The sequence below is a fragment of the Sphingomonas sp. SFZ2018-12 genome (genome assembly GCF_022496715.1).
In the GTDB taxonomy this organism is placed as follows: Bacteria; Pseudomonadota; Alphaproteobacteria; order Sphingomonadales; family Sphingomonadaceae; genus Sphingomonas.
The window spans coordinates 110989-158547 of record NZ_WTFM01000004.1 but is presented as its reverse complement, the minus strand read 5'-3'; the positions used below and the strand labels follow the sequence as shown (position 1 = coordinate 158547).

The window sequence follows — 47559 nt, the reverse complement described above, 5'->3', positions numbered from 1 at the left end:
ACGGCCGCGATGGCGCCCAAGGGCGGCGACGACGGCCTGCCGCCGTTCCCGGGCACCGAGGACGGTGCGGGCACGGGCGAGCCCGCCGGTGCCGCCAGCGACGGCCTCGGCGAATCCACCGCCGGCGACGCCTTCGGCGCCGCGCCGGAGACGCCCGCCAAGGGCGGTCGCCGCCGCGCCGCGCAGCCGGCCGAGCCCGAGACGGTCTGACGGACCGGCCGGGGTGCCTCCCACCCCGGCTTTCTCCTCCCCACCGCGCGTCCAAGCCCCCGCGCGCGGACCTGCAGGGCTCGCTTCGCTCCCCCCGGCGAGGCGGGCCCTGTCTTTGTTCGCCCTCACGGGCTCACCGACAGGAGCCGCCGCCGTGCCGATCTCCCTCGAACACCACCTCGCCATCGCCGAACGCGACTATGCCGCGCTCTCCCGCTTCGCGGTTCGACGCGAGCGGTTCCTCGACGCGCTCGACTGGACCGCCCTCGAGGAGCAGTTCGCGCGCGAAGCGTCGATGACGGACGACCTCATCAACGACGACCTGGCGAGCCTCTGGCTCTACATGGACCATCTCGGCCGTTGGTCCGCCGACGCCGGTCCAGACGCGCCCGGCCCGGACTCGATCCTCCGCATCGCGCGCGAGCCGCGGGACTACACGCCGCATTGATCGGCGCATCCCGCCCGATCCTTCGCCTCGCTCAGGCCGGGCGGGACCGGGGCTCGGCCATGCCGACCGGAACCCCGCCAGCGGGTTTCCGCCCATACGGGTGACGATCCCCTTGCGGTATTGACGCTCGCGTGTCGATCGGGACGGCAGATGCCGCCCCTCGCGGGTCAGTAACGACCCGAAGGCGCTCTCGCAGGGCGATCGGCGCCGACGTCGCCACCTCGCGCGCGCCACCCTCGACGCCAGCGCCCCGCTTGCGATTGCCGGCATTCGCCGGCGGGCCGTGCCGCGACCGGAGTGGCCCACGACCTCGATCGCGGCCGATCGCGGCTCGCTGTAGGGCTTGCCCCCTCTCGCTGGGTCCGGCGCGCAGATGGCAATGCCGGTGCGGCCCGCGGTGCGCTGATCGCCCGGGGACCTTGGCGACAGGACCGCCCTGGTCGGTCCACATTGCCCATTCCAGCCTCTTTTGAGGCGCCGGCGAAGCCGCCCCGCCTCGCAGTGCCACCTGCGGCGACCGCGACCGCGTCGCAACCTCCTCCACGAGCCCGTGTTGTCGCGCCTTCGGCGCGCCTGCCCGCGCCAGCTCGCTCCGGAGGTTCCCCGCGCGGGCTGCGCCCGCGCGGTGCGACGCGATCCCGGCCGCCGCCCACCAGTGGCACCGGCGGGGAGGCCGCCGGCACAAGGAGGCTTACATGAACAACGTGAACCTGGTCGGCCGGATCGCCAAGGACCCCGAGCTGCGCACCGCCGGCCGCACCGACATCACCACCATCATCGTCGCTACGGACCGCCCCAAGCTCGACAAGGAGGGCAAGACCTACAAGGATCCGCAGACCGGCTTCACCGCGAAGGAGGTCGAGTTCCACAAGGTCACGACCTTCAATGGCCTCGCCAAGGCGATCGCCAACAACCGCAAGAAGGGCGACCTGGTCGCCGTCGAGGGCCGGCTCCACTACACGAAGTGGCAGGACAACGGCGTCGACCGCTACGGCTGCGAGATCATCGCCGACCGGGTCGAGTTCTACTGACCCGCGGGGGGCGGCGAAAGCCGCCCCTTTCCGCTTGCTCGCGCCCTGGAAAGACAGAAGCTAGCTGCTCTTCCGCGCCGGTGCTACCACCCGATCGATCCCCGCGAGGAGCTCGCCATGCGACGCACGTTGGAGGCTGTCGCCACCACCCTGTTCCAGCGAGATACCAGCTCGGGCCGCTTGCTGTTCATCGGGTGCCTCGCCGTCATCGCGATCACGCATATCGACCCGGAGAGCGCCGCTCGGCCGCCGGCTGTTGTCGCCTTCTTCGGCTGGATGGGTGTCCACCTCCTGCTCCGCTACCTCCGCGTGCGGGCCTTCCTCCGTCGACGCCAGTACGACCCGCCACGAACGGTTTGACCTCTCCGGACAGGGTCCGCCCCGGGGTTGGGAGGGGAGGAGGACCGGGGCCTTTCGAGGCTGCCAGGTCGAGGAGAGAGTGGAGGAAAGAGGAGTGGTGCGACGCATCCCGGCCTTGCCGGGACCGGGGCTCTAGTCGGCTGCGCCGACCGGAACCCCGCAGGCGGGTTTCCGCCCATTCGGGTAACGATCCCCTTGCGGGGCGATAGCAACTGACACCCCGCTCGCCGTCAGGCGGCGATCGGTCAGCACTTCAACTGCCAACCGCATCCGACGACGCCATCGTGGCACCGGCCGCTGGGGCGGCCGGGTCCCCTGGGCAGTCGTCGTATCTCACCTCAAACCAATAACTCTCTCTCTGACCTCCTAGTTTGGCATCCGGGGATTCAGGCCGGTCAAGGATGCGCGGTTCCCCCAATTTTCACGCGGCCGACCCTGCGGGCCGACCACGAGAAAATCGGCTCCCCCACGCCCCGCTTCGCGGCGTTAACCGGGGTCCGGCGAGCACGAGGCTCGCCGGCTTCCCGGTTAACGTCCCTGACCGACCTGACCACCGAATGCCGGGGGAGGAGCCTCATCAAGAAGATGAGAACATCACACCTTGGAGGCTCAAATGACCACTTTCACGAACTTCGCCGATCTCGCCAGCTTCGTTGCCGACGAGCGCCGCAACGACACCCTGACGCAGACCTACGAGGGCGCGTTCATCGAGCACAGCGAGATGGCCAAGCTCAGCGTCGTCGACGCGCCGGAGCAGCTGGACATGCCCGATCCGGAGCAGGTGCGGGCCGCCGTCGAGATGATGATGGCGACGATGTTCGACGTGCTGCGCGACACTCGGATGGAGCCCTTCGCGGCAGACCTCGCGTGGGGCTTCGCCAACAGCTTCCACGTCGTTGCGAAGCGCATCGAGGGACGCGAGGACGACGCGGCGAACAAGCTGCGGGATCTCGCACGCGCCTTCGACCCCAGCGAGATCTACGCGACCGAGCTGGAGGAGACGCAGACGCTCTGCCAGACGCTGCAGGGTTGCCGCGAGGCGATGGAGTGCATGCGCGACCACGCCGCCGAGGTGTACCGCGTCGAAACCGGCAAGCCCTTCTCGCCGGTCCGTGGGAGCCGGGTCTCGAGCGGCCTGACCGCCTCGATGATCGACGCGCGGGACTATCTCGCCGCACGCAGCCGCGAACGCCGGGAGCAGTTCGCACCCGAGGGTCCGGTGGTTGCCTTCTCCGGCGGTCAGAAGGACTGGAACGACGCGGACCTGCTCTTCCGCGGCCTCGACAAGATCAAGGCGCGCATCCCCGAAATGATCCTCGCGACCACCGCGCAGTCCAAGGGTGCCGACGCCATCGCGCACGCCTGGGCCGCATCCCGCGGAGTGAAGGTCATCAAGTTCATGCTGGACCGCAGCGCGGGCAACCGGGCAGCGTTCATCCGCAACGAACGCATCCTCGGGCTGAAGCCGGTGGAAGCCGTCGTCTGCGAGGGCACGGGCATCCAGGCCAATCTCGCGCAGAAGCTGCGGCAGGCGAACGTGCCGCTCCACATCGTGAAGCTCGCGCACCAGGCCTCTGCGAAGCAGGCCTGAGCGCAACCCGGGAGGGACGTCGGCTTCGGCCGGCGTTCCTCCCATCCTTTTACGTCATGCCGGTGCGGCGCTCCGGGGCATCGAGCCCCATCGCGCCGCCTGAGACTGCGCTTCCGCTTCACCCACAATGGCACGGCTCGCTCGCGTCGCGGCAGGCCGGCGCCTGCCACTCGCTACGCCTCGCCGGCGATCCCTTCCGCGCCTCAAATCGGAGCCTGTCATGCCGATCCGAACCGTCCACCAGTCGCTCTCCTTCGACACCATCATCATCGATCACCCGCACCGGCTCGCCGCAGAAGCGCACATGACCAAGGTGCTGCGCGACTATGGCGACTGGCCACAGGACGCCGCCGTCGACGCAGCTCGTTCGGGCAAGCCCGCCCTCGTGCGCGACGACGGCGATAGCGAGACCATCGAGATCCGCGACGAGAGCCCGGCGACGACCGAACACCAGCGACGATGACCCGCCGACGGGCGGGCTCGCTCGCATCGCGGCAACCCCCTTCGGGTTGCCCGCTTGCTACGCCTCGCCCGCCCGTCGGCACCCCCGCAGCGCGACGGCCCCGGGGAAGCAAAGGGGAGGGGGAACGAGGGATGTGATCGAACCAAGGGAGGTCGAGATGTCCATCGTATTTCGCATTGCCACTGCTGCCGATGATCGCGACGGTCCGATCGCCACGATCAATGCCCGCCAGCTCGCCGCCTTCCGCTCCTTGCTTCGCGCGGAGGGAAGCCGTCTCGGGCTGGCGCTGATCGACCCCGACGACGACGAGGAGACCCCTCTCGCCTACAGCTTCGAGGCTCGCGTCTGCCCGCTGGCTCTCGCCAGCATGGCACGCGTGTTCGACTTCGCCGCCGACGTGATCGCGGTCCTGGACGAGGCGCAGTTCCGCAGCCGGCGCGTCTCCTTCTACCGCAGCCGGCCGGATGGTCCGGTCGCGATGCGACCGTCCATCACGTCCGATCTCGGCGTCGAAATGGACCTCGCCAGCGGCAATGCCTATGCGCTGCTGGAGAGCCTCGGACTGCGCCCCGACAGCGTCGGTGAACTGCCCGTCGCGGAGGTCCGCAAACGCCTCGACAACCCCGCCGTTCGACGCCGGATGCGGGAACAGAACATCGACCATTATGCCGACCGCCTGGAGCGACTGATCGCGACGGCGGAGACGGACGACAGCTCGCGGTTCGAGTGGGCCTGAGCCTCCCTCACTCGACACCGCGGAGGGGCGCTGCGCATCGGCGTGGCGCCCCTTTTTCATGCCAGCTGCGCTTGAGCTCCGGGGTCCGGCGTCCGCCCCGGCTCGCTCGCTTCCGCACGGCCCCGCCGGGCCGCACGTCGCTACGCATCGGCCGGGCCGGAGAATGAATATCTCTCACTGACGTCCAATTCTGTCAGGCGTCCGGGACCGCCTCAAGGATCGACGGTCCCCCCAATTTTGCCGCGGCCGCCGCTCCGCTGCGCTCCACGGCAACCGCGACAAAATCGGCACCCCCGTCGCCCGCTACGCGGCCGCCGGCGGTGCCGGCGGTCCTTGACCCGATCCCGGACGCCCGACGCCCGCTCCGCTGTCACTCAAGACAGCAGGAGGCTCCCATGCAGATCATCTCGACGTCCATCGCCAACGAGCACGCCGCCTATCTCGCCGCGGTGGCCTGCGCGGAGCGCCGCGCCCTCCACAGCTTCTTCGACCAGCATGTCATCGAGGACGAAAATGACGGGTTCATCGCCATCGACGAGGGAGACTACGACGCCCTGCCGATGAGGGTCATCGACCGCGTGGTTCACACGGTCCCGGGCGGCATGTCCGACGAGTTCTAAGCGATCGGGAGGGGCGGCAACGCCTCTCCCCTTTTTTGCTGTCAGGGCACACGGGCATGAGGGGCATCGAGCCCCCCATGCCCGTGCCGCGACTGACGTCGCGGCAGACCGGCCTCACGCCGCCAGCCGCTTCTCGACTTCCTCGATTCCGAGCGTCTTGATCCGCCCGGTGAGAGCCTCGAGCCGCTTGCCGTCGAGCTTCAGCAACCCCGTCTTCTCGACCGACTTGATCGCCTCGTCCCGTGCCCTTTTGGCGAGCTGCTCCCGCTTCTCCGCGAGCCGCCGCTCCTCCTCTTCGAGCGCCTGCATTTCCTGTTCGATTGTACGCGCCATGATGGCCTCGCTGTTCATAGCTGATCGGGCTGCGAACGGGGGTGTTGTAGCGGCTGGGAAGCCGGTTCGGAAGAAGAAGGTTGTGGGCGGCTCGGCGGTCCCTCCGGGTCCGCCGCACGGGCTCTATTCGCGGGCCTTCGGCCCGCTCACGAAGCCGCCGCCTTGCGCCGTCTTCGCCCTTCGGGTGACGATCCCTGCCGAGCCGATCCCGTCGCTTTGCTCCGGGCTCGATGAGCGCGCTTGGTCTGGCGACCAGGCGCGCCGGACGGGATCGCTCCACGCCTGTTTATGCGCCCGGAATCGCGGTCCGAACCCCTCCGCCCACAGGGCGGACGATGCCAAGCCGGACCCCGGAACGATCCCCATGAATGGACGACCAACACGACCCAGGACCAACGGATCAGTCCTAGTAGATATGCACACCGAACGCACCTGAAGGTGCTGGTTTTACCTGCGTTTACAGAGTCTTAGCGGTCGCGGGACGTGTGGGACAATGTGGGACGGCCCTAGCCGGACCCGATTGTCGTGGGATTACAGCCGCTTAGGCGTCCCACGACGTAACACACGGTCTGGCCTATACTGATTTTCTTTGCCGCCGTCCACGCGATCGCGTATAGGTGGCATCGCTTTCTTCGATCCCCACCAGCCTCCCTGCTAGGAGGTTGGCTTGTCCTCAACGACACGGCACTGCACCGTTCGCTTTGAACGCGAGCAGTATGAGCGCATCCTCGCGCTCGCGGCGAACCAGAACTGCAAGCCCTCCGAGGTGATCCGGACGGCCGTCGCGGCATATCTCGGCACCGCCGCCGTCGTCACCAACAGCAACCGCCGGATGGCGCGCATCAGCGAGTTCATGCAGCTCGCTCTCGACGTCATCATCAGCGAGCAGTATCCCGAGTTCCGCGAACGGATCATCGCCAACACGGACAAGCGCCTGGAGCAGTACCATGGCGCGTAGCGACATCCGCACCGACGGCCGGGCGATCCCGCTCCACCACCACTCCGCGCGCGGCAAGGTCCAGCGCAACTCGGGCAATTTCACCCGAGGGAGTCAGCTCCTCACCCACGAGCTCCTGATGTGGTTCTCGGGCGCGAAAATGCCCGTCGTCTTGTGGTTCTTCGCCTTCGCCGCAGCATGGTTCGTCATCATGGGGCTGAAGCTCGACGAGCACGGCTTCCAGCTCATCTGCATGAAGCTCTACGCGATGCTCTGGGACTGGATCGGCTTCGACCCGACCAAGAAGGTCAACGTGACGCTCCCGAGCGGTGAAGTCCGGCACACGATCATGGCCGTCGTGCAGGAGATTCCCGACGTCCAAAGGGCGTGGAGCGTCGCCATGCGCGGGCTGCTCGGCGCGTTCCTGGTCAGCATCTTCCTGACCATCCCGCTGACGATCTGGTTCGTCGATATTTCACGCCGCCGAGGCAAGTCGATCCTGCAGGAGCGGCACGAGCGCGGAGCCATGCTGGTGGAGCGCGACGTGCTGCTCGCCGAGGTCTCCCAGCACAATTACGCGGCCTTTGAAAAGGAGGTCCGCGAGTGCTTCCCGGGCGTGCCGCCGAAGCGGGTCCTGCAGCTGCCGTTCGTGGAACGGAAAGCGGGCGGACTCCACCATCCCTACACGCTCGCCGGCGTCCCGTTCCCGCACCGGATGGAGCAGTCGCACACGATGCTGATCGGCACGACCGGCTCGGGTAAGACCACCGAGCTGCGCAGCCTCGTCAAGCAGATGCGCGACCGCCAGGACAGCGCCGTCATCTTCGACCTGACCGGCGCCTATGTGGAGGCCTTCTACGACCCCGATCGGGACACGATCCTGAACCCCATGGACCGGCGCTGTCCCGCCTGGTCCATCTTCAACGACTGCCAGACCCATAGCGAGTTCACCGCCGCCGCAGCGGCGCTGATCCCGTCCGATGGCGGCTCGTCGGAACCCTTCTGGGCGCTCGCCGCCCGCACCCTCTTCATCGAGATGTGCGTCAAGCTGATCGAGAAGGGCGAGACCACCAATCTGGCGCTCTCCGAGCACCTGATGACGGCCGACCTGAAGCGGGTCCACCGCTACCTCCAGAACACGATCGCGGATCCGCTGACCGCTCCGGAAGCGGCCCGCATGGCGGAGTCGATCCGCGCCGTCTTCAACACCAACGCGCAGGTCCTCCGCTTCCTCCCCGACGAGGGTCCGCGCTTCTCGATCCGGGAGTGGATCACCGGCGAGAAGAAGCCCGGCTCAATCCTGTTCATCACGTCCAACTATGTCGACCTGCCGATGAATCGGGCGCTGCTGACGCTCTGGATGGACCTCGCCATCAATCGCCTGATGACCATGCCCCGGACCCGCCTTTTGCGGACTTGGTTCATGTTCGACGAGCTCGGCGCGCTCCACCGCCTGCCCGCGATCGAGAACGGCCTCCAGACTGCCCGCGCCTTCGGCGGAGCCATGATCCTCGGCATTCACAGCTTCGAGAAACTGATCGAGGTTTACGGCGAGCAGGGCGCTCGGAACCTCGCCTCGCTCGCCCGCTCCAAGCTCATCCTCGCGACCGCCGATCTCGACACGGCAGAGCAGTGCGCCCGCTACATCGGCAACCGCGAGGTCCGCCAGATGGATGAGGCCTACAGCTACGGCTACAACAACACCCGCGACGCCTCGACCTTGACCCCGAGGAAACAGGTCGAGCCGCTCGTCATCGCCGACGACATCACGAACCTGCCGTCGATGAACGGGTTCGTGAAGTTCCCCGACGGCTTCCCCGCCGCCCGCATCAAGCTCGTCTGGAAGGACTATCCGCAGGTCGCCGACGGCTTCCTGCCGCGCCCCGACATGAAGCCTGTGCGGTCCAAGCGCGGAGATGCGGTGTTCGATGGGGAGGATGGGGAAGAAGCCGGCGGGCGTGATGGCTCGCTGCAGGTGATCGAGGAGGCTTCCGACCCCGTCAATGTGGCGAAGGACATGGCCGCCCGGATCCTCTTGAGCGAGGTCGAGGAGGAGAAGGAGGGCACCGCCCGGACACGCGACAACAACAGCGATCGGAACGAAGGGGACACCCCCCGCGAGCATGCCGCCGACCGTGCCCAGGCGGCGCGTGGCGGGCCGGATCAGGAGACCGCGCAGGCCCGCGATCGCGACGATCGGCGGGACGCCCGGAGCCAACACGCTGCCCCTCAGGTCGAGGACCAGACCATCATCGAGCTGCGCCAGGACTTTTCCGCAGGCCGGGACACCGACGGCATGGACATGGGGATCTAGCCGGTGCTCTCCGTCGCTTCCGTCCGCTCCGCATCCGGCGCCGCAACATACTTCGCGAAGGACGACTATTACACGGCCGAAGGCAGCTCGGAGATCAGCGCCTGGGGCGGCGAGGGAGCGGCCGACCTGGGGCTGTCGGGCGAGGTCACGAAGGACGCGTTCGAGAGCATCTTGAATGGGGTGCTGCCGAGCGGCGAGGCCGTCGCTCAGGTCGACAATCGGCGCTCCGGGGTCGATCTCACCTTCTCCGCCCCGAAGTCGGTCTCGGTGCTGGCCTACATCACCGGCGACAAGCGCATCCTTGGTGAGAACGGCGCCACCATGAAGGCCGCGGCCAAGGCAATGGGGTGGATCGAAAGCAACCTCGCGGAGGGCCGCAAGGACGTTGAGGGCCGCAAGGTGCCGGTGAAGACCGGGAACCTCGTCTTCGCCCTGTTTCAGCATGACACCAGCCGCGCGCTGGACCCGCAGGCGCACATCCACGCCGTGATCGCCAACCTGACCAAGATGCCCGACGGCAAGTGGCAGGCGCTCCATGCCGACAAGATCTGGAGCAACAACTCCGTGATCGGCTCGATCTACCACGCCTTCCTGCGCGAGGAGATGGAGAAGCTCGGCTACCAGGTGGAGCTCAAGGGCAAGCACGGCACCTTCGAGATCGCCGGCGTGCCGAAGGCTGTCATCGAGGCGTTCAGCCAGCGCCGGACGGACATCCTGGCGAAGGCAGCCGAGCTCGGCATCAAGAGCACCCAGGGCCTCCGGGACGTCACCGCCCGGACCCGCGATCCCAAGCTGAACATTGAGGATCGGGAAGCGCTCGGCAAAGCGTGGACCGAGAAGGCCGCGGCGCTCGGCTTCGATGGCAAGGCGCTTCTCGACGCGGCACTTGCCCGCTCACAGGAACGGGCGCCCGGCAGTGCGCTCGAGCGAGGCTATCGGGCCGTCACGGACGCGGTCACGAGCGCGTGGGACAAGCTGGGTGGGGTCCTTCGTCCGCACGATCCGCTCGTCGACCGTGGCCTTGGCCGCATCACCCAATCGCCGGCCGAGGCGCGCGCGCAGCTCGCCGTCGCGTCGGCCGTCCGGATGCTGTCGGAGCGGGAGGCGGCATTCAACGTCAACCTGCTCGGCAAGACAGCCCTCGACCTCGGGTTGAAGGGCGTCACGATCGATCATGTCGAGCGTCGCATCGGACAGCTTGTCGAACGCGGGCAGCTGATCGCCGGGCAGGCGCGCGAGAACGATACGCGACCCCGGATGGTGACGACGCAGGAGGCGCTCAGGACCGAGGAGAGCATCCTCAAGGCGGTCGAGCAGGGCAGGGGGCAGGCTACCCCCATGATCGACGCCAGCGCGGCTCCTGAGCGGCTACAGGCGGTCGCGGAACGCGAATTGAACCCCGGCCAGCTCGCGGCCGCGACGCTGATCGTCTCGTCCGAGGATCGGACCGTGGTGGTGCAGGGCATCGCCGGCGCGGGCAAGTCGACCATGCTTCACTCGGTCGCACGCGTCGCGGAAGCCGAAGGCCGCACCGTCACCGGTCTTGCCTTCCAGAACAAGATGGTCGCCGACCTGGCCGAGGGTGCCGGGATCAAGTCGCAGACGATCGCCTCCTTCATCCTCGCCAACGAGCGGCACCTCACCAACCGGCAGAGCGACGCCTACGACCAGGCCCGCGCCACCTTCGCCGGCCAGATGCTCGTCGTCGACGAGACCTCGATGGTGTCGAGCGACGACATGCTGAAGTTGCACCAGATCTCGGCCGCGCTCGGCGTCGACAAGCTCGTCCTTGTCGGCGATCGGCAGCAGCTCTCCTCGATCGACGCCGGCAAGTCGTTCGCGCTCATCCAGGCGGGGGGCGGGACGATGGCCCGGATGGACGAGAACATCCGCCAGCGCACCGACCAGCTCCGCACGGTCGCCGCCCTCGCCAATGTCGGCGAGGCGGGGCAGGCAATGAAGGTGCTCGGCGACAGCGTCATCGAGCATCAGAGCCCGGCGCTCCACGCGGCCGAGATGTGGCTCGGCCTCTCGCCCGAGGACCGCGAGGCGACGGCGGTTTTCGCCTCCGGCCGCTCCTCGCGCGCCATCATCAACCAGCGCATCCAGGACGGGCTTGCCAGCGAGGGCAGCGTGCGCGGCGACGGCATCCACCTCACCGTCTACGAGCGCGTCAACACCACCCGCGAAGAACTGCGCTACGCCTCGACCTACCAGCCCGGGCAGACGCTCGAGGTGGGCAGGGGAGGCGGGCAGGACGTCGGCCTCGCCGCGGGCCGCTACGACGTCGACAAGGTCCACCCGAACGGCAAGGTCGACCTCAGACTCGGCACCAAGCGCATCCGCTTCGACCCGCAGAAGCTGTCGCCCACCGAGAAGCGCGACCGCCTGCAGCTCAGCGAGAAGAAGGATCTCCACCTCCGCGAGGGCGACCGCATCCGCTGGACCGCCAACGACAAAGACCGCGGTCTCCACAACTCGGCGCTCGCCCGCGTTCTCACGATCGGAGCGAACGGCGTCACGGTCGAGACCGCCGGCAAGGAGAGGCTGACCCTCGACCTGGGCGACCCGATGCTGTCGCGCCTCGACCTCGCCTACTCGCTCAACATGCACATGGCTCAGGGCATCACGACCGACAAGGCGATCACCGTCATGTCGAGCCAGGAACGCAATCTCTCCAACCAGCGCCTGTTCAACGTCGGCGTCACCCGCGTCCGCGACGAGCTGACGATGGTGCTCGACGACAAGGAGAAGCTCGAGCGGCAACTCGACAACAACGCCGGCAACAAGACCTCCGCGCTGGAGACGATCGGCCGGCTCGACGTCGACCGGGAGCGAACGCAGGCGCCCGGTGCCGGCCCGCGCGAGAAGTTCGACCCCGGCCCGATCGACCTCAAGGACCTGCCGCTGCTGCCCGGCGAGCCGGCCCCGCCCGCGGCCGACGGCACGGGCAAGACGCCGCTGCCCAAGGTCGACGATCTGAAATCACCGCCCGACCTCAAGCCCGACCGCGGCGACATCCTGCCGCCGCTGCCGGAACGCAGCCTGGGGCTCGATCTGTGAAGACCGCCCGGCCGGACCGCCGGATCATGCGAGGAGACGACGATGAGTGGATGGGACTTCGACGAGGTTGGCAAGTTCGGCAGCGCCAAGGCGGCCGAGGACTTCGCCAAGCGCAACAACGTGGACGTGCGGGACGTCCGCACCCGCGACACCGGCGACGGCGTGGAGCTGGAGATCCGGCGCTCCAACCTCGATCGCCGCGAGCTCAAGGACAGCGGCGAGGGCCGGCGCGACGGGTGGTGACAGGCAGGCCGGCGCGGCTGGGCGGACCGGCCGCGCCGTTCATTCGAGGACGGCGCAATGTATCAGGATGACGCTTTCGATTGGCGACAGCGCGCGGCGATGCTGGAACTCCAGGGTCGAGATCTGAGCGACCTAGCCAGTGCTCTCGCCGAGCACGCGGGATACGGCAGCAACGATCCGTTCTGGAAAATCTCGCGCGTACTTCGAGCTATGGGCGCTGCTCGGGAAAGAACGGCTCACGAAATCTGGATGACGGGCCATGAGACCGAGTCGACCGTCCGCGACGAGATAAGGTCGATTTCCGACGAGCACACCGACCGGATCGTGCGAGCCGTGGTGACGGCGGAACGCGCCGCGGAGCGGATCGAGCGTGCCGTTGGCGGTATCGACTGGACAGCCCGCCCTCCGATGGAGCCGGCCTTTTCCGCCATCGTAAAGCCCCGACGCGTCTTTCCGGACGCGCGCCAGCATCGAGCGCTATGGCGTTTCTGGAAAGCGTTGGGCCTCGGCGGGCTCGGCCTCGCTGCCTATGTAGCCTTCGCGACCCTGTCCGGCCCGGAGTCGTCCCCTCGCGATCACCCGATCACCGCCGCGGACATGATCCCGCAGCGCGAGTGGATGGCGGTATCGACGCCAGGTGACGGTTCGGCGGCGCCCCATAACGGCGGAGCTCGCAACCCATGAACCACATCGCCGGCTCACCCGTGGCGCTGCTCGTTTTCATCGTCTGCGGGCTCGCGCTGCTGACCCTCTTGAAGAACACGCTCGGGCTTGGCGGGCCACCCGCCCCGGTCGCGAAGCGGTTCCTCACCGACCGCGAGCTGGCGATGCTCGCCGCGATCGAGCGCATCCTGCCGGCGCACCGGGTCCATGCCCAGGTCGCGATGGGCGCGCTCCTGCAGGTTCCACGCCGGCTCGGCCGCAAGCCCTCCTACGCCGACCGCAACAGCTTCTCGCAGAAGATCGTCGACTTCGTGGTTCAGGACCGCAACACCGGCGCGATCGTCGCCCTGATCGAGGTCGACGACTATTCGCATAATGCCGCCCGCGACGCGAAGCGCGACGCGATGACGGCGCGCGCGGGCTACACGACCATCCGCATCCCCGGCCGGACCAAGCCGACGCTGGCGAACGTGCGGCAGGCGCTCGCTCCGCTGCTCCACCCAGAAGGCTCCGTTGGTGCGATCTCGATCGCGGATCGGCAGGCAAGCCATGCTTGATACCCAGATCGTCCTGGCAATCTACGCCGCGGCGCTGCTGTACCTCGCCGGCAACCTCGCCGGCCCGAGCTGGATGCGGCGGCCGAACGCCTGCGAGCTCCCCCGCGGGCTGCGGCTGGGTGTCCGGCTCGGGACCGTGGCTGGCGTTGCCCTCCTTGCATGGGCCGGTCTGGCGGACAGGTCGCCGACGGTCGGATGGGGCGAGTGCGCGGCCCTAATGGCGGTACTGGTCGAGAGCCTCGTCTTCCTGAAGATCGCGATGCACCGCGATCACGGCGTCTACGGTCACGCGGGAGGCGGCGCGTGAGCCTCGGAAACCGCGATTACATGCGAGCGCCTCGGCCCGGCCGCGTCACCCGCCTGGACGGCCGTCCTATCGACGGAGTCGTGCTGGAGGCCGGACCCGCCCGCTCCTCGAGGATCCACGGGCCCCGGCGACGCCGGTCGCCGCTTCGCGTCGCGGTGATCGGTGTTGCCGCGCTCGCCGCGTTCACCGGCGCGTGGGCGATCGGGTGCGGCCTCATCGGAGCCAGTCTGCACACCGACGGTGGCACCTTCGTCCCGCCTGCGGCCAAGCAACCAGCGCAGCGAGGCCAACATGGGTCTCGATGACCGCGACTACATGCGCGACCGCTACCGCAAGCGGCAGGGCCTCGGCGGCACGTACTGGAACGACCGCAAGTCGCGCGTCGAGCATGGTGGCGCCTGGTTCGAGGACAAGAACCGCGGCCACGATTACCAGACGGGCCGTTACCGGGCGGGACGGCAGTTTCGGGCGCACCCGATCCAAGGCTGGATTCTCGGCCTTTCAGCCCTGCTGACCCTCATCCCGATGTACCGCGAGATGAAGCGGGCAGGGTGGCTTCCCGATACGAGCCCGGCCGTCGCTTTCCCCGCGTCAGGCAGCGTCACGGTATGGCGAGACCTTGATCCGAGGCTGCTCAGATCCCGCATGGCGGTGACAACCGCGGCCGCGAACGCGGTGGTCCAGCTCTTCGACCCGCAGACCGACCAGCATATCCTATCGGTTTACGTCCAGAAGAACGATCGCGTGGAACTGGCCGCTCCCGTCGGCACCTGGCGCATGCGCGTCGCCGAAGGCCAGCTTTGGCACGGGCCGCGCAAGTTCTTCGGGTCGAGCACGACCTACGAGACAGTGGCGCAGCTCATGGAGTTCCCGCGCAACGGCGGGAACGGCATCGACCTTCATCGTCGCCCTGACGGCAAGCTGCCGACGCGCATCAACTTCAATAATCCCGACCCGCTGTGACCAGGATGATGACAGCACACGTCTCCCTGCCGGCGAGATCAACCCTCGCCTCACGCGATCCCCAGCCGCGTCCCGAACGCGGCGGGCCAGAGCTCGACGGGCCGCTACCGGCCCCCGGGAATGGTGGTGTCTCCACCACGGCCGCTGCGGACCTGCCGCGGTCTCTTCAAAGCAAGGAAGGAACGACTACCATGATGCTACGACGTTTCGCCGCGCTGGGGGCGATCGCCCTCTCCGTCGGCGTGCCGGCAGCGGCCAGCGCCATGCCGGCCAGCCCGGTCCTGCTCGCGATGGCGAGCTATGCCGGCGAGAAGGCCGGGGAAGACTCGGTCGCCAAGGTGAGCCTGAAGAAGGCACACTGGAAGGCACACGCAGCCGCGCACGCGAAGGGCGACTGCAAGGACTGCCCCGACTGTGCGGATTGCGCGGACTGCGCCGATTGCAAGGACTGCGACGAGGCGAAGAAGACCGTCGCGTCCGCCGAGGAGCGTGCCGGCATCTGCGATCCGGCCAAGCATGTGGCAAAGAAGCGTGCCTAACCGGGCTGTTCTCCTCGCCGTGACGGCCGCTCTCGCGGCCGTCACCCCTGCAACCGCCATCGCACAGAAGCTGGGCAAGGGCGGCACGGGCGTCGACGAGACGTCCGAGCTGCCCCGCTGCCCGCAGCCGCTCGGCACCGTCGCGCTCGTCGAGGACCGCAGCGTCGCCGGCGTCGAGGATCAGCTTCCTCCGGGCATGCGCGCGCTCGTGCAGCTTGCCGAACGGCAAAACGGGGGTTCCACCGCCAAGGTCGACCCGCTGCCCCTGTTGAAGCTCCTGACCGCCCGATCGGGGTGCTTCGAGGTCGTGGAGCGTGGGGGCGCCTTCGACGCGCTTCAGCGCGAGCGTCAGCTCGCCGCCGGCGGCTCGGTCGCCAACGGCGCCGCCCTCAACCAGGCGACGCTTCGTGCCGCCGACTACCTCCTGACCGCCCAGGTGCTCTACTCGGACAGCAACGCCCGGGGTGGCGGAGGCGGGGTGGGCGGCACCTTCGGTTCGGCCGTCGGGCTCAAGACCAAGACACTCGAGAGCCAGACGATGCTCACGCTCGTCAACGTGCGGACCGGCGTCCAGACGGCCGTGGCGACCGGAGCCGCGCGCAAGCGCGACGTCACCGTCGTCGGCGGGGGGCTCCTGCTCAGCCTTGGAGTCGGGGCGCTCGGGGGTGCCTATACCTCGACCGACATCGGCAAGATCACGTCGCTCGCCCTGCTCGACTCGTTTCGCAAGCTCACGGTGGACGCACAGGCACGGATCGCGCCACCGGCGGCCGCGGTGCCGAGCGCGCCGCCCGCGGCTCCGGGATCGCCGAAATAGAGGAGAGGGGGGTTGGACGTAGGCGAGGTTCTGTTCGCGTATAGGGGCCGCGTGGGTCGGGTGCCGTTCGTGCTGACGACCCTGGCCTGCTGGATCATGCTGTTCGCGAGCCGCTACGACCTGCGCTTCGTCCACTTCCTTGCCGGTCTCTCGCAACCGGCGCTCCTCGGCTCAATGGCGATGGTCGCCTGGGTAGCCTCGGCGGTGATGGTGAAGCGGCTCCACGACGTCGGATGGTCGGGCCTCAACACGATCTGGATCGCGCTTCTCGCTCTGCTCGGCGACCCGCTCGATACGAGCGCGCCGCTCCTGATGGGCGTGGCCGCGATCTCGATCTTCGCCCAGCTGTGGCTCTGCATCGAGCCCGGCACCCGCCGAGCCAACCGCTTCGGCAACGCGGCCCCACTCGGGGGCTGAACGGAGCACGTCATGGATCAATGCGACCTATTCGGTGAACCGCTGCCGCCTCCCGAGCCGGAGCAAGTGGTCGAGCTGGCCCTCCCGCCGCTCGCCGCGCCCTGCGGCTTCCGCAACCGCTCGAACAAGGCGTGCCAGCGACTTGCCCGCGATCCGATCAGACTGGACGGCCGCAAGCTACGCTCGCATGGCCGGCTGCTCCTCCACTGTCCCATGGAGTGCTTCAATGGCACGTCGGCCGAGGAGACCCCGACCTTTGCGGAGGCAGCGGAATGACGGCCAGCGGCCCGACCCGGCTCGCCGGCGTGGTGGAGATGACACCACGCGGCCCGATGCTCCTCGAGGCAGACGGGATGCGCTGGCGGCTGATCGGGGACGTGACGACCGAGCACCTGGTCGGAACGCCGGTGACGGTCGAGGGCACGATCGATGGGGCGGCGATCGCCGCCTACTACCTGGCGCCGCGAACGGAGACACCGACATGCTGAGCCCCGCGAGCGCGTTCCCCTACCGACGCCCTGGGTGCCCCTATTGCGGGCACCTGATCGACCACTGGCCCCGAGACACCAACCTTCAGAGCTGCCAGCTCTGTCTCCGTCCGATGGTTCTCGTGCGTTGGCCGACCGACTGGAACGGCCCGAAGAGGTTGCGCGGGCTGCTCGACGTCGGCTTCGCTATCTACGGCCTGCTGACGATCGGGCTTGTCGCCACGTTCGTCATCACCGGGCTCTCGCCACACGCCTTCGCGAAAGGCTTCTCTGTCCTTCTCTTCATCATTGGGAGCGTGCTGGCGGCCGACGGCGTGCTGGGGCTTCGGACCGGCATGGACAAGACAGGGAGGCGCTTCCGCTCCGGACCTGCAGCCCGGGTGTTCGCGGGCGGGAAGCTGGCGGCCGGGGTGGCGGCGATCCTGCTGCTATGCGTCGGCCTGGCGCTGTAGCGAGAGCCTCGTTCAACCGCCTGTCTTGCTGGAGCCTGCCCTCGCCATCATCCCGGCCGCGCGCTCGGTCGCGGCGCGTGTGTCGCCGGCGAGCTTCTTCACCTCGATGGCGACGACGGCGAAACCTCGCCCCGATTCCCCAGCCCGAGCCGCCTCAATCGTCGCGTTCAGCGCCAGCAGGTTCGTCTGACTCGCAATCTCGCTGATGCTGGTGACGATGCCGCCGAGCTCCTCCAGCGCCGCCTTCAGCTGCTCGTTGCCGCGCTGAAGCTCCGACTGGATCTCGCGCCGGTCGCTGACGTCGGCGGCGGTCTTCAGGATCCGCTCCGGTCGACCATCGGCATCGAGGACCGGATTGTACGTCGCCTGCAGGTGGACGACCTGCCCGCCGCGGGTGACGCGCGGATACTCGCCGGTGTGGAAATCGCCGGACCCGAGCTTCTGCCAGAACTCCGCATAGGCAGGCGAGGCGGCCAGTTCTGGGGTGCAGAAGATGCGATGATGCTGCCCGACGACTTCGGCGAGCCTGTACCCCATGAGGGACAGGAAGACGTCGTTCGCCCACAGCACCGTTCCCGATGTGTGGAACTCGATCACGGCCTGCGACCGGCACAGCGCGGCCCAGGCGGCTTCGGTGAGAGCCGTGCTGCGCGGCGTCATGGTTTCCGAGAACTCCCTCGTGGCAGGACGCTACACGCAGATGGTTAAGATATTCGGCGTGGAGAGGCTCGGCTCGACTTGGCATAGCTGACGGACGGGGGGACGAAGGAATGTTAGGCTGGCTTACACGCCCATGGTTTGAGGCTCGATCGCTTGGCGTGCTGCAGACCTACTACGATCAACCGCTAAAAAACCCGCTGCCGCCGTTCGAGGCGCGCCTTCTCCGGGGCGCGGTAAACCTCACTCGAAAGGACGGAGGCACGCCATTCGACGCGGCGACGCGTTTCTACGCCGGCTATGCGGAGACCGCGGTTGGTCAGGGTCGCTCGCTCGACGATATCGGCTTCCCTGGGGTGCTCGGTCGCATGTGGTCGCTTCGCGGCGAGATGAAGTTCTACGACGAGCATGTTGCGGCGTTGAAGACAGTGAGCGCGGCGGCACAAGCAAGAGATACAGCCAAACCCGCGCCTGAGCTGGCAAGAGTCCATGGCACCCGCGCGCTATGTTCAACCGCGCCCCGGGACGGCATAGAGCAACCAATTGGGGGGAAGATGTTCCAGACGTTCAAGTTGGCGGTTGCCATTTCGCTCGTTGCTTTGGCTTCGGGCCTGACGGCCGCACCACAAAAGCGAGGAACAGCGCGCCGTCCGGTGCCGGCACGCGCGGCCACGGCGGCGCCGCGGCCGTTCGATCCGAAAGCCTACGCGGCCAGCGTCGAGGGCGTCGACTGCACGAATGTCGCTGCGCGAGCCAGGTCGGTCGTACCGATCGATAAGGCGCTACATGGAATCGCCAGCGCCTACCCATGGGGACCGCCAACCAAGGGTGAGTTCGAGTCCACGTCAGCGTTCGATCAGCGGGTGCATGACGAGCTGAGCGCGAAGCTCGGCGGGACCGATCGGATCGTTGCCGTCATTCCGATCCGGGACATGATGAAATACGATGCCGACACGTCGACGCTGACCATCAATCCGGTCGACAAGCGGATCAAAGAGAACGTCATCACCGTCAAGGCTTACAGCGACATCGATGGCGAGAGCACCTACGTCGGCAGCAACGCCTACGGGGCGTCGACCGAAGTTTCCCGGCACACCTTCACGCAGTTCTACATGCTGCTGCCCGCCCGGGGACAGACCGCCATAACTTCGACCATGGCGCCCGATGCGGCTCGCTCCCTCAAAGAGAACGGCTCGCTTGTTCTGGTCGGATCGCTGCTTTCGCCATACATCGCCTACGAGCGTCAGCGCGGTAGGCCGACGATCAGCGATCCGAACGACGTGACCTACCTTCAATTCTACTTGGGAATGATCGCGCAATGCGCCGTGATCGTGAACCAGGGTCAGGAAGTCGGGCGTATCGCTCTATGACACTGCTGCTGATCCTGTCGCTGGCGGTGATCGCCTTCCTTGCCCGCCGCAACTATCAGCTGGAGAAGCGATGGCGATCGCTGCGCTACTGCTGGTATTCGATGTCCGACCTTGCAGCGGGTCGCCTGAACCAGGATGGCGAGCCCGACGAGCAATGGCTCGCGGCCATGCGCGAGCAAGCCGCCTTTATGGCGCGCTTCGGCGCCTCGCCGCTGTCGAGCGATGGCGTCCGGCGTTACGAAGCGGCGCTGCTAGAGCGCAATCTCCCGATCCTTACCGAGCACAGGGTCTGACTTCGACATCGGGGATGGCGGCGCCGGCGGGCACCGAGGATCATCCGTCAACCGCCAGCTTCGCCGCATCGTCCATGACCGCATCAGGGTCGCCGAACCGATAGGCCACCAGTTCCTCGCGATCGGCCTTGCTCAGCGGGCTCTTGCTATAGGTGCCCTTGGCCCAGCTCTCCGTGGCGGTGTGACGCTCACCCAGGCGCAGCATCTCGTCATGCGGAGCCACGTACCAGACGCCGCGATCGGGGAACGCGACCCATATGTTCCGGCCGATATACTTCTTGTCGATCGTCCACCGGCCCTTCAGCTGCACCAGCTTGGTGTCGCCGGTCGCCTCGTTGAGTAGGATCAGGTCGATCCCGTTGTCGTAGACGGGCAGATACGCGTTGTAGCCCTGGTTGAGCGCCACGGTGACGAGCGCGTTCCGGTTCACCACCTCGACGGCGTCGCTGGTCAGCTTCATCGTGTCTCCCTGCTGTCGATCGCCTGACAGTCGCGCGCGAACGTGGCAGAACATCGAGCATGTGCAACCGCTACCGCATCTCCGCGAAACAGGCTGCCGTCATGCGCGCGTGCGGGTTCGAGCCGCCATACGCGCCAGACGAGATATTCCCGCCCGCGCGCGAGATCTTCCCGACGGGCAAGAAGACGGCGAGACACGGCCCGATCGTCCGCCGCAGCACCGCGGGCAACCGCCCCCTCGAGATGGCGCTCCTCGAATGGGGCTTTCCGACGAAGGTGCCCAGCAAGCGGAACCCTGAGACCAAGCTCGACAAGTACGTCACGAACGCGAGGAACCTCAGATCGTCGCCGATGTGGAAGCCGTCGCTTGCGAGCGCAGAGCGTCGCTGCATCGTGCCGTTCACCTGGTTCGCCGAGCCGCATCCCGAGGGCGGGCTAGGTGACGACAACAAGCCGCGTCAGATGTGGTTCGCGCTACCGGATCAGCCGATCGGCTTTTTCGCGGGGCTGTGGCGGCCGACCGACCGGGGCGAGGCGTATGCCTTCGCCACGACGGACCCGAACGAGTTCGTGAAGCCGTGGCACCCGAAGGCGATGCCGGTCATCCTGCGCCCGTGCGATCTCCTGCAATGGCTCGACGGCAACGCGGCGGAGGCTCTGGAGCTAGTGACGCCCTATGACGGCGCGATGATCCGCCAAGTCGAGACGCCCGCGGACGACCTCATCGAAATCGACGCCTAACGCCGTCTAAAGCGTCCGGTCAGGGTCTTAGGCCCCAATAACACATAGGCGAGTGTCTCACGGATAAGTAAAATGCAGCATCACCAGGGGGCCGGACGGTGTTCCAATATAGCTTGGGTCGTAACAACGCGGGGCTCGTCGTCATCGGCGACACTCTGACCCTACGGGATCTTTACCGCCGCCTGCACGAGATCGCGGAAGCATCACCCCTGACAAGGGGAGCTAAGGGCGAGTTCTTCCTGGGCTTCGCCTACGAGGTCCGTCACGCGATGCAAGGCGACCGAGAACGCTTCAAGCCCCAGGAGGCGCAGGAGGTCGGGCCGGCGTTCGGCTTTCGGGTCGTCTGGCCCTTCCTACTCGGCATCGTCGCGACCATGCGAGCGTCGATGGCCTTTTTCCCGAGCACATCCGGACAGCAGGCCGTCGTGTATTCGCTCGAAAGTATGCTCGAGGACGCCATCCGTGACGCGTTCAAAACACGCGCGGACGCTGTCCAGAATGCTTGGCGCCAGCTGCGACCCGAACACGACGCCTTCCTAACGCCCCTACTCGACGCGCGATGCGCAGCCTTCTGTTCGTGGACCAAGCAACAACGGGGAACCTACCTACCCGCGCTCCTTGAGAGCACCGACCCGATGTATGGAAAGTGGCTCTATTCGCATAAAGACCAGCCGCCGGCGGCGCTGCTCGACCCTAAGGAGCTAGAGTCCTGGGTCGGCGCCGATTGGCCTTCGGTTCGCTGGTAACACCGTTCGATCGTCGGATCCCCGCGAGCTCGGTCACATCGACCACCGTTGCGTGTCGGAGCTTCTCGCTACCCTTCAGGTGGCGGACACGGACCCGCATCTTCGGGTCGATCCAGCGCGCTCGCTTCGATCGCGGCATCCCGGTCGGCGGTCGATCCCGCTGCAGCTGCTCCGCGGCCGCGTAGAAGAGCTCTCGGCTGTCCGCCTGCAGGGTGATGGCCGCGCCCCCGGCATATTCCAGCCCCCCATCCGTCTCACGGGCCAGGAGGGCTGACACCGGCTCGCCGGGGCTCGCCTCGGTTCCGACGACGAGATACTCCTCCTCGGTCCACGCCTTGACCTTCAGCCAGGTCTTCACGCGGCCGCTCGCATAACGGGTGCCGCGCTTCTTCGACACGATACCCTCGAGCCCCATCGCGTCGACCGCGTTGAAGAAGTCCGCCCCGCCCCCACGCACGTCGGCGCTGAAATGGATCGGCGCGCCGGGGTCGAAGTCACCCACCAGCTCCTCGAGGCGCTCCCGGCGCTGCTCGACCGCGAGCGGCCGCAGGTCCGTGCCATCAAGGTGCAGGAGATCGAAAGCCATGAAGACGAGCCGTTCCGGTGTGCGCCCGATCGTCGTCCGGAGCGCCGGGAAATCGCTGCGACCGGCCTCGTCCTGGACGATGACCTCGCCGTCGATGATCGCGTGCCGACACCCAAGCAGCCCCGTCGCCTTCAGGAGGGGCGCGTATTTGTCGCTCCAGTCGTGGCCGTTCCGAGTGAACGCCCGGGCACCGGCGCCATCGATCACGATCTGCGTGCGATAGCCGTCATATTTGATCTCGTGGATCCAGCCCTCGCCCGCCGGAGGCTCGTCGACCAGAGTAGGAAGCATCGGCTCAACGAACGCGAGACGGGCCGCCATTGCGACGCCAGGGATCGGGGCGTGGCCCGGCTGGTCGTGGTGGAGGACGTCGCCCAGGTTGCGACAGTCGATCGCCTGCCCGCAGCTCGGACAGTCCATGAAGTGCATCGCTTCCGGCAGGTCCGGCGCGACAACTGGAAGGGCGTTGAGCTCTTCCCGGCGGAGAGACGATGCGAGGCGCTTCACCGGGAGGAATCGCGTGCCGCTCGGACTCGTTCCCGATCGCTACGCGCGCACCACCGGCACGTCGGAGATCCGCGTCGTGTACGCCGGCGACTTTGCGGCTGCTCGCATCCGCCACTCGCGCTTGAACCCCTGCGTGCCCGGAACGGCGGTGAAACGACCGAACTTGCCGTTGATGTCGTCCAGTGCCGCCATCAGCCGCTCGCGCCGCCCAGTGTCGGCCTCGTCCTCGAACAGCGTGCGCGGGCGCAGCTCGGCCGAGACGAGATCCTCTAACATCACCCCCGCCTTGGTGTAGGCGTAGCCGTCGCGCCAAGCATGCTCAGCGCCCTTCCGAGCGACACGGACCAGCTCCAGCCCGTCGGCCGTCATCGGGTGGAGGCTCAACGTCCTCGACGCGCCATATTGCGGCCGATCAGCGAAGCGATTGGTGTGGAACAGGACCGTGAGTCGACCAGCAACCAGCCCATGCGACCGCAGCTTCTCGCCGGCGCGCATCGCATACTGCGCGATCGCGCCCATCAGCACGTCAAAGTCCGTAACCGGCTGGCCGAAGGATCGCGTCACCGCCATCCCCTTCCGCTGGGGCTCGATCGTCTCGACCACCGCGGCCGGTACACCGCGCAGCTCAGCCACCAGGCGCTCCAACACGACCGTCCCCATGCTCCTGGCCTGCTTGACAGGCATGTCGCGAAGCGCCGCCGCGGTGTGGATGCCGAGATCCTTCACCTTCCGCGCCGTCGCGCTACCCACGCCCCAGACGTCCTCGACCGGGAACCGCTCGAGCACCCAGTCCCGGATCGGCTCGTCGCGCAGGTCGGCGACGCCGTCGAAGAGCGGGTTCTTCTTCGCGGCCGCGTTCCCGAGCTTCGCCAGCGTCTTCGTCGGTCCGATCCCCACGCAGGTCGGAATGGTGGTCCACTGCAGGACCTGAGCGCGCATCGCCTGCGCGTGCGCCACAAGATCACGATCCTCGAAACCCGCCAGATCCAAGAAGCTCTCGTCGATACTATACACCTCTATGTCCCGCGCGAACGGCTCGACCGCTGCAAGCACCCGGCGCTGCATGTCGCCATAGAGGGTGTAGTTCGAAGAGAGCACATGGATGCCATGCGCCTTGATCTTGTCCTTAATCTTATGGATGGGATCACCCATCTTGATGCCGAGTGCTTTGGCCTCGTCGGAACGAGCAATTGCACAGCCGTCGTTGTTACTGGCGACGACGACGGGAACGCCCTTTAATCTTGGATCAAAGGCGCGTTCGGCCGAGCAATAGTAGGAGTTGCAGTCGATAAGCGCGATCGGGGTGCTCATACATACCGACGCGCGAGCCCGACGACGACGCCCCAAATCTCGACATATTCGTCGACGACGGTGTGCGGGTAGCCTTCCGCTTCCGGGACCAGCCAGAGTCGACCATCCATCCGCTTCAGCCGCTTCAGGGTGCGGTCGCCATGGACCAGGGCGACAACGATGTGCCCTGGCCGGGGCGTCTTCGCGCGACTCACGACGATCAGATCGCCGTCGTTGATGCCGGCGCCAGTCATTGAATGCCCGTCCACCCGCATCACGTAACTCGCGGCCGGCTGCTCGATCAGCCATTCGCCAAGGTCGATCGGCTCCTCGAGATCGTCCTGCGCAGGGGAGGGGAAGCCCGCGGGAGTCCGGCACAGCAGGATGCGGACCTCACGCGGGACCATCTCATAGGGGATCTCTGTCAGGCGAACAGCATACATGAATCGGGTCTCGTGCGGGCAATCAAGCCGTCATAACGCGCATGAGAACATTTTGGGAACGGGGTAGCGGATCGGACTGGCGCAAAGCGGTGGCTTGCGACGAGCCATGGGGCGTGACATTCTGCACCGGAACGGAGGCAACAGCCACGTTCATGGGACCGTGGGACGAGCCGAAGGCCGTCTGTGCGCGAGCAGCAGCTCATCTCCCAACCGGCGTAAGCCGCGGCGCACCACCTTGATCGACATCGAGGAGCCCGGTCGTGCCGAGTATCAAGAACCACCGCTCAGCCAGTTTTCATACGCAAGAAGGACGCTGCCTCTACTGCGATCAGCCGATGTGGCTGGTCGACCCAACGGCCTTTGCGACGCGATGGGGCCTCTCGCGAAGGCAAGCCGCCCGCCATCAGGCCACCGCCGAGCACCTCCGACCGAGATGTGACGGGGGCCGAGACGTCGCAGGAAACATCGCGGCCGCGTGCAACTACTGCAACCATCACCGACATCCACGGGGCCGCGCAACACCCGCTCTGTCACCGGCCGAGTACCGCGCCCACGTTCAGCGCCGGCGGGCGCGGAGAGCCTGGCACGGCTTCTGGCCGCTCATCGACGTTGCCGGAGGCGGCACTTCACCTCGCCCGCCGTCAAGTGTCCACGTCTTAGCCGGCTGAAAGCGGCAGCGACATCGCGACGCAAGGATGCGCGACCACAAGAACGCCAGCGGCACTTTGCCCCTCCCGGTGAAGTGCCGCGAGCGGTCAAAGTTCACTTCGGCGCGACGTGTGGGATTCACTTGGCGGGCCGTCTGTGCTCTTAATGTTCCATGTTCCAGCCCGACCTCTTCTCCCTCGAGGAGCGCGCTCGGCCGATCGAAGCGGAGGTGCAGGAGCGTCCGCTCGACTTGCCGGCGATCCTCGAACGGCTGACCGTCGTCTGCGAGCGTCCACGCTACAGCTTCATGGTACTGAACCTGATCGCCCAGGCGAGCGCGCAAACGGGTTCGGCCGGTCCGTACATCCGTGAGGGAAGCCGGCGCATCCCGGTGCGCGATTGGCTATGCGATGCGCTGGTGCCGGTCGCGCAGCGCGATCCTCGCCGACGCGCGATCGCGGACAAGGTGCGCCAGGAGCTCGAAGCGAAGCGCGCGCTCCCGCTGGACCCCGACGCGGCCGAGCGGATCGTCGACGCTCAGGTCCGCAAGCGGGTCCGCCAGTCGGGCCGGACCAACGTCAGCCGTGCCGTCTCCGAGCTCGTCAGGGCCGGGTTGGTCAGACGCCACTATCAGGGCTACCGGGTCGACCACCACAACCGCGGCGCCCAGCGTCAGGCGGTCTACACCATCACCGACGAGGCGCGCCGCGCGCTTCACCCCGGTCGCTGAAACCCGGCCAGCTAAGTCTTTAAGGGCTGGCGTCAGCCCCTACACGCGCGAAGTCAAACGAGGGCTGCACGAGCCTTTCCCGGATGGCATCGACAGCATGGTCTAAAGTCGGCTTGAGTGCGTAAAGGCAAACCAACCCCCATAGAGCGGGCCAAATCAAAAGCACCGCCACGAAACCCGGAGCCTCCGAGGTGTTGGGCATTCTTGGAATCTGCTGAGCCAGAGACTCAGCCGCTGATCCGCCGACTTTCATCGATATCGGGACCATCAGCGCGACGGAAACGGATAGGAAAGCTCTTGCTATGCTCATCCCAAGACGCTCGCCTTTCCTGCTCGTGATATAATGCTTCTCAACAGCGGCCCAGTAGAAAGCCAGCATCATGTACGCGGCGAAAAGGGTCACCATCGGCACCTGAAACTGCATCGCCGACACAAACCACGACTGGTCGATCACGAGGAAGAGCCAAGGCGCCACTCCCGATGGGAGCATAGTCCAGCGCAGTACCTGGAGAGCTCGGCGACTGCCGCGTTTGCTCAACATCCTCGACCTCGTTTGAAGACTCTAGGGACCAGAACCATACTCCCGTGAGATGGTGACACTCCGTTCCGCTGCGACAAGGCGGAATCTGATCCATTGCGCAACCGGGCGCGACGCTACGAATATGTTCGTTCCGCCCCACACGTTCGGCGACTGTCATCGTCAGTTTCGGTTGAGGCCCATCTCGCGGCTCTGCAGCTTCGCCTTCCAAAGCTGCTCAGCGCCGATGATCTCCTCAACCGTGGCGCTTGATCCGCTCACCTCGAGGATGCTCACCTGATAGTCGCTTGGATCGCGGCTCTTCAATCCGACGTTCCCGCCGTGACCGTCTCCGGCATAAGTCAGCCAGCGACCGAAGAACCCGCTCTCGCCGGTCGCCGATCCGACATACTGCTCCCGGGTGCGGGGGCAGGTCAGCAGGTACACCCCGCGCGCAGCCGCCAGCGCCGCGATCCACCCTTTCGGCAGCGCCTCGAGCGTCGACAAGTTGCCGAGGAACCGAACGTAGCCGGGGAAGGCCTCCTCCTGAAAGGACCGGCTCAGTTCGAGGATCGGCTTCGACTGACTGCCCGCGCGCTGGATCCAGCTGCGGGTCCCAGCACCCCAGTCGATCGTCACGCGACCGACAAAGTCGTCTAGCGCGGCGACTGGGCCCTGCGCATAGAGATCAAGCGGCCGCGCGCCGCCCTCCGTGGCGAGCTTGTGACGTAAAGGGTCGATCAGATCGTCAGGCGCGTCCCCGATCAGTGAAACCTCATACAGACCGACGAACAGCGTCGCGGCCGCGGGCGTCACAACGAAGCTCGCCCAGTAGCTGCCGGCGAGGCGCGGGCGGTTCTGTGCCGTCTGCAGGCTCTGGTAGGTCAGAAAGCCCGCTCGATCGTCGCGCCACAGCGAATAAGGAGTACGGCCCGCGCCCGCCTGGGTTTGATGCCGGAGGAGCCGCACCTCAGCCGGCGCAACGCCGGCGTCGTCGAGCAGGGCATTGAACGTCAGCGCCATGCGTTGACGATCACTGACAGGGTTGTGGCAGCGCCAGTCGGCCGAGCGTCAGTAATCGAGATTGCGCCGCTCCATCTCATTAGCGGCGACGTCAGCAATCGGCCCGCGACCTTCCTCCCGCTCGTACAGCGCGATCACCTCACGGTCGCTAAGCGATTGGATCCGCTCGCGCCATTGCTCCGCAGAGAGTTGCTCGGTGTCGGTCATCATGCGACCATATCGCCCCGACCGCACAGGTAAACTGGAAACGGCCGACCATCACCATGTACCCCCTTTCGCAGACCCTCGCGCGCGAACGCATGCTCTATGCCTCGCCGATGATCGCCGCGCCGAGCGTGATGTTGATCGACATGCCCGCCCGACACCGCGGGGAGGGGCTGGCGCTCGGCCGCTACTATGCCATCATTCTGGAGACAGACGAGGAACGCGCCGAGCTGGACCGCTTCCTCGACGAGCCACGGTCGGCCGCCGTCGCGCCTGACCTCCTCGATCGACGCCCGTCGGCAATGGTCGCCGACAACGTCCTGATCTCCCGCTATGAGCCGCCAGAGGAGGGGTGGCCTTGGGTGCTGGTCTGCCGCTGGCCGGAGCCATATTCGCGCGTCGCGAGGGACACGCCCGGCTGCGAGATGGCGCGGGGTTGCTACACGATGGAGGTGTTCGAGCATCCCGACGACGTCGAGGAACACAGCATTGCGCTCCTCGAGCAGCTCGGCACGCATGGGGAGCTCTCAATCCGTACGCTCACCCCAGCATCGCTAAGCCAATCCGGGACTGCCTGACCCTAGCTCTCGGGAAGCGCTCAGCCTGAACGGGGCGCACGACGCGCGTCGACGTCGACCAGGTGCCGCTCACTCGACACGCGATTTCGCCCCTCGCTCTTGGCGGCGTAGAGGAGGCCGTCCGCGGCGGCGATCGTCGCCTCGACGGTACGGCCACGTCGCGAAACCACGCCGGCAGAGAACGTCACCTCGCCAAGCGGCTTATCGTCCTCCCGAAGCCGGAACCGCTTCGCCGCGAGCGCCACACGCGCGCGATCGATGAGATCGACGGCCATCGCCAGCTCGCCTCGCTCGAACAGCACCATGAACTCCTCGCCGCCCCAGCGGCCGACGGAGTGGGGCGCGCACGTTTCCGAGAGGACCCCAGCGACCGCCCGCAGGACTCGATCGCCGACACCATGCCCGTGCGTGTCGTTGACCCGCTTGAAGTGATCGACGTCGACCAGCGCGAGGCACAGGCCATCCGGCGCCGCGGCGAGGTGGTCCTCCAGCGCGGCGCGATTGAGAAGCCCGGTCAGCCGATCGCGATTGGCTTCGCTACGGAGCGCATTGAGCTCTTCCCGAAGGCGCTGCGCCTGCAGGGTCGCGTCGGAGAGGCTCCTTTCCGCCGTGGCGGTGCGCTCGATCATTGCAGCCACAACGGCGCGCACGTTCGGAACGTCCTCGGCCAGAAGCGATGCCGATGCTTGAACCAGATCCCGGTTGAGATCGCCGGTAGCGCTGAGCGTGTCACGGATAATGTCGAGGACGCGCACTGTCATGTGATCGAGCTGCGGACCGACCACATCGCCAACGCTGCCCCGCGGTTCGCGCTTGGACGAGATTCTGAGAACCTCCGCCGGCGAAATCCTTACGCCGCCGTCGACGACGGCACGGACATCCTCGACCAGGCCGGGGTCACTGCCGAACAGGTAGCTGTGCGCGAAGGCGAAATGAGCCGGCGTGTGATCAAGCCGATGATTGTCCAGGAAGCGGAGCACCTCCGCGCCCGACCGAGCTTTACCAGACCGTGCCACGTCGCGACCTGTTAGTGCAGCTGCGCCGCCGCAAAGCTGAGACGACGCATCAGGGCCTGACACTCCGGCGTCTGCAGCATCGCTTCGGCTTCTTCCTCGGTTCGCGGGATCGGTGCGTCGGTCATCACGTCTATCGCGTATTGAAGATGAACCGCGGGGTGCGACGCGTCGATGCTGTCCAGCATATCGAGTGCCTGGCGGGCAAGCGTGATTGCCGCGCTAAGGATTTCCTGTGGGTCAAGCATTCGCGTCCCGATCGGAGGAGCCGAGTGGAAAAGGGACGACGGCTAGCACGACGTTAAGGCCCGGCGCGGCCGTAAGGGTCCACATTGAACCTTTCTGCTGCCCGTTGCACGCCGTCATCAGGTCGCCTTCAGAGTGCTCCATGCGTTGCTGAGCAGCGCCTCGACGTCGCTGCGGGCCAATACTTCGCTCGCGGCCGCCCATGTGTCCGGCTCCAGCAGGTCGGTCCCGTATCGCGCCTCGAAGGGATCGAACCGTCGGCGCGGCACCGTGTAGGCGCGTAGCCGCTCTTCCAGCGTCTCAATGTCGTCGATCCAATCTGCGTCGATCGTCTCCGGTAGGGTGCCGAGTATGTCGCTCGATTTCCTCAGGCGCTCGCTCAGCACGCGGTAGACCTTCTCGTCGATCGTCCCCGCGTATGTGAGATTGGCCATGTCGACCCTAGACCGCGCCTGTCCGAAGCGCTTGATCCTGCCTATGCGCTGTTCAAGTCGCGCGGGGTTCCAGGGCAGGTCAACGTTGATAAGTGTTCCGAGTGTCTGAAGGTTCAAGCCCTCACAGGCCGCGTCGGTAGCGACCACGAGTCTTACCTCCCGCTCCGCAACGAGCCGCTTGATCTGTGCGCGATCCACATTCGTGGCATCGCCGCCTACAAGAAGGCGCGATTTGCCAGTGCCGGCGTACAACGCGACGACCTGGCTCGGAGCGTTCCTGCTAAGCGCCCCGGCCATCCATGCGGCCGTCTCGTAATACTGGCTGAACACGATGCATCCCATGCCACGCCAGCTCTTCGGACCGGTCTGGTGCTCGTCCAGAAAATACTCGACCGCGCGCAGCTTCGGGTCCTGACCTCCGGACAGTGCGTCGATGATGATTCTCAGGTGGCGCCTTTCATCCTCGCGGGCGTCAAAGCCGTCTCCGTCGAGCTCCTCCTGCACCTCGTCGTCCAAATCCTCCTCTCCGAGCAGGGCCTTCGCGGTCCCGATGGCGGCCGCCTGACTGGAGCACAGGCGTTGGAGCAGGAGCGTCTTCATAAATCCGGCGGGCTTGTCTCGACGGGCGTAGGCCTTCGTGAACCCGTTAACCGCCGTCAGCGCGGCATCAAAGGCTGACGACGTGTAGAGGCTGAGGCCGTCGAACAGATGAGACGGCCCGGGAAGATCCTCGCTTGGGTGGATGTCGACAGGGAGGCTCGGGATGAGGCCGAGCCGTTCGAGGTCGCGGCGCTTTCTCAGCACTACGTGCCGCAAGAGCGGGTTGTCCCGCTGGAAGTAGCCGAGACCGTCTTGGCGCGAGGTCAGCTCCATCTCGGCCTTCGTAGAGATCACGATGTTGTTCATGTCGGATGGAAAGCGCGTGGTGGTCCAATCGCGCTCGCCCAAGTCCAAACTGCTCCTAATATCGGCGAGCAAGTCGTCACCGTCAGTGGGTGGGAACGGGTTGGTCAGCAGCTGCCACCCTTCTCGCAAATCTGCGATTTGCCGCTCCCCCTTAAGAAATGGCAACACCCGATCCGGCCGCTGCCACTGCGACCAAACCTGTCTAGCGGAACATGCGGCGGTATGCCTTGGCTGTGCCGAAGCACGACCTCAATGGTGCTTTGCATGCCGCAGTGGCGGTTTGAGCCTGGCCGAGGTTACGCTCCTCATAGAAAGCCTCGTCCCGCATGATCCTTGAACCGCTCGGCCGATCGCACGTACTCCGAGAGGATCTGCACCGTCTTGTGCCGGCTGACCTCCTGCATTTTGAAGATCGTCGCGCCGTGCGCGGCGCTCTCGGTAAGGAATCCGGCACGCAAGGAGTGGCCGGCAAACTGCCGCTCGTCGAGCCCAACCTTGCGCGCCGCGGCCTGGACCAGCCGCGCCACCGCCCGATCACTCATCCCCTCAGCCGTAAGTTCGTCCCCCCGCGTCAGCCGTCGGAACAACGGGCCGCCGTCATGCTTGGCCGCCGCCATCCACGCTAGCAGATGCGCCTTGGGCCGCAGCCGCGAGCCCTCAAGCACCGCAACCTCCGCGCCTTCCTGTCCCTGGTCGGTCTTTGATCGCCCGATGGTGACCCGCAGCCCCTCGGGCACGAGCTCGACGTCGTCGACCGTGAGCGCGACCAACTCGGAGCGCCGGAGCGCTGCCGCCATTCCGATCGCCAGGACTGCCCGATCGCGCAGCGCCCGGAGTCCATCACCGGTGATGGCAGCCAGCATCGCCTCGAGGATGCCGGCATCGGCCGCGCGCTTGCGCGTCTTCTTGCCGCCGCGGCTGTTGCGGACCCCAGCCACTGTTTCGCGCAGTCTGCCGGCATCGGGCTGTGCGGTCGGGGCCACGAAGTTCTCGGCACGGTGATAGTGCCCGATTGCCGCCACCCGGCGCTCGATCGTTGCCGGCGAGCGCCCACGATCGGCATCCCAAGCGACGAAGCGCCGCACCAGCTCGGCCGACGCCGGCAGCGGACATTCACCACGCTCCGAGCACCAAGTCGTGAAGATCACCCAATCGGCGGCATAAGCCCGGTGCGTGTTGTCCGCGCGGGCGGCGCGCGCATAGGCGTCGGCGCGCTCGGTCTCGAGGTCGACGATCCCGGGCAGTGTCGGCGTCGGTCGTAGCGCGAGATCCGTCGTGGCCGGCACCAGCTCGGCCGGCTCGACGACGACGAGAGCGCGGGAGGTTGGCAGCGGTTCGGGGTCGGTCGGGTGTTGCACGAGGCGGGCCAGTTCGGAAACGAGTTGCCGGTTTTCGGAAACTTCTTTCCGCGAATCTGCCTGTAGGTTTCCCTGAAATGGTGGACGCAATCCGTCCTCCAGCAGCATCTGAAAAGAGTGGATCTGCGCCCGAAACAGTGGACGTCAGGCGCTCTGTTCCGCCACAACTCGCCTGCCTGAGCCTACCGTACCCAAAAGCACGAATGTGCGGCTAATCTGCCAGCGGTCGTACGTTGGTGATGGTGACGCCGACCGCAGCGCTCGCCAGCGGACCGTCAGTCGTGAACATCTCCGCCTGCAGGTCGATCGCCAAGGCAAGGCACGCTCGGTCACCAAGCGAGAGGCCAAGCGCCTTGGTCGACGGCCGGAGGTCGCCTATTATCAGTGCCTGGGCAGGAGAGAGCGGCCGGACGTCGAGGTGTAGCCCGCCAAGTGCCTCACGCACTTCGTCGAGCGGCAATCCTCGGTCCCGAAGCTTGGAGACGACCTCGGCGAGGTTGGTCGTTCCGATGATGCTACGGGTGAGGACGTCGACTACCCGATCCGCCCCGGGCTCGTCGTTCAAAAGGCAGAGCAGGGCGGAGGCGTCGAGTACGATCTTGCTACTCACGCTCCGCCTCACGCCGGCGCTCCGCGATCAGTTCGTCAGCCAAGCCGACGCCTTCGGGCACATATTTGCGAAGGATCGCGCGAGCCCGTTCGAGCGCCTTGGGCACGGACCGTACCCGCAGCTCGCCATCGTCCACATCGACGAGAACGGTGTCACCCGTGGTGATCCCGAGCTCACGGCGCATGGCCGCGGGGATCACGAGTTTACCACCATCTACAATCTTGACCCTCTGCGCTTCCATCTGCACTGAACTCGCTTGGCTGACCCAATTTCCAGATCATACCGGATTTGGCGCTGACGGGAAGCGCGAAGCAGCGCACTTTAGCGCGCTTGGTGATCAGTCCTCGTTCATGTCCGCTCCCATTAGCTACTTAGGCCTGGCTTGCTGAGCTAGGCTCGACAGGATCGGCGCTTGCTATTTCGAGCCGGTTGCCACAGCGGTGGCTCACAAGGGTGTACCCAACGGAGCCAACATGAGTACGACAGTCCGCGCTGCTCGCGTGTACCTGCGCGTCAGCACCGACGAGCAGGATCTTGAACGACAAGAGGCGATGGTCGTGTCCTCGCGTGCCGCGGGGTATTATGTCGCAGCTGTTTATCGCGAGAAGGCTTCCGGCGCGCGTCCTGACAGGCCCGAGTTGCTTCGCATGATAGCCGACCTGCAAATGGGCGAAGTGGTTATCGCCGAAAAGATCGATCGGATCAGTCGCCTGCCGCTGGCTGAGGCGGAGAGGCTCGTCACCGCTATCCGCGACAAGGGAGCGAGGCTAGCCGTACCAGGAATCGTGGATCTTACCGATCTTGCCGAGGACAATGGCGGGGTGACGCGCATCGTCCTAGAGGCAATTCAAGACATGTTACTGAGGGTTGCGCTTCAGACCGCTCGCGATGATTACGAACTGCGCCGCGAGCGGCAGCGGGAAGGCATAGCGATCGCCAAGCGGGAGGGACGCTACACCGGTCGAAAACCAGACTTGGCCCATCATCGCCGCATCGTCTCACTTCGTGAGGCTGGGATGAGCATAGCGAAAACGGCGGCGCTGGCGGGTTGCAGCATCGCACAAGTCAAGCGCGTCACAGCCCTCCACCGGGCGACCAAGCAGAGCGATGCGCGTCCGACGATACCGTGAGACAGAGCCGGATGATTTGATTTGACCTTTGAATAGTTCTGCCAAGATCGAAAGAGGCTGCAGCGTTGCCGCTGGGACGATCAAGCAGGCGTCAAGGCTGCAGCAGAGATCTCAATTTCCGGCCCGCCGTGGCGCAAGGCCGATCGTGGCCGTGCCGCGCCCCCATACCGGCAGGTAGACGCCTTGCCCCGCCGCCTTCAGCTGGCCCGTCCGCACGTCCGTGATGCGGGCGCGCACGATCAGGTCGCCGATACGCTTCTCGTCGATCGCACGGGTGATCTTGCCGAACAGCTTGTCGAAATCCTTTTCGAAATTCTGGGTCAGCGCGGCTGACACAGTGCCAGATATGCCGGGAGTGTTGGCAAGCTTCAGCAGCAGGCTTGTCCGGACCGAGTCGGTCACACTGGCGACGGTGAGATCGTCGAACGCGACACGGCGATCGTTGACGGCGTTGCGCGGCGTGGCGGTAAGCCAGATCGTGCCCCGCGAAGGCTCCCCGCCTTCGGCTGCCGCGCTGAAGCGAAGCCCGACTGCGATCTTGCCGCCCGTCGTGCCGTAGATGGTCACTTGGTGGAACTGCGCGCGCACGGCCCCGACACCGGGCACTTCGAAGGGGCGGCGCGACCGCTTCACCAATGCCTTGGCGAGGACCGGCTCCAGCTGACGATAGTCGGCGATGACGGGTATGGCGAACAGGATGCGGCCGGGTCCGGGCTGCGTGCGCGTCATGTCGGGGAGCGGCCGGCGCTGCGGATCAGGTGGCCGGTCGCCGACGAACGTCTCCGTAACTGCCGTCAGCCCTAGAGCCAGGTTCACCCGGTTGCGCGAGATGGTGTAGCCTCCGTAGCTCAACTGCCGGGGCGTGATCCGCATCCACACCGGCGGGTTCGCCCGGTTCAGTTGGACGGAGGTGAACGCCGACCCCCAGACCTGCGCGACCTGCTCGCGCAGCTGCAATCTGCCGAGTTCCTGCGGCAGCGAACGCTCCAGGCGCGCGACGACGCCGGCGAGCTTGGCGTCAGCCTTGCTGGTGAACTCGATGCGCTGGCCAAGGAAGTCGACGTGGGGCTCGTCGGTCCAGTCGTAGGCGATCGACACCGTGCCGCGCGGCGACCAGTCGCGGGCGATGTCGAGCCTGATCACAGCCCGGACGCGGGCGTCCGCCTCGGCCGTTTCCCGGCTGAGTACGCCTCCCACGTCGCGCGCGCTGATCGCGGCGTGAAGCGGCATGGTGACAATGATCGTTTTTCCCGAGCCCTCCAGCACCAGCGGCCCTCGGACGACGGTGCCGGTGATGCGGCACTGGATGGCGGGCGTCTTTATCTTCGCGAAGAGGATCTTGACCTTCTTCGGCGGAAGGCAGGTCTGCCCCGGCTTGTCGATCGACCAGAGGCGACGTGGAATCGCCTGTTCGAGGCTTCGGGCCAGCTTGTCCAGGTCCGCGACGATCGGCACATCGACGGTGGACGTCTGCGGTGGCACGTTGATCGTGTCCGTCGCTCGCGGCGGCGCCTGGCGAGGCGTTCGGTCGCAGCCAGCGAGGCAGGCGACGCAGAGCAGGACGGATGCGATCGAGGCACTCGAGACTTCGCTCCTGCGCAAGAAGGACCCGGCAGTCCGGCCTGGCGCTTCAGCTTTTGACGCTGCCGGCGCGGGAACGGTCCCCCTGGCCGTCGTGTTCTTCATCGCCGCGCACCTCCAGCCGTCCGAGCGGCCATCCATCCAGTGGGTTCACCAAACGAGTTTAGAGAAAGGGAACCGTTCCGTTTCCTTATCGTTCAGCTCGTTGATTTCGGTCAACGCCTCACAACACCAATGGAGGATCTCAATGAAGACTGCGATAGTGGCTGCGTTGCTCACCCTGGCGCCGATACCAGTGTTGGCGCAGGCCGTTTCGCCCGCCACTTCGGGAACGATGACCAGCGCCGACGTCGGCGTTTCGCCGATCGCGAGCCAGAGCGGACCCAATTACGTGCTCGCGGCGGCCGACGCCAACCTTTACCAGATCAAGGCCGCGCAGCTCGCCGCGACACGCGCGCAGCGGGATGACGTCAAGGCCTATGCCAAGCGCGTGCTGGCGGAAACGCAGAGCAGCCACCAGGCGCTACTTGCGGCGCTGAAGAACGATCAGCGCACGATAAAGGCGCCGCCCTCGAGCCTGTCCGCCAACCGAGCCGCCCTGCTCAAGCTGCTCCAGAAGGCGCCCAAAAGCGCGTTCGACAATCTGTATCTGACCCAGTCCGCGCAGGTCCAGCAGGCCGCATGGGCCGTGCACAAGGGTTACGCGCAGGATGGAACCGATCCGGCGCTGCAGCAGGTCGCCGGCACTGCGGTCCCGGTGCTGGAGAACGAGCTCACCACTGGCAAGTCCCTTACCCCCTCCGGGCTTGCAGGATAGGTGAAACCGGCCGGGCCAGGTCGATGAAGCCCCCCTTCGACCTGGTCCGGCATCTGTTTGCGGCGATCACTGTCTGGAGTGCAGCCGGCGGAATTGCTCCCGTGCTTCGGCGCGCATGAGCTGCTGCATAACAATCCAGTAGCCCGTGACGGCTGTTTCTCCTGCCGCTTGGTAAGCGTTCGCCATGTTGCTCCTGAGATGCTCGAAAAGCGCGTTTTCTAGCGCTCGTCCCTTATCGGTCAAAGAAAGCAGCTTCTGACGACGATCGCGCTCCCCGACCCGTCCGGAGACGAGCCCGCGATCCATGAGGTCCCTCATGACCCTGCCAAGCGATTGCTTGGTGACGCTTAGAACGTCCAGGAGTTCGCTGACGGAAATTTCGGGATGCCTCCCCAAGAAATAAAGAACGCGGTGGTGTGCCCGCCCGAGGTTCTGCTTAGCCAGCTCGGTATCGACATGAGCCAGATGGGATCGGTGAGCAAAGAACATCAGGTCCATCCCTCCCCTGATCGCGTCATCACGCAGATACTGGGCAGGTGGCGGCAGAAGCGGCGCCGTCACGCGGTCAGGCCCCTCCCTGGCATGGCTGCAAGACCGTCACTGCTGGCTCCATCCCAGTCCTATCGCCTTCTGCAAGGCGATGAATGCACGATCAAGTTCACCCGTCGCTTCCAGGACCGACTGATCAGCAGCCAGCGCCGCGCGTTCGGCCTCGATGGATGTGGTCAGCGGGATCGCCCCCTGCTCGTATCGCTGCTTGGCGTAGGTCGCCGACTGCCTGGAACCATCCCGGCTCGCGATGCTCGAAAAGAGGTTACGTCGCTGATTGCCGAAGCGGGTCAGGCTGGTTTCCGCATCGGACAGCGCGCCGAGAACAGCCTTCCGATATTGTGCTTCAGCCTCGTCACGGTCGGCCCGCGCCTGTTCGACCCGGGCACGATTGCGGCCGAAGTCAAGGAAGCTCCAGCTGATCCGCGGCAGCAGCAGACCCGCTACGCTGTCAGGATCGACCGCATCGGCAATATTGGGACCACCCAGGCCGATGATGCCCATGATACTGACCGAAGGGAACTGCCGGGCAATGTTGACGCCAATCTTTGCGTTCGATGCCGCCAGCTGCCGCTCGGCCGCGCGAATGTCTGGGCGGCGCCGAAGCATGGCGGCGGGATCGCCGATCGCGACAGTCCCGGGGATCATCGGAATCGGAGCGGGCGCGGAGAGCGCCGCGTCGTGCGCACCGGGCTCGTCGCCGGTGAGCAGGGCAAGCTGGTCCAGCGTGGTCGCGATCTGTCCCTCAAGCGGCAACAGTCCCGCCTCCGTGCGAGTCAGCTCGGTCTTCAGACGCACCACCTCGTCGCGCGATGAGGCGCCGCGCTGCTCGCGCTGTTGCAGCAGGGCGAGTGATCGCTGCTGAAGCTGCGCGGAGCGGCGCGCCAGGATCAGGCGCTGCTGGAGTTCGCGCAAGGTCACATAGTTCTGGGCCACCTCCGCCGAGAGACGAACTTGCGCATCAGCTCTATTGGCTTCGGCCGCCTGAGCCTGGGCCTCGGCACCTTCGGCCGCGCGGCGCCGTCCGCCGAAGAGATCGATCTCCCACGACGCATCAAGGCCGGCATTGTAGAATTCGGCCCTGATACGATCGGATTGCTCGCCCTGCGTCGGCAGCGCGAGCGAGCCTGCGGGAAGATCGGCGACGATCGCAGTGCCCGACGCCGAGACGGTGGGCAGCTGGTTCGCGCGCTGTTCGCGCAAGCTGGCGCGCGCCTTGCGGATGCGCGCCTCCGCGATCGCCACGTCGGGATTTGAGGCAAGCGCGCGGTTGATCAGCGTCGTGAGCTGCAGATCGCCCATGCCTTCCCACCAGCGCGCAACAGGGGCTTGCGGTGACGTGACTACCTGATCTGCGCGGCGAAATGTCGTTCCGGGACGCTCGCCGCTCGCGACGCCCGGCGGGCCTCCATAATTGGGTCCGACGACGCAGCCGGTCAGGAGGGCGGGCAGAATGGCCCAGCTAAGTCGCTTCATCAGTGCATCGCCATCTGCGTGTCGGAGGAGATCGGGCGGAGGAACAGCGCCAGCGGGGTAGTGATCGCAATCGCGACGCCGAGCGCGAAAAACAGATCGTTATAGGCCATGACGGTAGCTTGCTCGAGGAGCTGCCCGGCAAGCTGCCTATAGGCGCCCGCTTCGCCGGACGGCATGGACATGGCCTTCGCGAACCACTCCTGCGTGGTCGCCGCGTTGGCCGACACCGTCTCCCCTAGCCGATTGAAATGCAGGAAAGTCTGCCGGTCCTGGAGGGTCGCCATCAGGGCGAGGCCGATCGATCCGCCAAGGTTCCGTCCCGCGTTGAACAGCGCGGACGCGTCGCCGGCATCCTCGGGCGCCACGGCGCTGATCGCGGCCTGGTTAAGGAACATCATGGCGAAGATCTGCCCGAAGCCGCGGACGAGCTGGGAATCCCTCAGATCGCCCCCCGCCGATTGTGCGGTGAGGTGCCAATCCATGGCGCAACTGACGCCGATCAGCGTCATCCCGACGAAGACAGCCAGCCGGACATCGAGATATTTGAACGCGAGCGGCAGGAACGGCATCAGCATCAGGGCAGGGATGCCGGAGACGAAGACCACCTTGCCCGATTGCAGGGCGCTGTAATCCGCCATCGACGAGAGGAATTGCGGGATCAGGAAGGTCACGCCGTAGAGCACGACGCCGATGACAAGGCTGAGGACGAAGACGCTGCCGAACGACCGGCTGAAGATCAGCGACAGCTTGAGAACCGGATGCGCGGAGCGGACCTGTCCGATCGTGATGAGCGCAAAGCCGAACACCGTTGCGATCGCGAGCTTCACGATCATCGCGGACTCGAACCACATCTCGCGCTGTCCCTCCTCCAGCATGACGGTGAGCGCTCCCAAGCCGATCGCGAGCCCCGCGATCCCGAACCAGTCGGCATGGCGCAGCTGGTCGAGCCGCAGCTTCTCGTGCTTGAGCCCGAACAGCAGGAGCAGGACGAGCCCGGCACAGACCGGCACGTTGAGGAAGAAGGCATAATGCCAGCTGTAATTGTCGGTGAGCCAACCACCGATGATCGGCCCGAGCACCGGGCCGAGGATCGCGGTGCCGCCGAACGCGGCGGTGCCGATCGGCTGCTGTGACGGGGGCAGCCGCGTCGCGATGATGGTCATGGCAGTCGGAATCAGCGCACCACCGGTAAAGCCCTGGCCCACACGGCCAGCGATCATCATCGGCAGCGTCGTCGAGATGCCGCACACGACGGAAAAGCCGGTGAAGCTGATCGCCGCGCCCAGCAGGAAGTTGCGCAGACCGAACAGGCGCACCAGGAAGGGGCTTAGCGGGATCATGACGATCTCCGCCACGAGATAGGAGGTCGCGACCCAGGTGCCCTCGGTGCCGCTCGCGCCGATTTCGCCCTGGATTGTGGGCAGGGCCGCATTGACGATCGAGATGTCGAGAAGCGCCATGAACGACCCGATCGTGCCTGCAGCGACGGCAAGCCAGTCGCGCAGGCCGGCGCGTTCCGCCGCCATCAGCGCGCGCCCTGCGTCTCGCCGCGCTTCAGCCGCTCGGTTTCCTGCTTGATTCGTTCCCGGCTTCCCTTGGCGCCGATCGTGTCGACCGTCACCTCCACCGACAGTCCGGGACGCAGCACCCGCCGCGCCTCCGGACCCGCCTCGATGCTGATCCGCACGGGCACGCGCTGGACAATCTTGGTGAAGTTCCCGGTCGCGTTCTCGGGCGGGATGAGTGAAAACTGCGCGCCCGTCCCCGGAGAAAAACTGGCGACCCGGCCTCGCAGTTCGGCACCGTCCAGTGCATCCACCTTGATGGTCACGGGCTGCCCGACGCGCATCAGCGCGACCTGAGTTTCCTTGAAGTTCGCCTCGATGTAGAGTTGATCGACTGGCACCACCGACATCAGCCGGGTCGCCGGCTGGACATATTGCCCAGCCCGGACGGCCTTGTCGGCGACAACGCCGTCGATGCTGCTGCGGATCTCGACGGCCCCGAGGTCCGTCGAGGCGCGCGCAAGCTGCGCCTGCGCGGTGCCACGCTGCGCCTCCGCCTGACCGATGCGAGCCGCTTGGGTTGCAACACTGCGACGGGCGGCGAGGTAGGCCGCTCGCTGCGCGCGCAGCTCCGCGGCAGCCCGGTCACGCTGAAGCACCAGGCTTGCCAGCCGCTCACGCGATTCCGCCCCTGTCCGGGTGAGCGGTTCGTAGCGTCTTACCTCGTTCTCTGCCGCTGCGGCGGCAGCCTCGGCGCTCGCGACCTGGGCGGCCGCCTGGGCGACCGTGGCCTGTTGCTCATCAAGTGTCCGGCGCGCAGTGGTGATGTTGGCGCCGGCTGCGGCGATCTGGGCTTGCGCCTCTTCGACATTGGCGCGGTAGTCGCGAGGATCGAGCACGGCGAGCAGCTGACCGCGACGGACAGGCTGGTTGTCGGCGACGAGAACACGCTCGACATAGCCGCCCACCTTCGGCGAGACGGTCACGAAGTCCGCGCGCACATAGGCGTTGTTGGTCGACTGCAGGAACTGGCCGCTCGCGCGGTAATTCATGTACCAAACGATAGCCGCGATGATGCCGGCGACAAGCGCGGCGATGAGGACGTAGCGAATGATGGGGTAGCGCTCGAGAAGCGACGGCTTCTTTTCGCCATTCATCTCCTCGGAACCGTCCTCCGACCTGGATTCTGGGTGAAAATTCGCGTCCGGGTCGTCATGTCTCACTTTGTTTTCGTGGTTCTCAGCCCGATCGTCAGCCACCCTGCCGTCCCGTCAAATGTAAACCGAACCGTAGCATAGTCGGAGCTCGAGAGTAACGCTACAGACATTCCGGGCGTCGCACATATGACGCCCGAATGAGTCGCGTCGGGAAGCTAATCCGACGCTGGCCAAACCACGTTCGAATTGTGTCTCGCCGCCACCCAAGATGTGACGGTCGGTATGTGCAGATCCTGATCTCGATCTGGCCGGGCGCCAGCCGACGCGAAACGTCGGCCTTCGGCAACTTCCAGGTGTCAGGCCAAAGTCCCAAGAAAAGGCCGCTCTGTTTTGCCAGAGCGGCATGGGGAGGTTCTGCAATAGTCGGAACCTGGGATGTCAGGCCCTGAGCTCAGTCAAACTCTGTGTGACTTCACCATAGCCAGCATCGAGCGGAATGGTCAGAACGCGCTCTCCGTCCCGTGTCTCGATCTGCGGGAGCACGGTGACCAGCGGACGTGCCTCCGCTCGGGCGAGGCAATCCGCTGCGCTCTCGGCCTCGGCCAGCAGCTTCACGTTCATCAAGGTGGGGAAGATCACGGTTCGGGCGCCGCTTCGGGCGAGGTCCAGGACCGACTCTGGCGCGATCCACTCGGCATCGACCGTTTCATGTCCGTCGCAGATCGCGACCTGGTCGGCCGGAGCGGGGGCAGCGTAGAACCAGGTGTCGAACCGCTTCGGCATCATTTCTGGAGTGATCCAGCGGGCGAAAACGGTCAGGGCGGTCAGCGAGAGCTTCACCCCCAATCCGGCGACGACATCGAGGAAGGCGAGTTCCCCGGTATCGACCTTCCGGCGGGCCTCGGCGTCGCATACACTGGAGAAGCCGCGGCCGTCGGGATAGTTGGCCAGCAGGATCCCCGCTTCCTCGAACGCCTCGCGGATGGCGCCGATGCGCAGCGCGCGCTGGGTCGCGTCGATTTCGTCCCACCCGGTTACGTGATCGCGCCAGCGCGGATCGTCGTCACCGGGGTGCATCTTGCCTCCCGGGAACACCAGCGCTCCCGAGGCGAAATCGATCTGGTGGTGTCGTCGCACCATGAGCACCTGATATTCGGGCACATCCCGCAGCAGCAGGATGGTGCCGGCCGGTCGCGGCTCGGCCGGAGTGCGCCTGGCGTCCGCCGACGCGGTCTCGATGCTCATGATCTCTCCTATTCTCTGCACGGTCATGTCGCGATGCCGCCGTCCCGCATGAGATACGAACCGCGACCGCTGGCGAGCAGCACGTCGTCGGGCGAGCGCACCTCGCTGTCCGCGACCGACAGCGTCCGTCCTATCTTCACGACGCGCGCGTGGATGTGAAGCGGGCCGCCGCTTGCCGGACGGTGATAATCGACGTGGAGCGACGCGGTGGCGCTGACCGCACGCGTCCTCGTCAGCAGGACATACATGCCGGCGAGATCGATCAGGCTGGCGAGCACGCCGCCATGCACGGACGGGATCCGCGGATTCGATACGATCTCGTCGCGCCACGGCATGCTGAGGTGAAGGACACCGTCTGTCACGTCCTCGACGCGAAGCCCGAGCCAGGCGTGGAACGGCGCGATCGAGAGCGCGCCTTGCAATGCGGCGCCCGCCAGCCCGTTCGCGATACCCGAGGATGCCTCGTCAACCATCTCAACGTCCCTTGAAAACGGGTGTACGCTTTTCCATGAAGGCGCGCGGACCTTCGCGCGCGTCTTCAGTTCGGAACACCGGCGCGGCGAAGCCCGACTCGAGGTTCATGCCTTCGCTCTCCGGCCGCCCGATACAGGCGCGCGCCGACGCGCGGATCGCCTGCACCGCGATCGGGCCGTTGGCGGCGATCCGTCGCGCGAAGTCGAGCGCCGCAGGCAGCACCTCCTCCGGCGCAACGACGCGGTTGAGGAAGCCATAGTCGAGCGCGGTTCCGGCATCGATCAGATCGCCGGTGAGCAGCAATTCCATCGCGCGCGCAAAGGGAAGCTGGCGCGGCAGTCGCACCGTCGATCCCCCGCCCGGGAAGATCGCCCATTTGACCTCCTGCACGCCGAAGCGCGCGGCGCTCGATGCGATCCTGAGATCTGTACCCTGGACCAGTTCCATGCCGCCTGCGATCGCATGCCCGTTGATGGCGGCGATCACCGGCTTGACGACGTCAAATGTGCGCAGCAGCGCGGTGCCGAGAATATCGCGGTCAGCGAGCACGCGGCGATCCCACTCGTCCTCCGGCGGTCGCCCGCCGCTGACGAGCGGGATAAGGCGGCCGAGGTCGGCACCCGAGCAGAAGGCGTCGCCGGTGCCGGTCACGACCGCGACGCGGATCTCGGCGGCGTCGCGCACCCTGCTCCAGCAGTCGGCCAGTTCCACCAGCATCTGCGGATCAAGCGCGTTGCGCGCCGCGGGTCGGTTGAGATGGATGATGGCGATATATCCATCGGTTTCCATCCAGGCTGCGTTGTCGGTCATCAATTCCCCTCCCGCGCTTTAACATTATACCCTTTTAATAGCCTTGCAAGCCGGCGACGGCAGCAATTTGCCGCTGGACAAAGATAAAGCAGTGGAGCAATATAAAACCATGATAAGGATTCATTGATGCCGGACGTGGATGAGCAGGGCGAGGCGCTCTCGTTCGCAAGGGGCAAGCGCGCGCTTCGCGTGGCGCAGGCGATCGTGCACGACATCGAGGCCGACGCACGCCAGGTCGGCGACCGGCTGCCTCCGGAGCACGACATGCTCGCGCGGTACGAAGTCGCCCGCGCCACATTGCGTGAGGCGCTGCGTTTTCTGGAACTGCAGGGCGTGCTCCACCTGCAGCCCGGTCGAGGCGGCGGGCCGGTGGTCGCGCGGCCGCAGATTGGCGATTTCACGAGTTCGCTTGCGCTCGTACTGCACTTCGTCGGCACCGACCTGCGCGCGCTGATCGAGCTGCGCGAGGCGCTGGCCCCGCGGGCGGCCTCTCACGCTGCCCGGCGCGCAACGGCGGCGGATCTGATGGCGCTGGCAAGCTGCTTCGCCGATCTCGAGCAGCAGGTGGAATCGATGCTGTTCGAGGAAACCAACCGGCGCTTCCACGACCTTCTGGCATGGGCGAGCGGCAATCCGCTGTTCGGGTTGCTCACGTCCGCGCTGCATCTGCTGACCCGCGACCTTTCGCGCCAGCTCGGCTATTCCGAGCACGAGCGCGAGAACCAGGTTCGTCGCCTCGCGCGCGTCGTCCATGCGGTGCGGCTGCGCGACGCGGTCACGGCGCGGCGCGAGATGGAACGGCTCGTCGAGGGATCGGCGGAATATCTCGGGCGGCGCAGCCCCGACCTGATGGATCAGAAGGTGCGCTGGACCCAGGCGTTCGAGGCGTAGCCGCCGGAGTAGATCAGCAACGAGAACGATGTGGGAGAGACGGACAATGGCCCTGAACAGCCGAATCTGCGGGATGCTCGGCATCGACTATCCGATCGTCCTGGCCGGCATGGGCGGGGCAAGCGTCCCGCGACTGGCGGCGGCGGTGTCCAACGCGGGCGGGCTGGGCGTGCTCGGCGCGGCAGCGTGCTCACCCGAGCAGCTCCGCGCGTGGATCCGCGAAACGCGCGCGCTGACCGACAAGCCGTTCGGCGTCGACACGCTCCTGCCCGCCTCGGTGCGGCGCGGCTCGGCGCCGCAAACCGGGGCCGCGCCGGCGGACCCGCGCGCGGTGCTCGCCGACTATCAGGCGTTCACGCGCGACTTCATGGAGCGCGAGGGGCTGGAGATCGTCGCGCGTGATTCCGGCCGCGCCGTCACGGAGGGTGCGGCAAACGGCGGCGCGGCGCTGTTCTCCAAGGAGTTCTTCGAGGCCCAGATGGAGGTCGTCGTCGAGGAGAAGGTGCCCGTCTACGCGGCGGGGCTCGGCAATCCGGGGCCGTGGATGGATCGACTCCACGCCAACGGCACGGTCGTCATGGCGGTCGTCGGCAAGGTAAAGCACGCGCTACAGGTGGTGGAGTCGGGCATCGACGTGATCGTGGCGCAGGGGCACGACGGCGGCGGGCATAATTCGCCGATCGGCACCATCTCGCTCATCCCGCAGGTCGTCGATGCCGTGGGGGACCGGGTGCCGGTGCTCGGCGCTGGCGGCATCTCCGACGGGCGCGGTGTGGCCGCGGCCTTCATGCTGGGCGCCGAGGGCGCCTGGGTCGGCACCGCGTTCCTTGCGACGGAGGAGGCAGGGATCGAGGACTTCCAGAAGGAAGCGATCGTCGACAGCGGCGATGCCGATACCGTGGTAAGCCGCTCGATCACGGGCAAGCCTGCCCGCATGATCCGCAGCAAGTGGGCCGACGCCTGGGTGGCGGCGGGCAAGGAGCCGCTGCCGATGCCATACCAGTCGATGATCGCCGGTCCGGTGATGGCGTCGGGCATCCGTGCGAAGCGCAAGGACATCATCCCGGGCTTCGCCGGGCAGGGCATGGGGCTGATCCACGCCGTGCGCCCCGCCGCCGAGGTGATGCGCGACCTCGTCGCCGATGCCGAGCGCGCGCTCGGCCGCGCGGCGGGCCTCCGCTGAGGGTCGCGGCTGGTACAGGAGGGACAGATATGACCTTCTCGGACAAGGCGGCGATCACCGGCGTCGGGGAAACCGATTACGTCAAGGGCACCGAGCGCACCGCGGTGGACATGATGCTGGAGGCGTCGCGGCGCGCGATCGCGGACGCGGGGCTGCGCCCGTCCGACATCGACGGCATGGTGCCGCCGCCCATCTACACCACGTCGGAGGAACTGGCGGCGAACCTCGGCATCGACGTGCTGCGCTACGCCGCGACCGTCCACATGGGCGGCGCGAGTCCGACGACCGCGCTCCAGCATGCGGCGATCGCGATCGCGGCGGGGCTGTGCGACCACGTGCTCGTCACGCTCGGCTGGAACGGCTTCTCCGCGCTGCGGCCCAAGCCGGGCGCTCCGCCCACGCGGCCGATGAACATGAACACGCTGACCAACACGATCCGCGGGTATTACATGCCCTATGGCGTGTTCCTGCCGGTGCAGATGTATGCCTGGCTGGCGACCCGGCATTCGCAGCTCCACGGCGTCGGTCCGGAAGCCATGGGGGCGGTGGCGATGGCGTGCCGACGGCATGCGCAACTCAATCCGAAGGCGTTCACCTACGGCCGGCCGCTCGACTGGGAAACCTACCACGACGCCCGGATGGTGTCGGAGCCGTTCCGGCTCTACGACTGCTGCCTCGAGACCGACGGCGCGTGCGCGGTCGTCGTCTCGCGCACCGACCGCGCGCGCGACATGCCGCATGTGCCCGTCACAATCGCAGGCGCCGCCGAGGGGCATCCCTATCCCGCGGACGATATCCCCTCGCGCCCGGATCCGTTCAAGATCGGGCTGAGCTACGCCGCGCCCAAGGCCTTCGAAATGGCCGGTGTGCGCCGCGAGGAGATGGATTTCCTCCAGGTCTACGACTGCTTCACCTACGTCGTGCTGCTCCAGCTGGAGGCGATGGGCTATTGCGAGCCGGGCGGCGCGCTCGACTTCGTGCGTGACGGGCAGATCGAGCTCGGCGGGCGCTTTCCGCTCAACACCCATGGCGGGCTGCTGAGCGAGGCGCACGTGTGGGGGCTCAACCACGTCGTCGAGGCCGTGCGCCAGCTGCGGCACGACTGCGGCGAGCGCCAGGTGCCGGGAGCACAGACGGGGCTCGTCACCGGCTGGGGCGACCTGGGCGACGGCAGCATCGCCATCCTGCGGAGGTTCGCATGAACGACGACGACATTGCGCCCAAGCTGCGGGCACCCGCCGTCTCGCCGCCCAAGCCGTTGCCGCACCCGCAGGATCCGGTAGAGCAGGAGTTCTGGCAGCGCTGCCAGGGCGGCACGCTCCATTTCCAACGGTGCGGCGAGTGCCGGACGTGGCGCCACCTGCCCCGCTACATGTGCGCGCGCTGCGGCTCGCCGTCGTTCGCCTGGGAGCCGAGCAGCGGGCGCGGGCGGCTGTTTTCCTGGACGGTGACGCACCAGGCGCTTCACCCCGCCTTCGCGGCCGACGTGCCGTATGTAGCGGCGGTGGTCGAGCTGGACGAGGGCGTCCGCATGGCGACCCGGCTGACCGGCGCCGACCCTGCCACGCTCGCGCTCGACATGCCGGTGGCGCTGGCCTTCGAAACGATCGGCGACGGGTTTCGGCTGCCCGTCTTCACACCAGCTGCAGGAGCGTGAACCGATGGACCTGAGTTACGGCCCGGAATACGAGGCGTTCCGCGATGAGCTGCGCGCGTTCATCGCCGAGAACCGCCACCGTGCCCCGGCCGCGCCCGGCGCGGCGCAGCGCGCCGGGGCGGACGCGGTCGCGTGGCAGCAGCTGCTGCTCGAACACGGCTACACCGCGCGCA

The 47559-nt window shown here is 66.6% G+C and carries 57 protein-coding genes and 1 pseudogene (1 of these 58 only partly in view); 35 read left to right on the top strand and 23 right to left on the bottom strand.

The window, feature by feature from the left end; translation table 11 throughout:
• The 8 genes and pseudogenes from GO308_RS15290 to GO308_RS15255 all read left to right on the top strand — a co-directional run.
• Window positions 1-210, top strand: a pseudogene (locus GO308_RS15290) (DUF736 domain-containing protein); the annotation flags it as partial.
• Between the two features lie 154 nt (window positions 211-364).
• Window positions 365-658, top strand: a complete 294-nt coding sequence (locus tag GO308_RS15285; protein ID WP_240886055.1) for a hypothetical protein — start codon at window positions 365-367, stop codon at window positions 656-658.
• A gap of 695 nt (window positions 659-1353) precedes the next feature.
• Complete coding sequence (locus GO308_RS15280) at window positions 1354-1689, top strand: single-stranded DNA-binding protein (RefSeq protein WP_240886054.1); 336 nt, start codon at window positions 1354-1356, stop codon at window positions 1687-1689.
• 117 nt (window positions 1690-1806) lie between these two features.
• On the top strand, window positions 1807-2049 hold the full coding sequence (locus GO308_RS15275; protein ID WP_240886053.1) for a hypothetical protein: 243 nt from the start codon (window positions 1807-1809) through the stop codon (window positions 2047-2049).
• Window positions 2050-2662: 613 nt separating this feature from the next.
• On the top strand, window positions 2663-3640 hold the full coding sequence (locus GO308_RS15270; RefSeq protein WP_240886052.1) for a DUF2493 domain-containing protein: 978 nt from the start codon (window positions 2663-2665) through the stop codon (window positions 3638-3640).
• 220 nt (window positions 3641-3860) lie between these two features.
• Window positions 3861-4103, top strand: coding sequence for a hypothetical protein (locus GO308_RS15265; protein ID WP_240886051.1), 243 nt, complete (start codon window positions 3861-3863; stop codon window positions 4101-4103).
• Window positions 4104-4260: 157 nt separating this feature from the next.
• Entirely contained in the window at window positions 4261-4839 is a 579-nt protein-coding gene (locus GO308_RS15260) for a hypothetical protein (protein WP_240886050.1), read from the top strand.
• Window positions 4840-5234: 395 nt separating this feature from the next.
• A complete protein-coding gene (locus GO308_RS15255) occupies window positions 5235-5459 on the top strand; it encodes a hypothetical protein (protein ID WP_240886049.1) in 225 nt (74 codons plus the stop codon).
• A 114-nt stretch (window positions 5460-5573) separates the two neighbouring features.
• Here GO308_RS15255 and GO308_RS15250 read toward each other — a convergent pair whose 3' ends face one another.
• Window positions 5574-5792, bottom strand: coding sequence for a hypothetical protein (locus GO308_RS15250; protein WP_240886048.1), 219 nt, complete (start codon window positions 5790-5792; stop codon window positions 5574-5576).
• Between the two features lie 667 nt (window positions 5793-6459).
• Between GO308_RS15250 and GO308_RS15245 the strand changes: the two genes are divergently transcribed.
• The 14 genes from GO308_RS15245 to GO308_RS15180 all read left to right on the top strand — a co-directional run bounded on the left by GO308_RS15245 (window position 6460) and on the right by GO308_RS15180 (window position 17552).
• Window positions 6460-6750, top strand: coding sequence for a hypothetical protein (locus tag GO308_RS15245; RefSeq protein WP_240886047.1), 291 nt, complete (start codon window positions 6460-6462; stop codon window positions 6748-6750).
• The gene (locus GO308_RS15240; protein ID WP_240886046.1) at window positions 6740-9043 is read left to right on the top strand and encodes a type IV secretion system DNA-binding domain-containing protein; all 2304 of its coding nucleotides are present in this window, start codon (window positions 6740-6742) and stop codon (window positions 9041-9043) included. Before GO308_RS15245 ends, GO308_RS15240 begins: the two co-directional genes overlap by 11 nt.
• Before the next feature lie 3 nt (window positions 9044-9046).
• Window positions 9047-12106: a MobF family relaxase gene (mobF, locus tag GO308_RS15235; RefSeq protein ID WP_240886045.1), complete on the top strand. Its 3060-nt coding sequence runs from the start codon at window positions 9047-9049 to the stop codon at window positions 12104-12106.
• Window positions 12107-12148: 42 nt separating this feature from the next.
• Window positions 12149-12349 carry a hypothetical protein gene (locus GO308_RS15230; RefSeq protein WP_240886044.1) on the top strand — a complete coding sequence of 67 codons (201 nt, stop codon included), beginning with the start codon at window positions 12149-12151 and terminating at the stop codon, window positions 12347-12349.
• A 57-nt stretch (window positions 12350-12406) separates the two neighbouring features.
• Window positions 12407-13033, top strand: a complete 627-nt coding sequence (locus GO308_RS15225) for a hypothetical protein (protein ID WP_240886043.1) — start codon at window positions 12407-12409, stop codon at window positions 13031-13033.
• Window positions 13030-13569, top strand: a complete 540-nt coding sequence (locus GO308_RS15220) for a DUF2726 domain-containing protein (protein ID WP_240886042.1) — start codon at window positions 13030-13032, stop codon at window positions 13567-13569. The genes GO308_RS15225 and GO308_RS15220 overlap by 4 nt, the downstream gene beginning before the upstream one ends.
• On the top strand, window positions 13562-13876 hold the full coding sequence (locus GO308_RS15215; protein WP_240886041.1) for a hypothetical protein: 315 nt from the start codon (window positions 13562-13564) through the stop codon (window positions 13874-13876). The genes GO308_RS15220 and GO308_RS15215 overlap by 8 nt, the downstream gene beginning before the upstream one ends.
• Window positions 13877-14167: 291 nt before the next feature.
• Entirely contained in the window at window positions 14168-14839 is a 672-nt protein-coding gene (locus tag GO308_RS15210) for a hypothetical protein (RefSeq protein ID WP_240886040.1), read from the top strand.
• Window positions 14840-15030: 191 nt separating this feature from the next.
• Entirely contained in the window at window positions 15031-15378 is a 348-nt protein-coding gene (locus GO308_RS15205; protein ID WP_240886039.1) for a hypothetical protein, read from the top strand.
• A gap of 19 nt (window positions 15379-15397) precedes the next feature.
• The gene (locus tag GO308_RS15200; RefSeq protein ID WP_240886038.1) at window positions 15398-16195 is read left to right on the top strand and encodes a CsgG/HfaB family protein; all 798 of its coding nucleotides are present in this window, start codon (window positions 15398-15400) and stop codon (window positions 16193-16195) included.
• Between the two features lie 12 nt (window positions 16196-16207).
• Window positions 16208-16612, top strand: a complete 405-nt coding sequence (locus tag GO308_RS15195) for a DUF805 domain-containing protein (protein WP_240886037.1) — start codon at window positions 16208-16210, stop codon at window positions 16610-16612.
• A 12-nt stretch (window positions 16613-16624) separates the two neighbouring features.
• Complete coding sequence (locus tag GO308_RS15190; RefSeq protein ID WP_240886036.1) at window positions 16625-16888, top strand: hypothetical protein; 264 nt, start codon at window positions 16625-16627, stop codon at window positions 16886-16888.
• Window positions 16885-17100: a DUF5818 domain-containing protein gene (locus tag GO308_RS15185; RefSeq protein ID WP_346769095.1), complete on the top strand. Its 216-nt coding sequence runs from the start codon at window positions 16885-16887 to the stop codon at window positions 17098-17100. Before GO308_RS15190 ends, GO308_RS15185 begins: the two co-directional genes overlap by 4 nt.
• Before the next feature lie 113 nt (window positions 17101-17213).
• Window positions 17214-17552: a hypothetical protein gene (locus GO308_RS15180; protein WP_240886034.1), complete on the top strand. Its 339-nt coding sequence runs from the start codon at window positions 17214-17216 to the stop codon at window positions 17550-17552.
• A 12-nt stretch (window positions 17553-17564) separates the two neighbouring features.
• On the opposite strand, the gene GO308_RS18665 is transcribed toward GO308_RS15180, so the two are convergent.
• The gene (locus tag GO308_RS18665) at window positions 17565-18212 is read right to left on the bottom strand and encodes a methyl-accepting chemotaxis protein (protein WP_276616598.1); all 648 of its coding nucleotides are present in this window, start codon (window positions 18210-18212) and stop codon (window positions 17565-17567) included.
• Window positions 18213-18370: 158 nt separating this feature from the next.
• On the opposite strand from GO308_RS18665, the gene GO308_RS15165 reads away from it, so the two are divergent.
• Complete coding sequence (locus GO308_RS15165; RefSeq protein WP_240886033.1) at window positions 18371-19579, top strand: hypothetical protein; 1209 nt, start codon at window positions 18371-18373, stop codon at window positions 19577-19579.
• Entirely contained in the window at window positions 19576-19872 is a 297-nt protein-coding gene (locus GO308_RS15160) for a hypothetical protein (protein ID WP_240886032.1), read from the top strand. The genes GO308_RS15165 and GO308_RS15160 overlap by 4 nt, the downstream gene beginning before the upstream one ends.
• Window positions 19873-19912: 40 nt before the next feature.
• Here the strand turns inward: GO308_RS15160 and GO308_RS15155 are convergent, their stop codons facing one another.
• Window positions 19913-20332: a hypothetical protein gene (locus GO308_RS15155; protein ID WP_240886031.1), complete on the bottom strand. Its 420-nt coding sequence runs from the start codon at window positions 20330-20332 to the stop codon at window positions 19913-19915.
• Window positions 20333-20391: 59 nt separating this feature from the next.
• Between GO308_RS15155 and GO308_RS15150 the strand changes: the two genes are divergently transcribed.
• Entirely contained in the window at window positions 20392-21072 is a 681-nt protein-coding gene (locus GO308_RS15150; protein ID WP_240886030.1) for an SOS response-associated peptidase family protein, read from the top strand.
• A gap of 98 nt (window positions 21073-21170) precedes the next feature.
• Window positions 21171-21818 (top strand): hypothetical protein, encoded by a 648-nt coding sequence (locus tag GO308_RS15145; RefSeq protein ID WP_240886029.1) that lies wholly within the window; start codon window positions 21171-21173, stop codon window positions 21816-21818.
• On the opposite strand, the gene GO308_RS15140 is transcribed toward GO308_RS15145, so the two are convergent.
• Genes GO308_RS15140 through umuD form a run of 3 tightly spaced genes read right to left on the bottom strand, consistent with a single transcriptional unit; the run spans window position 21766 to window position 24644 of the window.
• Complete coding sequence (locus GO308_RS15140) at window positions 21766-22911, bottom strand: RNA ligase family protein (RefSeq protein ID WP_240886028.1); 1146 nt, start codon at window positions 22909-22911, stop codon at window positions 21766-21768. The genes GO308_RS15145 and GO308_RS15140 overlap by 53 nt on opposite strands.
• A gap of 39 nt (window positions 22912-22950) precedes the next feature.
• Complete coding sequence (locus tag GO308_RS15135) at window positions 22951-24222, bottom strand: Y-family DNA polymerase (protein ID WP_240886027.1); 1272 nt, start codon at window positions 24220-24222, stop codon at window positions 22951-22953.
• Window positions 24219-24644: a translesion error-prone DNA polymerase V autoproteolytic subunit gene (gene umuD / locus GO308_RS15130; protein WP_240886026.1), complete on the bottom strand. Its 426-nt coding sequence runs from the start codon at window positions 24642-24644 to the stop codon at window positions 24219-24221. Before umuD ends, GO308_RS15135 begins: the two co-directional genes overlap by 4 nt.
• Before the next feature lie 820 nt (window positions 24645-25464).
• Here umuD and GO308_RS15125 point away from each other — a divergent pair.
• Complete coding sequence (locus GO308_RS15125) at window positions 25465-26022, top strand: hypothetical protein (protein WP_240886025.1); 558 nt, start codon at window positions 25465-25467, stop codon at window positions 26020-26022.
• A 19-nt stretch (window positions 26023-26041) separates the two neighbouring features.
• On the opposite strand, the gene GO308_RS15120 is transcribed toward GO308_RS15125, so the two are convergent.
• From GO308_RS15120 to GO308_RS15110, 3 genes are all read right to left on the bottom strand, one after another.
• Complete coding sequence (locus GO308_RS15120; RefSeq protein WP_240886024.1) at window positions 26042-26476, bottom strand: hypothetical protein; 435 nt, start codon at window positions 26474-26476, stop codon at window positions 26042-26044.
• A 246-nt stretch (window positions 26477-26722) separates the two neighbouring features.
• The gene (locus tag GO308_RS15115; protein ID WP_240886023.1) at window positions 26723-27562 is read right to left on the bottom strand and encodes a GIY-YIG nuclease family protein; all 840 of its coding nucleotides are present in this window, start codon (window positions 27560-27562) and stop codon (window positions 26723-26725) included.
• A gap of 48 nt (window positions 27563-27610) precedes the next feature.
• On the bottom strand, window positions 27611-27769 hold the full coding sequence (locus GO308_RS15110) for a hypothetical protein (RefSeq protein ID WP_240886022.1): 159 nt from the start codon (window positions 27767-27769) through the stop codon (window positions 27611-27613).
• Between the two features lie 92 nt (window positions 27770-27861).
• Between GO308_RS15110 and GO308_RS15105 the strand changes: the two genes are divergently transcribed.
• Window positions 27862-28344, top strand: coding sequence for a hypothetical protein (locus GO308_RS15105; protein WP_240886021.1), 483 nt, complete (start codon window positions 27862-27864; stop codon window positions 28342-28344).
• A gap of 20 nt (window positions 28345-28364) precedes the next feature.
• On the opposite strand, the gene GO308_RS18740 is transcribed toward GO308_RS15105, so the two are convergent.
• The 6 genes from GO308_RS18740 to GO308_RS15075 all read right to left on the bottom strand — a co-directional run bounded on the left by GO308_RS18740 (window position 28365) and on the right by GO308_RS15075 (window position 33152).
• Window positions 28365-29324: a GGDEF domain-containing protein gene (locus GO308_RS18740; protein ID WP_240886020.1), complete on the bottom strand. Its 960-nt coding sequence runs from the start codon at window positions 29322-29324 to the stop codon at window positions 28365-28367.
• Between the two features lie 47 nt (window positions 29325-29371).
• The gene (locus GO308_RS15095) at window positions 29372-29605 is read right to left on the bottom strand and encodes a hypothetical protein (protein ID WP_240886019.1); all 234 of its coding nucleotides are present in this window, start codon (window positions 29603-29605) and stop codon (window positions 29372-29374) included.
• Window positions 29606-29722: 117 nt separating this feature from the next.
• On the bottom strand, window positions 29723-30943 hold the full coding sequence (locus GO308_RS15090; protein ID WP_240886018.1) for a C-terminal helicase domain-containing protein: 1221 nt from the start codon (window positions 30941-30943) through the stop codon (window positions 29723-29725).
• 305 nt (window positions 30944-31248) lie between these two features.
• Window positions 31249-32409: a tyrosine-type recombinase/integrase gene (locus GO308_RS15085; protein WP_240886017.1), complete on the bottom strand. Its 1161-nt coding sequence runs from the start codon at window positions 32407-32409 to the stop codon at window positions 31249-31251.
• 103 nt (window positions 32410-32512) lie between these two features.
• Window positions 32513-32911 carry a type II toxin-antitoxin system VapC family toxin gene (locus tag GO308_RS15080; RefSeq protein ID WP_240886016.1) on the bottom strand — a complete coding sequence of 133 codons (399 nt, stop codon included), beginning with the start codon at window positions 32909-32911 and terminating at the stop codon, window positions 32513-32515.
• Window positions 32904-33152, bottom strand: coding sequence for an AbrB/MazE/SpoVT family DNA-binding domain-containing protein (locus GO308_RS15075; RefSeq protein ID WP_018251286.1), 249 nt, complete (start codon window positions 33150-33152; stop codon window positions 32904-32906). The genes GO308_RS15080 and GO308_RS15075 overlap by 8 nt, the downstream gene beginning before the upstream one ends.
• 232 nt (window positions 33153-33384) lie before the next feature.
• Here GO308_RS15075 and GO308_RS15070 point away from each other — a divergent pair, with 232 nt between their 5' ends.
• Window positions 33385-34041, top strand: coding sequence for a recombinase family protein (locus GO308_RS15070; protein ID WP_046408804.1), 657 nt, complete (start codon window positions 33385-33387; stop codon window positions 34039-34041).
• Window positions 34042-34152: 111 nt separating this feature from the next.
• Here the strand turns inward: GO308_RS15070 and GO308_RS15065 are convergent, their stop codons facing one another.
• On the bottom strand, window positions 34153-35727 hold the full coding sequence (locus tag GO308_RS15065; protein WP_240886015.1) for a DUF4403 family protein: 1575 nt from the start codon (window positions 35725-35727) through the stop codon (window positions 34153-34155).
• A 142-nt stretch (window positions 35728-35869) separates the two neighbouring features.
• On the opposite strand from GO308_RS15065, the gene GO308_RS15060 reads away from it, so the two are divergent.
• Window positions 35870-36439, top strand: a complete 570-nt coding sequence (locus tag GO308_RS15060; RefSeq protein ID WP_240886014.1) for a DUF4142 domain-containing protein — start codon at window positions 35870-35872, stop codon at window positions 36437-36439.
• 66 nt (window positions 36440-36505) lie between these two features.
• Here the strand turns inward: GO308_RS15060 and GO308_RS15055 are convergent, their stop codons facing one another.
• The 7 genes from GO308_RS15055 to GO308_RS15025 all read right to left on the bottom strand — a co-directional run bounded on the left by GO308_RS15055 (window position 36506) and on the right by GO308_RS15025 (window position 43655).
• The gene (locus GO308_RS15055) at window positions 36506-36937 is read right to left on the bottom strand and encodes a MarR family transcriptional regulator (RefSeq protein WP_093064544.1); all 432 of its coding nucleotides are present in this window, start codon (window positions 36935-36937) and stop codon (window positions 36506-36508) included.
• A 99-nt stretch (window positions 36938-37036) separates the two neighbouring features.
• Window positions 37037-38464, bottom strand: a complete 1428-nt coding sequence (locus tag GO308_RS15050) for an efflux transporter outer membrane subunit (protein ID WP_046408751.1) — start codon at window positions 38462-38464, stop codon at window positions 37037-37039.
• On the bottom strand, window positions 38464-39990 hold the full coding sequence (locus GO308_RS15045) for a DHA2 family efflux MFS transporter permease subunit (RefSeq protein ID WP_046408750.1): 1527 nt from the start codon (window positions 39988-39990) through the stop codon (window positions 38464-38466). The genes GO308_RS15050 and GO308_RS15045 overlap by 1 nt, the downstream gene beginning before the upstream one ends.
• Window positions 39990-41228 (bottom strand): HlyD family secretion protein, encoded by a 1239-nt coding sequence (locus tag GO308_RS15040; protein ID WP_082102869.1) that lies wholly within the window; start codon window positions 41226-41228, stop codon window positions 39990-39992. Before GO308_RS15040 ends, GO308_RS15045 begins: the two co-directional genes overlap by 1 nt.
• 336 nt (window positions 41229-41564) lie before the next feature.
• The gene (locus GO308_RS15035) at window positions 41565-42371 is read right to left on the bottom strand and encodes an NUDIX domain-containing protein (RefSeq protein ID WP_046408748.1); all 807 of its coding nucleotides are present in this window, start codon (window positions 42369-42371) and stop codon (window positions 41565-41567) included.
• 23 nt (window positions 42372-42394) lie between these two features.
• On the bottom strand, window positions 42395-42844 hold the full coding sequence (locus tag GO308_RS15030; RefSeq protein WP_046408747.1) for a PaaI family thioesterase: 450 nt from the start codon (window positions 42842-42844) through the stop codon (window positions 42395-42397).
• Window position 42845: 1 nt separating this feature from the next.
• Complete coding sequence (locus GO308_RS15025) at window positions 42846-43655, bottom strand: enoyl-CoA hydratase-related protein (protein WP_046408802.1); 810 nt, start codon at window positions 43653-43655, stop codon at window positions 42846-42848.
• Window positions 43656-43781: 126 nt separating this feature from the next.
• On the opposite strand from GO308_RS15025, the gene GO308_RS15020 reads away from it, so the two are divergent.
• The 5 genes in view from GO308_RS15020 to GO308_RS15000 are tightly spaced (at most 46 nt apart) and all read left to right on the top strand, a layout consistent with a single transcriptional unit that may run on beyond the window.
• On the top strand, window positions 43782-44546 hold the full coding sequence (locus GO308_RS15020) for an FCD domain-containing protein (RefSeq protein WP_046408746.1): 765 nt from the start codon (window positions 43782-43784) through the stop codon (window positions 44544-44546).
• A gap of 46 nt (window positions 44547-44592) precedes the next feature.
• Window positions 44593-45729: a nitronate monooxygenase family protein gene (locus tag GO308_RS15015; protein WP_046408745.1), complete on the top strand. Its 1137-nt coding sequence runs from the start codon at window positions 44593-44595 to the stop codon at window positions 45727-45729.
• A 29-nt stretch (window positions 45730-45758) separates the two neighbouring features.
• Window positions 45759-46931, top strand: a complete 1173-nt coding sequence (locus tag GO308_RS15010; protein WP_191320879.1) for a transporter — start codon at window positions 45759-45761, stop codon at window positions 46929-46931.
• Entirely contained in the window at window positions 46928-47386 is a 459-nt protein-coding gene (locus GO308_RS15005) for an OB-fold domain-containing protein (protein WP_046408743.1), read from the top strand. The genes GO308_RS15010 and GO308_RS15005 overlap by 4 nt, the downstream gene beginning before the upstream one ends.
• Before the next feature lie 4 nt (window positions 47387-47390).
• Window positions 47391-47559, top strand: partial view of an acyl-CoA dehydrogenase family protein gene (locus GO308_RS15000; RefSeq protein WP_191320878.1) — the 5' portion only. 1052 nt of this gene lie beyond the right edge of the window; only the first 169 of its 1221 coding nucleotides appear in the window; the start codon lies at window positions 47391-47393; its stop codon lies beyond the right edge, outside the window.

Excerpts from the sequence above, each read along its gene's own strand:
- GO308_RS15280 (WP_240886054.1), top strand. The coding sequence starts at position 1,354 with ATGAACAACGTGAACCTGGTCGGCCGGATCGCCAAGGACCCCGAGCTG.
- GO308_RS15275 (WP_240886053.1), top strand. The coding sequence starts at position 1,807 with ATGCGACGCACGTTGGAGGCTGTCGCCACCACCCTGTTCCAGCGAGAT.
- GO308_RS15270 (WP_240886052.1), top strand. The coding sequence starts at position 2,663 with ATGACCACTTTCACGAACTTCGCCGATCTCGCCAGCTTCGTTGCCGAC.
- GO308_RS15265 (WP_240886051.1), top strand. The coding sequence starts at position 3,861 with ATGCCGATCCGAACCGTCCACCAGTCGCTCTCCTTCGACACCATCATC.
- GO308_RS15260 (WP_240886050.1), top strand. The coding sequence starts at position 4,261 with ATGTCCATCGTATTTCGCATTGCCACTGCTGCCGATGATCGCGACGGT.
- GO308_RS15255 (WP_240886049.1), top strand. The coding sequence starts at position 5,235 with ATGCAGATCATCTCGACGTCCATCGCCAACGAGCACGCCGCCTATCTC.
- GO308_RS15250 (WP_240886048.1), bottom strand. The coding sequence starts at position 5,792 with ATGGCGCGTACAATCGAACAGGAAATGCAGGCGCTCGAAGAGGAGGAG.
- GO308_RS15240 (WP_240886046.1), top strand. The coding sequence starts at position 6,740 with ATGGCGCGTAGCGACATCCGCACCGACGGCCGGGCGATCCCGCTCCAC.
- GO308_RS15230 (WP_240886044.1), top strand. The coding sequence starts at position 12,149 with ATGAGTGGATGGGACTTCGACGAGGTTGGCAAGTTCGGCAGCGCCAAG.
- GO308_RS15225 (WP_240886043.1), top strand. The coding sequence starts at position 12,407 with ATGTATCAGGATGACGCTTTCGATTGGCGACAGCGCGCGGCGATGCTG.
- GO308_RS15220 (WP_240886042.1), top strand. The coding sequence starts at position 13,030 with ATGAACCACATCGCCGGCTCACCCGTGGCGCTGCTCGTTTTCATCGTC.
- GO308_RS15215 (WP_240886041.1), top strand. The coding sequence starts at position 13,562 with ATGCTTGATACCCAGATCGTCCTGGCAATCTACGCCGCGGCGCTGCTG.
- GO308_RS15210 (WP_240886040.1), top strand. The coding sequence starts at position 14,168 with ATGGGTCTCGATGACCGCGACTACATGCGCGACCGCTACCGCAAGCGG.
- GO308_RS15205 (WP_240886039.1), top strand. The coding sequence starts at position 15,031 with ATGATGCTACGACGTTTCGCCGCGCTGGGGGCGATCGCCCTCTCCGTC.
- GO308_RS15190 (WP_240886036.1), top strand. The coding sequence starts at position 16,625 with ATGGATCAATGCGACCTATTCGGTGAACCGCTGCCGCCTCCCGAGCCG.
- GO308_RS15185 (WP_346769095.1), top strand. The coding sequence starts at position 16,885 with ATGACGGCCAGCGGCCCGACCCGGCTCGCCGGCGTGGTGGAGATGACA.
- GO308_RS15180 (WP_240886034.1), top strand. The coding sequence starts at position 17,214 with ATGGTTCTCGTGCGTTGGCCGACCGACTGGAACGGCCCGAAGAGGTTG.
- GO308_RS18665 (WP_276616598.1), bottom strand. The coding sequence starts at position 18,212 with ATGACGCCGCGCAGCACGGCTCTCACCGAAGCCGCCTGGGCCGCGCTG.
- GO308_RS15160 (WP_240886032.1), top strand. The coding sequence starts at position 19,576 with ATGACACTGCTGCTGATCCTGTCGCTGGCGGTGATCGCCTTCCTTGCC.
- GO308_RS15155 (WP_240886031.1), bottom strand. The coding sequence starts at position 20,332 with ATGAAGCTGACCAGCGACGCCGTCGAGGTGGTGAACCGGAACGCGCTC.
- GO308_RS15150 (WP_240886030.1), top strand. The coding sequence starts at position 20,392 with ATGTGCAACCGCTACCGCATCTCCGCGAAACAGGCTGCCGTCATGCGC.
- GO308_RS15135 (WP_240886027.1), bottom strand. The coding sequence starts at position 24,222 with ATGAGCACCCCGATCGCGCTTATCGACTGCAACTCCTACTATTGCTCG.
- umuD (WP_240886026.1), bottom strand. The coding sequence starts at position 24,644 with ATGTATGCTGTTCGCCTGACAGAGATCCCCTATGAGATGGTCCCGCGT.
- GO308_RS15125 (WP_240886025.1), top strand. The coding sequence starts at position 25,465 with ATGTTCCAGCCCGACCTCTTCTCCCTCGAGGAGCGCGCTCGGCCGATC.
- GO308_RS15115 (WP_240886023.1), bottom strand. The coding sequence starts at position 27,562 with ATGGCGCTGACGTTCAATGCCCTGCTCGACGACGCCGGCGTTGCGCCG.
- GO308_RS15110 (WP_240886022.1), bottom strand. The coding sequence starts at position 27,769 with ATGACCGACACCGAGCAACTCTCTGCGGAGCAATGGCGCGAGCGGATC.
- GO308_RS15105 (WP_240886021.1), top strand. The coding sequence starts at position 27,862 with ATGCTCTATGCCTCGCCGATGATCGCCGCGCCGAGCGTGATGTTGATC.
- GO308_RS15095 (WP_240886019.1), bottom strand. The coding sequence starts at position 29,605 with ATGCTTGACCCACAGGAAATCCTTAGCGCGGCAATCACGCTTGCCCGC.
- GO308_RS15090 (WP_240886018.1), bottom strand. The coding sequence starts at position 30,943 with ATGAACAACATCGTGATCTCTACGAAGGCCGAGATGGAGCTGACCTCG.
- GO308_RS15085 (WP_240886017.1), bottom strand. The coding sequence starts at position 32,409 with ATGCTGCTGGAGGACGGATTGCGTCCACCATTTCAGGGAAACCTACAG.
- GO308_RS15075 (WP_018251286.1), bottom strand. The coding sequence starts at position 33,152 with ATGGAAGCGCAGAGGGTCAAGATTGTAGATGGTGGTAAACTCGTGATC.
- GO308_RS15070 (WP_046408804.1), top strand. The coding sequence starts at position 33,385 with ATGAGTACGACAGTCCGCGCTGCTCGCGTGTACCTGCGCGTCAGCACC.
- GO308_RS15065 (WP_240886015.1), bottom strand. The coding sequence starts at position 35,727 with ATGAAGAACACGACGGCCAGGGGGACCGTTCCCGCGCCGGCAGCGTCA.
- GO308_RS15060 (WP_240886014.1), top strand. The coding sequence starts at position 35,870 with ATGAAGACTGCGATAGTGGCTGCGTTGCTCACCCTGGCGCCGATACCA.
- GO308_RS15055 (WP_093064544.1), bottom strand. The coding sequence starts at position 36,937 with ATGGACCTGATGTTCTTTGCTCACCGATCCCATCTGGCTCATGTCGAT.
- GO308_RS15050 (WP_046408751.1), bottom strand. The coding sequence starts at position 38,464 with ATGAAGCGACTTAGCTGGGCCATTCTGCCCGCCCTCCTGACCGGCTGC.
- GO308_RS15045 (WP_046408750.1), bottom strand. The coding sequence starts at position 39,990 with ATGGCGGCGGAACGCGCCGGCCTGCGCGACTGGCTTGCCGTCGCTGCA.
- GO308_RS15035 (WP_046408748.1), bottom strand. The coding sequence starts at position 42,371 with ATGAGCATCGAGACCGCGTCGGCGGACGCCAGGCGCACTCCGGCCGAG.
- GO308_RS15030 (WP_046408747.1), bottom strand. The coding sequence starts at position 42,844 with ATGGTTGACGAGGCATCCTCGGGTATCGCGAACGGGCTGGCGGGCGCC.
- GO308_RS15025 (WP_046408802.1), bottom strand. The coding sequence starts at position 43,655 with ATGACCGACAACGCAGCCTGGATGGAAACCGATGGATATATCGCCATC.
- GO308_RS15020 (WP_046408746.1), top strand. The coding sequence starts at position 43,782 with ATGCCGGACGTGGATGAGCAGGGCGAGGCGCTCTCGTTCGCAAGGGGC.
- GO308_RS15015 (WP_046408745.1), top strand. The coding sequence starts at position 44,593 with ATGGCCCTGAACAGCCGAATCTGCGGGATGCTCGGCATCGACTATCCG.
- GO308_RS15010 (WP_191320879.1), top strand. The coding sequence starts at position 45,759 with ATGACCTTCTCGGACAAGGCGGCGATCACCGGCGTCGGGGAAACCGAT.
- GO308_RS15005 (WP_046408743.1), top strand. The coding sequence starts at position 46,928 with ATGAACGACGACGACATTGCGCCCAAGCTGCGGGCACCCGCCGTCTCG.